Annotated in this window: 50 protein-coding genes (2 of these 50 running past the window's edge); 30 read left to right on the forward strand and 20 right to left on the reverse strand. The window is 72.4% G+C overall.

The genetic code is table 11. From position 1 onward, the window contains the following. A protein-coding gene (locus ABGB14_RS17195; RefSeq protein WP_347644654.1) for a long-chain fatty acid--CoA ligase crosses the window boundary here: on the reverse strand, positions 1–1,554 show its 5' portion. Its footprint begins 288 nt before the window's first position; the window shows 1,554 of its 1,842 coding nt (coding positions 1–1,554); its start codon is at positions 1,552–1,554; its stop codon lies off the left edge, out of view. 151 nt (positions 1,555–1,705) lie between these two features. On the opposite strand from ABGB14_RS17195, the gene ABGB14_RS17200 reads away from it, so the two are divergent. Together ABGB14_RS17200 and ABGB14_RS17205 are read left to right on the forward strand one after the other, a co-directional pair. Beyond that, complete coding sequence (locus tag ABGB14_RS17200) at positions 1,706–3,184, forward strand: oligopeptide:H+ symporter (protein ID WP_347644655.1); 1,479 nt, start codon at positions 1,706–1,708, stop codon at positions 3,182–3,184. 27 nt (positions 3,185–3,211) lie between these two features. Next, positions 3,212–3,820, forward strand: a complete 609-nt coding sequence (locus tag ABGB14_RS17205; RefSeq protein WP_347644656.1) for a trimeric intracellular cation channel family protein — start codon at positions 3,212–3,214, stop codon at positions 3,818–3,820. A 7-nt stretch (positions 3,821–3,827) separates the two neighbouring features. On the opposite strand, the gene ABGB14_RS17210 is transcribed toward ABGB14_RS17205, so the two are convergent. Then, positions 3,828–5,258, reverse strand: coding sequence for a PLP-dependent aminotransferase family protein (locus ABGB14_RS17210; protein WP_347644657.1), 1,431 nt, complete (start codon positions 5,256–5,258; stop codon positions 3,828–3,830). A 63-nt stretch (positions 5,259–5,321) separates the two neighbouring features. Here ABGB14_RS17210 and ABGB14_RS17215 point away from each other — a divergent pair, with 63 nt between their 5' ends. Both ABGB14_RS17215 and ABGB14_RS17220 read left to right on the forward strand, forming a co-directional pair. Then, positions 5,322–5,924, forward strand: a complete 603-nt coding sequence (locus ABGB14_RS17215; RefSeq protein WP_347644658.1) for a hypothetical protein — start codon at positions 5,322–5,324, stop codon at positions 5,922–5,924. A gap of 106 nt (positions 5,925–6,030) precedes the next feature. Continuing rightward, a complete protein-coding gene (locus ABGB14_RS17220) occupies positions 6,031–7,785 on the forward strand; it encodes a glycoside hydrolase family 15 protein (protein WP_347644659.1) in 1,755 nt (584 codons plus the stop codon). A 70-nt stretch (positions 7,786–7,855) separates the two neighbouring features. Here ABGB14_RS17220 and ABGB14_RS17225 read toward each other — a convergent pair whose 3' ends face one another. Together ABGB14_RS17225 and ABGB14_RS17230 are read right to left on the reverse strand one after the other, a co-directional pair. Continuing rightward, positions 7,856–8,785 carry a lytic transglycosylase domain-containing protein gene (locus tag ABGB14_RS17225; RefSeq protein ID WP_347644660.1) on the reverse strand — a complete coding sequence of 310 codons (930 nt, stop codon included), beginning with the start codon at positions 8,783–8,785 and terminating at the stop codon, positions 7,856–7,858. A 196-nt stretch (positions 8,786–8,981) separates the two neighbouring features. Further along, positions 8,982–9,209, reverse strand: coding sequence for a hypothetical protein (locus ABGB14_RS17230; RefSeq protein ID WP_347644661.1), 228 nt, complete (start codon positions 9,207–9,209; stop codon positions 8,982–8,984). A gap of 115 nt (positions 9,210–9,324) precedes the next feature. Between ABGB14_RS17230 and ABGB14_RS17235 the strand changes: the two genes are divergently transcribed. Both ABGB14_RS17235 and ABGB14_RS17240 read left to right on the forward strand, forming a co-directional pair. Further along, the gene (locus tag ABGB14_RS17235) at positions 9,325–9,564 is read left to right on the forward strand and encodes a hypothetical protein (RefSeq protein WP_347644662.1); all 240 of its coding nucleotides are present in this window, start codon (positions 9,325–9,327) and stop codon (positions 9,562–9,564) included. Positions 9,565–9,803: 239 nt separating this feature from the next. After that, positions 9,804–11,930 carry a serine/threonine-protein kinase gene (locus ABGB14_RS17240; RefSeq protein WP_347644663.1) on the forward strand — a complete coding sequence of 709 codons (2,127 nt, stop codon included), beginning with the start codon at positions 9,804–9,806 and terminating at the stop codon, positions 11,928–11,930. 38 nt (positions 11,931–11,968) lie between these two features. Here ABGB14_RS17240 and ABGB14_RS17245 read toward each other — a convergent pair whose 3' ends face one another. After that, positions 11,969–13,240 carry a cation:proton antiporter gene (locus ABGB14_RS17245; RefSeq protein ID WP_347644664.1) on the reverse strand — a complete coding sequence of 424 codons (1,272 nt, stop codon included), beginning with the start codon at positions 13,238–13,240 and terminating at the stop codon, positions 11,969–11,971. Between the two features lie 195 nt (positions 13,241–13,435). Here ABGB14_RS17245 and ABGB14_RS17250 point away from each other — a divergent pair, with 195 nt between their 5' ends. The 14 genes from ABGB14_RS17250 (at position 13,436) to ABGB14_RS17315 (ending at position 31,012) form a co-directional block, all read left to right on the forward strand. Continuing rightward, positions 13,436–15,223, forward strand: a complete 1,788-nt coding sequence (locus tag ABGB14_RS17250; protein ID WP_347644665.1) for an aldehyde ferredoxin oxidoreductase C-terminal domain-containing protein — start codon at positions 13,436–13,438, stop codon at positions 15,221–15,223. Between the two features lie 87 nt (positions 15,224–15,310). Next, positions 15,311–16,069 (forward strand): SDR family NAD(P)-dependent oxidoreductase, encoded by a 759-nt coding sequence (locus ABGB14_RS17255; RefSeq protein WP_347644666.1) that lies wholly within the window; start codon positions 15,311–15,313, stop codon positions 16,067–16,069. 2 nt (positions 16,070–16,071) lie between these two features. Next, positions 16,072–17,427: an adenylosuccinate lyase family protein gene (locus ABGB14_RS17260; protein ID WP_347644667.1), complete on the forward strand. Its 1,356-nt coding sequence runs from the start codon at positions 16,072–16,074 to the stop codon at positions 17,425–17,427. Then, a complete protein-coding gene (locus ABGB14_RS17265; protein WP_347644668.1) occupies positions 17,420–18,367 on the forward strand; it encodes a thiamine pyrophosphate-dependent dehydrogenase E1 component subunit alpha in 948 nt (315 codons plus the stop codon). Before ABGB14_RS17260 ends, ABGB14_RS17265 begins: the two co-directional genes overlap by 8 nt. Continuing rightward, the gene (locus ABGB14_RS17270) at positions 18,360–19,352 is read left to right on the forward strand and encodes a transketolase C-terminal domain-containing protein (protein ID WP_347644669.1); all 993 of its coding nucleotides are present in this window, start codon (positions 18,360–18,362) and stop codon (positions 19,350–19,352) included. Before ABGB14_RS17265 ends, ABGB14_RS17270 begins: the two co-directional genes overlap by 8 nt. Then, entirely contained in the window at positions 19,349–19,837 is a 489-nt protein-coding gene (locus ABGB14_RS17275) for a VOC family protein (protein WP_347644670.1), read from the forward strand. Before ABGB14_RS17270 ends, ABGB14_RS17275 begins: the two co-directional genes overlap by 4 nt. Next, positions 19,834–20,682 carry an amidohydrolase family protein gene (locus ABGB14_RS17280; RefSeq protein WP_347644671.1) on the forward strand — a complete coding sequence of 283 codons (849 nt, stop codon included), beginning with the start codon at positions 19,834–19,836 and terminating at the stop codon, positions 20,680–20,682. Before ABGB14_RS17275 ends, ABGB14_RS17280 begins: the two co-directional genes overlap by 4 nt. Continuing rightward, positions 20,679–21,767 carry a Gfo/Idh/MocA family oxidoreductase gene (locus tag ABGB14_RS17285; RefSeq protein WP_347644672.1) on the forward strand — a complete coding sequence of 363 codons (1,089 nt, stop codon included), beginning with the start codon at positions 20,679–20,681 and terminating at the stop codon, positions 21,765–21,767. The genes ABGB14_RS17280 and ABGB14_RS17285 overlap by 4 nt, the downstream gene beginning before the upstream one ends. After that, complete coding sequence (locus ABGB14_RS17290; RefSeq protein WP_347644673.1) at positions 21,764–22,768, forward strand: LacI family DNA-binding transcriptional regulator; 1,005 nt, start codon at positions 21,764–21,766, stop codon at positions 22,766–22,768. The genes ABGB14_RS17285 and ABGB14_RS17290 overlap by 4 nt, the downstream gene beginning before the upstream one ends. A 263-nt stretch (positions 22,769–23,031) precedes the next feature. Next, the gene (locus ABGB14_RS17295; RefSeq protein ID WP_347644674.1) at positions 23,032–23,994 is read left to right on the forward strand and encodes an arabinan endo-1,5-alpha-L-arabinosidase; all 963 of its coding nucleotides are present in this window, start codon (positions 23,032–23,034) and stop codon (positions 23,992–23,994) included. Positions 23,995–24,159: 165 nt separating this feature from the next. After that, positions 24,160–25,200: a LacI family DNA-binding transcriptional regulator gene (locus ABGB14_RS17300; protein WP_347644675.1), complete on the forward strand. Its 1,041-nt coding sequence runs from the start codon at positions 24,160–24,162 to the stop codon at positions 25,198–25,200. After that, positions 25,197–27,206 (forward strand): beta-galactosidase, encoded by a 2,010-nt coding sequence (locus tag ABGB14_RS17305; RefSeq protein WP_347644676.1) that lies wholly within the window; start codon positions 25,197–25,199, stop codon positions 27,204–27,206. Before ABGB14_RS17300 ends, ABGB14_RS17305 begins: the two co-directional genes overlap by 4 nt. Positions 27,207–27,284: 78 nt before the next feature. Next, a complete protein-coding gene (gene yicI / locus ABGB14_RS17310; protein WP_347644677.1) occupies positions 27,285–29,624 on the forward strand; it encodes an alpha-xylosidase in 2,340 nt (779 codons plus the stop codon). Then, positions 29,621–31,012 (forward strand): GH1 family beta-glucosidase, encoded by a 1,392-nt coding sequence (locus ABGB14_RS17315; protein ID WP_347644678.1) that lies wholly within the window; start codon positions 29,621–29,623, stop codon positions 31,010–31,012. The genes yicI and ABGB14_RS17315 overlap by 4 nt, the downstream gene beginning before the upstream one ends. Here ABGB14_RS17315 and ABGB14_RS17320 read toward each other — a convergent pair. The 6 genes from ABGB14_RS17320 to ABGB14_RS17345 form a co-directional block, all read right to left on the reverse strand. Then, positions 31,009–31,839: an SAM-dependent methyltransferase gene (locus ABGB14_RS17320; RefSeq protein WP_347644679.1), complete on the reverse strand. Its 831-nt coding sequence runs from the start codon at positions 31,837–31,839 to the stop codon at positions 31,009–31,011. The genes ABGB14_RS17315 and ABGB14_RS17320 overlap by 4 nt on opposite strands. A 74-nt stretch (positions 31,840–31,913) precedes the next feature. Further along, positions 31,914–32,900, reverse strand: coding sequence for an acetylxylan esterase (locus ABGB14_RS17325; protein ID WP_347644680.1), 987 nt, complete (start codon positions 32,898–32,900; stop codon positions 31,914–31,916). Between the two features lie 33 nt (positions 32,901–32,933). Continuing rightward, on the reverse strand, positions 32,934–33,974 hold the full coding sequence (locus ABGB14_RS17330) for a hypothetical protein (RefSeq protein ID WP_347644681.1): 1,041 nt from the start codon (positions 33,972–33,974) through the stop codon (positions 32,934–32,936). A gap of 54 nt (positions 33,975–34,028) precedes the next feature. Then, positions 34,029–34,676 (reverse strand): nitroreductase family protein, encoded by a 648-nt coding sequence (locus ABGB14_RS17335; protein WP_347644682.1) that lies wholly within the window; start codon positions 34,674–34,676, stop codon positions 34,029–34,031. A 61-nt stretch (positions 34,677–34,737) separates the two neighbouring features. After that, positions 34,738–35,856, reverse strand: a complete 1,119-nt coding sequence (locus ABGB14_RS17340) for an arabinogalactan endo-1,4-beta-galactosidase (RefSeq protein ID WP_347644683.1) — start codon at positions 35,854–35,856, stop codon at positions 34,738–34,740. Beyond that, the gene (locus ABGB14_RS17345; RefSeq protein ID WP_347644684.1) at positions 35,853–37,856 is read right to left on the reverse strand and encodes a beta-galactosidase; all 2,004 of its coding nucleotides are present in this window, start codon (positions 37,854–37,856) and stop codon (positions 35,853–35,855) included. The genes ABGB14_RS17340 and ABGB14_RS17345 overlap by 4 nt, the downstream gene beginning before the upstream one ends. A gap of 177 nt (positions 37,857–38,033) precedes the next feature. Here ABGB14_RS17345 and ABGB14_RS17350 point away from each other — a divergent pair, with 177 nt between their 5' ends. The 5 genes from ABGB14_RS17350 (at position 38,034) to ABGB14_RS17370 (ending at position 43,055) form a co-directional block, all read left to right on the forward strand. Further along, positions 38,034–39,347, forward strand: a complete 1,314-nt coding sequence (locus ABGB14_RS17350; RefSeq protein WP_347644685.1) for an extracellular solute-binding protein — start codon at positions 38,034–38,036, stop codon at positions 39,345–39,347. Further along, on the forward strand, positions 39,344–40,228 hold the full coding sequence (locus ABGB14_RS17355; protein ID WP_347622212.1) for a sugar ABC transporter permease: 885 nt from the start codon (positions 39,344–39,346) through the stop codon (positions 40,226–40,228). Before ABGB14_RS17350 ends, ABGB14_RS17355 begins: the two co-directional genes overlap by 4 nt. Beyond that, complete coding sequence (locus ABGB14_RS17360; protein ID WP_347644686.1) at positions 40,228–41,112, forward strand: carbohydrate ABC transporter permease; 885 nt, start codon at positions 40,228–40,230, stop codon at positions 41,110–41,112. The genes ABGB14_RS17355 and ABGB14_RS17360 overlap by 1 nt, the downstream gene beginning before the upstream one ends. Further along, complete coding sequence (locus tag ABGB14_RS17365; RefSeq protein WP_347644687.1) at positions 41,109–42,104, forward strand: LacI family DNA-binding transcriptional regulator; 996 nt, start codon at positions 41,109–41,111, stop codon at positions 42,102–42,104. Before ABGB14_RS17360 ends, ABGB14_RS17365 begins: the two co-directional genes overlap by 4 nt. A 120-nt stretch (positions 42,105–42,224) precedes the next feature. Beyond that, the gene (locus tag ABGB14_RS17370) at positions 42,225–43,055 is read left to right on the forward strand and encodes an SAM-dependent methyltransferase (protein WP_347644688.1); all 831 of its coding nucleotides are present in this window, start codon (positions 42,225–42,227) and stop codon (positions 43,053–43,055) included. A gap of 4 nt (positions 43,056–43,059) precedes the next feature. On the opposite strand, the gene ABGB14_RS17375 is transcribed toward ABGB14_RS17370, so the two are convergent. The 3 genes from ABGB14_RS17375 to ABGB14_RS17385 form a co-directional block, all read right to left on the reverse strand. Beyond that, the gene (locus ABGB14_RS17375) at positions 43,060–43,497 is read right to left on the reverse strand and encodes an NUDIX domain-containing protein (protein WP_347644689.1); all 438 of its coding nucleotides are present in this window, start codon (positions 43,495–43,497) and stop codon (positions 43,060–43,062) included. Between the two features lie 295 nt (positions 43,498–43,792). Next, the gene (locus ABGB14_RS17380) at positions 43,793–44,170 is read right to left on the reverse strand and encodes a YchJ family metal-binding protein (protein ID WP_347644690.1); all 378 of its coding nucleotides are present in this window, start codon (positions 44,168–44,170) and stop codon (positions 43,793–43,795) included. Between the two features lie 46 nt (positions 44,171–44,216). Then, on the reverse strand, positions 44,217–45,062 hold the full coding sequence (locus ABGB14_RS17385) for an NAD-dependent protein deacetylase (RefSeq protein ID WP_347644691.1): 846 nt from the start codon (positions 45,060–45,062) through the stop codon (positions 44,217–44,219). A gap of 281 nt (positions 45,063–45,343) precedes the next feature. Between ABGB14_RS17385 and ABGB14_RS17390 the strand changes: the two genes are divergently transcribed. From ABGB14_RS17390 to ABGB14_RS17405, 4 genes are all read left to right on the forward strand, one after another. Then, positions 45,344–46,468 (forward strand): PP2C family protein-serine/threonine phosphatase, encoded by a 1,125-nt coding sequence (locus ABGB14_RS17390; protein WP_347644692.1) that lies wholly within the window; start codon positions 45,344–45,346, stop codon positions 46,466–46,468. Positions 46,469–46,527: 59 nt separating this feature from the next. After that, on the forward strand, positions 46,528–47,772 hold the full coding sequence (locus ABGB14_RS17395; protein WP_347644693.1) for a histidinol-phosphate transaminase: 1,245 nt from the start codon (positions 46,528–46,530) through the stop codon (positions 47,770–47,772). A 405-nt stretch (positions 47,773–48,177) separates the two neighbouring features. Continuing rightward, entirely contained in the window at positions 48,178–50,103 is a 1,926-nt protein-coding gene (locus ABGB14_RS17400; RefSeq protein ID WP_347644790.1) for an excinuclease ABC subunit UvrA, read from the forward strand. A gap of 17 nt (positions 50,104–50,120) precedes the next feature. Then, positions 50,121–50,783, forward strand: coding sequence for a hypothetical protein (locus ABGB14_RS17405; RefSeq protein ID WP_347644694.1), 663 nt, complete (start codon positions 50,121–50,123; stop codon positions 50,781–50,783). 43 nt (positions 50,784–50,826) lie between these two features. Here ABGB14_RS17405 and ABGB14_RS17410 read toward each other — a convergent pair whose 3' ends face one another. Together ABGB14_RS17410 and ABGB14_RS17415 are read right to left on the reverse strand one after the other, a co-directional pair. After that, positions 50,827–51,708 (reverse strand): hypothetical protein, encoded by an 882-nt coding sequence (locus tag ABGB14_RS17410; RefSeq protein ID WP_347644695.1) that lies wholly within the window; start codon positions 51,706–51,708, stop codon positions 50,827–50,829. Between the two features lie 32 nt (positions 51,709–51,740). After that, a complete protein-coding gene (locus tag ABGB14_RS17415) occupies positions 51,741–52,649 on the reverse strand; it encodes an LD-carboxypeptidase (protein WP_347644696.1) in 909 nt (302 codons plus the stop codon). Between the two features lie 88 nt (positions 52,650–52,737). Between ABGB14_RS17415 and ABGB14_RS17420 the strand changes: the two genes are divergently transcribed. After that, the gene (locus tag ABGB14_RS17420) at positions 52,738–53,625 is read left to right on the forward strand and encodes a sulfotransferase (RefSeq protein ID WP_347644697.1); all 888 of its coding nucleotides are present in this window, start codon (positions 52,738–52,740) and stop codon (positions 53,623–53,625) included. Here ABGB14_RS17420 and ABGB14_RS17425 read toward each other — a convergent pair. The 4 genes from ABGB14_RS17425 to ABGB14_RS17440 form a co-directional block, all read right to left on the reverse strand. Further along, on the reverse strand, positions 53,594–55,483 hold the full coding sequence (locus tag ABGB14_RS17425; protein ID WP_347644698.1) for an ABC transporter ATP-binding protein: 1,890 nt from the start codon (positions 55,481–55,483) through the stop codon (positions 53,594–53,596). The two genes, ABGB14_RS17420 and ABGB14_RS17425, sit on opposite strands and share 32 nt — an antisense overlap. A 118-nt stretch (positions 55,484–55,601) precedes the next feature. Further along, entirely contained in the window at positions 55,602–56,423 is an 822-nt protein-coding gene (locus ABGB14_RS17430) for an enoyl-CoA hydratase/isomerase family protein (protein ID WP_347644699.1), read from the reverse strand. A 147-nt stretch (positions 56,424–56,570) separates the two neighbouring features. Beyond that, positions 56,571–56,786, reverse strand: a complete 216-nt coding sequence (locus tag ABGB14_RS17435) for a helix-turn-helix domain-containing protein (RefSeq protein ID WP_125642298.1) — start codon at positions 56,784–56,786, stop codon at positions 56,571–56,573. A 113-nt stretch (positions 56,787–56,899) separates the two neighbouring features. Next, a protein-coding gene (locus ABGB14_RS17440; protein ID WP_347644700.1) for an ABC-F family ATP-binding cassette domain-containing protein crosses the window boundary here: on the reverse strand, positions 56,900–57,162 show its 3' end. The gene runs 1,336 nt beyond the window's last position; the window shows 263 of its 1,599 coding nt (coding positions 1,337–1,599); its start codon lies off the right edge, out of view — the gene reads right to left on this strand; its stop codon occupies positions 56,900–56,902.

The following is a 57,162-nucleotide window of genomic DNA, read 5'->3' on the forward strand; positions in this document are numbered from 1 at the left end:
CAGCACGGCCACCGGGTGCGGGCGGTTGTCGCCGTAGGCGAGCGCCTGGCCGATCAGGGCGTGCTCCTTGAGATGGTTCTCGATCGCCGCCGGGGAGATGTTCTCGCCGCCCGCGGTGATGATCAGCTCCTTCTTGCGGTCGACGACCCGGTAGAAGCCGTCGTCGTCGACCGTGCCGATGTCGCCGGTGTGCAGCCAGCCGCCGTCGTCGACGAGTTCGGAGGTGGCCTCCGCGCGGTTGAGGTAGCCGCGGGTGTTGAGCGGGCTGCGAGTGAGGATCTCGCCGTCCTCGGCGATGCGGATCTCGACGCCGGGCTCGGCCCTGCCGACGCTGCCCAGGCGGTAGCAGGTGGGGCTGTTGCCGGTGAACGCGCCGGTCGTCTCCGTCATGCCGTACACGTCGATGACCTTGAGGCCGAGCCCGGCGTAGAAGCGCTGCACCTCGGCGGGCAGGGGCGCGGCACCGGTGGCGGTCCACACGGCGCGGTCGAACCCGATCATGCCGCGGATGACCGACAGGAGGGAGGCGTCGGCCTGGTCGTAGGCGGACTGGATCTCGGGGGTGACGGTGTGGCCGTGCTGGCCGGCCTCGATGTAGGCGACGCCGGCCTTCATGGCCGCGCGCACGGCCGCCTGCTGCTCCTCCGGCTGGGTGGCGAGCACGGCTGACAGGCGGGCCATCATCTTCTCCCACACCCGGGGCACCCCGAAGAACATCATCGGCCTGACCTGCCCCAGCGTGCCGCCCAGGTTGGCCAGGTCGGTGCAGAAGTAGACGTGGGAGGCCTTGACCAGCGGCAGGTAGAGGCTGAGCACCCGCTCGGCGATGTGCGCGTAGGTCAGGTAGGAGATCTGGGTGCCCTCGGTGGGCAGCGAGGCCATCCGGTCGGTGGAGGCGACCTCGTAGAAGATGTTCGTGTGCGTCAGGGGCACGCCCTTGGGCATGCCGGTGGTGCCGGAGGTGTATAACACGGTGGCCACGTCGTCGGGGGTGACCGCGCGCCAGCGCGTCTCGATGTGGCCGGGGTCGGCGGCCAGGCGTTCGCGGCCGAGCCGGAGGAAGTCCGTCCACGCCAGGAAACGCTCGCCGTCGGGCGCTCCCTCCAGCATGATGATCGTGCGCAGGCCGTCGAGCCGGTCGAGCACGGGCCGCCAGCGGTCCAGGTCGGCCGGCCCGCCGAGCACCGCGTATTTCGCCCCGACGTCGCCGGCCACGAACGCGATCTGGTCGGGCGCGAACGTCGAGTAGATCGTGCAGCCGGAGCCGCCCGCGTGCACGGCGCCCAAGTCGGCGAGCACGTGCTCGCTGCGGTTGACCATCATGAGCGCCACGGTGTCGCCGGTCCGGAGCCCGAGCGCGGCGAATGCGGCGGCGATCTCCAGGACCCGCTCCCTGGCCTGTGCGTAGGTCAGCGTGCGCCAGCCGTCGCCGTCGGGATCGGAGTAGGCGGGTGCGTCGGGGTGCTGCTCGGCGGCCTGAGCGAGCTGCCGGCAGACGGTCATGCCGGCGATCTGCCGCTGGATCTCCGCCCGCACGTCGAGGACTTCGGCCATGGCGCGCGCCTCCCGTCAGTATTCACTTGCATGAATGGCATGCATCGCACCACACCACGGGGGTAGCGGCAAGAGCTCGCGGGGAAACACCCGCGTCCCTCACCTGGAGCGATATTTCGGTTACGTTCGGTGCCGTGGGAGAGGGCTGGGCATGACCGGCGGCGGCAGGACGTTCTTCGGGCACCCGTGGGGCCTGGCCACGCTGTTCGGCACCGAGATGTGGGAGCGCTTCAGCTGGTACGGCCTGCGCGCGATCCTGGCCACGTTCCTGGCCGCATCGCCCGCTCACCAGGGCCTCGGCATGTCGCCCGTGACCGCCCAGGCGGTCGTGGGCGTCTACGCGGCGCTCATCTACCTGGTGGCACTGCCCGGCGGGTGGATCGCCGACCGCATCCTCGGGGCGCGCAGGTCGGTGTTCTGGGGCGGGTTCGTCATCATGCTGGGGCACATCAGCATGGCGATCCCGGCGACGTCGGCGTTCTTCGTCTGGCTCGGCCTGCTGCTCATCATCTCCGGCACCGGCCTGCTCAAGCCGAACATCTCCGTCATGGTCGGCCGCCTCTACGCCGACAGCGACGACGCGCGCCGCGACGCGGCGTTCTCCTTGTTCTACTTCGGCATCAACCTGGGCGCCTTCTTCGCGCCCCTCGTCGTCGGCTGGCTGGCCGCGGGCGACCGCTGGCACCTCGGCTTCAGCGCCGCCGCGGTCGGCATGGCGCTCGGCCTGATCCAGTACGTCTGGGGCGGCAAGGCCCTCAGAGGCGTGGGCGAGCAGCCGGGCCTTCGCCTGTCGCCGCGGGAACGCCGGAGGTTCGGCCGCCTGTTCGTCCTGGCGGTGGGTGCGACGGCGGCCCTGCTGGCCGGGTGGGCGGCGACCGGCACGTTCACGGTCGACCGGTTCACCGTGGTGGTCACGGTGATCATCCTGCTCGTGCCCGTCGCGTACTTCGGCTACATCCTCCTGGGCAGCCACAACCTCACGCAGGACGAGCGGATCCGGATGAAGGCGTACATCTGGCTGTTCGTGGCCGCGGCCATCTTCTGGATGATCTTCGATCTGGCGCCCAGCAAGCTGCTCTTCTTCGCCCAGGACCACACCGAGCTGTCGCTGTTCGGGATCCCGATCCAGCCGGCCACGACGCAGTCGTTCAACCCCCTCTTCATCATGATCTTCGCGCCGGTGTTCGCGGCGTTGTGGCTGCGGCTGGGCACGCGGGTGAGCACCCCGCAGAAGTTCGGCTTCGCGCTGGTCATGGTGGGGGCGAGCTTCGTCGTCATGGCGGTCGCGGCGGCGCTGGCCGGGCCGGGCAGGGTGTCGGTGTGGTGGCTGGTGCTGGTCTACCTGATCCAGGTGTTCGGCGAGCTGTCGCTGAGCCCGGTCGGGCTGTCGGTGACGGCCAAGCTGGCGCCGGAGGCGTTCAAGGGGCAGATGCTCGGCGTCTGGTTCATCGCGGTGTCGGTGGGCGACGCGGTCGGCGGGCAGACGGGCCGGCTCACCGCCGTGCTGTCCGACCCGATGTACTACCTGGTGCTGGCGCTGGTGGCGATCGTGGCGGGACTCGCGCTGTTCATGTTCACCCGGCGGCTGCGGGTGATGATGGCCGAGCACCATGAGCCCGCCGTGCGGTAGACCCGCCATGCGGTGGACACTGTCAACGTGTCCGAGATTCTCGACCTGGCAGGCATCTTCGTCTTCGCGTTGACGGGGGCGTTGATGGGGGTGCGCAAGCGGCTCGACGTGGTCGGGATGACGATGCTCGCCGAGATCACCGCCCTGGGTGGGGGCGTCGTACGCGACCTGATCCTCAACGTCCGGCCCGCCGCCTTCCAGAGCGTCGGCTACGTGCTGGTGCCGCTGGCGGCGACGGTGATCGTCTTCTACTGGCATCCGCACGTCACGAAGGTGATGCCGGTCATCCTCGTGCTGGACGCGGCGGGGCTCGGCCTGTTCTGCTCGGTCGGCACGGCCAAGGCCATGGAGTACGGCCTCAGCCCTCTGCACGCCACCGTGCTGGGGATCACCACGGCCGTGGGCGGCGGCATGCTGCGCGACGTGCTGGCCGGGCAGATCCCGACGCTGCTCTACGACCGGCAGCTCTACGCCGTGCCCGCCCTGGTGGGGGCGGCGACGATGGCCGCGCTGTCCTCCTACGGCCTGCACGGCTGGCCCGTGACGCTGGCGGCGGCCGTGCTGGCGTTCGGACTGCGCATCGTGGCGATGCGCCGCAAGTGGCAGGCGCCGCTGGCCCGCGGGGCCGGCGAGTGAGCGCCCCTCACACCATCGCGATGAGGGACTCGGGCGGGCGGGAGCCGCCGGCGGCGCCGTGGTCGCGGGCGGCGCGGATCCGGACGAGCGCGTCCTGCAGGATCGAGGGCGGCTGGGTGTACGGCAGCCGCAGGTGACTCTCGAGCGTCCCTTCCAGGCCGAACCAGGGGCCGGGCGCGAGGCGTACGCCGTGGCAGGCCGCCGCCTCGGCGAGCGGGGTGGAGCCGCCCCGGTCGAGGCGCACCCAGAGCGTGCCCCCGCCGCGCGGCACGGTGAACGTCCACTCCGGCAGGTGCTCGCGCAGCCCGGACACCAGCGCGTCGCGGGAGGCGCGCAACGCGCGGCGGCGCTCGGCCCGCGTCTCCCCCAGCCGGTCGAACAGCCGCGCCACCGCGAGCTGCTCCATCACCGGGCTGGCGATGTCCGCAGCCGAGCGGTACGTGGCCAGCCGCCGGGCCATCGCGGCCGTGGCGCGGATCCAGCCGATGCGCAGCCCGCCCCACCACAACTTCGACGCGGAGCCGATGCTGATCACGCGGCTGTCGGTGTCGAACGAGCCCATCGGCGACGTGCGCGGCACCTCGTCGAGCGCCAGCTCTGACCAGGTCTCGTCCACCAGCAGCAGCGTGTCCACGCGCCGGGCGGCGCCCACGACGGCGGCGCGGGTGGCGTCGTCCATGAGGGCGCCCGTCGGGTTCTGGAAGTCGGGCATGAGGTAGGCGAGACGGCTCGCCGACTGGCGCATGGCGCAGGTCAGCAGATCGTCCTGCCAGCCTTCGTGCGAGATCCCGACCGGGACGATCCTGGCGCCGCCGCGGCGGGCCGCGTCGATGGCGTGCGGGTACGTCGGCGACTCCACGAGCACCGGGTCGCCCGGGCCGACGAGGAGCCCCATCACGAGCTGGATGGCGTGCTGGGAGCCGGTGGTGACGACGATCTGCTCGGGCCTGGTCGCCAGGCCTCTGGCGGTGTAGGCGGCGGCGATGCGCTCCCTGAGCACCAGCAGGCCCATGGGGTCGTAGCCGATGCCCATGCCGTACCTCGGGAGGTCTTCCAGCGCCTCCGCCATGGCCTCGCGCAGCGCCGTGGGCGCGGCCGGGGCGGCGGTCTGGAGCTGGATCAGGCCGTCGCCGTCGGTCTCGAGCCACGGGTTGTCCGCGGTGGTGGCCGGATCGGGCAGGGCCGTCCAGCTGCCCGAGCCCTGGCGGCTCTCCAGGTAGCCTTGTTCGCGCAGCAGGTCGTAGGCGGCGGTCACGGTGGTGCGGCTGACCTTGAGGGTCTCGGCGAGGTGGCGCTCGGCGGGCATGCGGACCCGCACGGCAAGCCGGCCGTCCATGATCAGAGCCCGCACGCCGGCGGCCAGGGCCCGGTAGTACGGCCGCGTGGCGGGGTCGATCATGAGGAGCCTGGCCGCCTGGGTGGCCGATACATAACGCATAAGGCCACTTTTCGTGATTGGTTCTGTTTTGGCAAGCCAGTGGCCTGCCACTCTGGGTCCACTATGAGTGACACGACCGCCCCTCGCGTGGCTTCCCTTCCCGCACGAGTGCTCCGCCTCTACGGCGGGCTGGCCCTGTACGGGCTGGGCATCGGGCTCCAGGTGGAGTCCAGCCTGGGCAACGACCCGTGGGACGTCTTCCACCAGGGCCTGGCGATCAGGACGGGGACGACCATCGGCACCATGATCATCATCGTCGGCGCCCTGGTCATGCTGCTGTGGATCCCGCTGAAGCAGAAGCCGGGCTTCGGGACCATCAGCAACGTGGTGTTCCTGGGTCTGTTCGCCGATGCCGCGATCTTCCTGCTGCCCTCGCCGGAGCACGTCGCGGCCCAGGCGTCGTACCTCGCGCTCGGGGTCGTCTCCATCGCCCTGGCCACGGTCCTGTACATCGGGGCGGGAATGGGCCCCGGCCCGCGTGACGGCATCATGACCGGGCTGATGCGGCTCGGCCTGTCCGTACGGCTCGGCCGTTTCCTCATCGAGGTCACCGTGCTGACCGCCGGGTGGCTGCTCGGCGGCACCGTGGGCGTGGGAACGCTGGTGTTCGCGCTGGCCATCGGGCCGATGACGCAGCTGTTCACCCGCTGGTTCCCGCTGACGTGATCCCGTGACCGGTCCGGGCATGACGCGACATGACCCGGCCCGGTCACGGAATCACCCGCACGGCAGGAAGCCGGACCACCACGGACGGTTCCGGTAGCGTCTAGGCATGCGGATCGAGGATTATGCCCTGATCGGAGACATGCAGTCGGCCGCGCTGGTGGCCAGGGACGGCTCCATCGACTGGTTGTGCCTGCCCAGGTTCGACTCGCCGGCGTGTTTCGCTGCGCTGCTGGGCAGCGAGCGCCACGGCCACTGGTGGCTCGGGCCCACCGGCAGGAAACCGGCGACCAGGCGCCGTTACCGTCCCGACACGCTCATCCTGGAGAGCGAGTGGGACACTCCGACGGGCACCGTCCGGGTGATCGACTTCATGCCTCCCCGCGACAGGAACCCCGACGTCGTGCGCATCGTCGAGGGCGTCTCCGGCACCGTGGAGATGTCCACGGTGGTCAGGGTGCGTTTCGACTACGGCAGGATCGTGCCGTGGGTGCGCAGGACCGACGGTCACCTGCAGGCCGTCGGCGGTCCCGACTCCGTGTGGCTGCACGCCCCCGTGCCGCTGAAGGGCGGCGACTACGCCCACCGGGCGACGTTCACCGTCGAGGAGGGCCAGCGGCTGCCGTTCGTGTTCACCTGGCACCCCTCGCACGAGCCGATGCCGCCGCAGATCGCCTGCGAGGAACAACTCGCCGAAAGTGAGACGTTCTGGGCGGAGTGGGTGGCGCGCTGCACCTACGACGGCCCCTACCGCGAGGCCGTGACGCGGTCGCTGATCACGTTGAAGGCGCTCACCTACGCGCCGACGGGCGGCATCGTCGCCGCGCCCACCACGTCGCTGCCCGAGGACCTGGGCGGGGTGCGCAACTGGGACTACCGGTTCTGCTGGCTGCGCGACGCGACGCTGACGCTCGACGCGCTCATCTCGTCCGGCTTCCTGGAAGAGGCCGCCGACTGGCGTGCCTGGCTGCTGCGCGCCATCGCCGGGCGACCGCAGGACCTGCAGATCATGTACGGCGTCGCGGGCGAGCGGCGGCTGCCCGAGCTGCGCCTCGACTGGCTCGACGGCTACGAGGACTCCCGCCCCGTGCGCATCGGCAACGAGGCGGTCAAGCAGCTGCAGCTCGACGTGTACGGCGAGGTGATGAACTCCCTGTTCGTCGCCCGCGAGCGCGGCCTGTCCCCCGACGAGCGGGCGTGGGCCATCCAGCGGCAGCTGCTCGACTACGTGACCGAGCACTGGGACGAGCCCGACGAGGGGTTGTGGGAGGTGCGCGGGCCGCGCCGGCACTTCGTGCACTCCAAGGTGATGTGCTGGGTGGCGCTCGACCGGGCCGTCAAATACGTCGAGCGGTTCGGCCGTACGGGTCCCGTGGAGAAGTGGCGGGCCCTGCGCGACAACATTCACGCCGAGATCTGCGAGAAGGGCTTCGACGAGACGCGCAACACCTTCACCCAGTCGTACGGGTCGGTGGAGCTGGACGCGGCCCTGCTGATGCTGCCGATGGTCGGGTTCCTGCCGATCGACGACCCGCGCATGGCGGGCACGGTGGCGGCGATCGAGAAGGAGCTCATGTCCGAGGGCTTCGTGCTGCGTTATCCGCTGGCCGACGACAACGACGTCGACGGCCTGCCCGGCGGCGAGGGCGCGTTCCTGGCCTGCAGTTTCTGGCTGGTGGAGGTGATGGCGATGCAGGGCAGGAAGGACGAGGCGAAGAACCTGTTCGAGCGCCTGCTGTCGCTCCGCAACGACGTGGGCCTGCTCGCGGAGGAGTACGACCCCCGCTACCACCGCCTGGTGGGCAACTTCCCGCAGGCGTTCAGCCACGTGCCTCTGGTCCACGCCGCCCGCGCCCTGGCATAGGCGCCCGGGGGGCCGCCCCGTGCTGCGCCGGCCGCACGGAGGCGCGCCGCCCGACCGGCCTTCGCGACGCTCAAGGGCCGGTCAGGCGGCGCTCGCCGGCGGTGGTGATGACGTACACCTGCCAGTTGTAGTACACGTAGTAGTTCCGCGGATCGCGCTTGATCTGGCGGGCGTGCAGGAGGATGGCGTTCACGTACGCCTGCGACGGGTTGTAGGCGTGCAGCGCCCGCTGATAGTCGCGCGGCGCGCCGCTGGCCTTGAGGTAGTTGGCCGCGGCCATCACGGCGTCGCGCGGGTCGTGCACGTCGCCGCCCATCCCGTACGCCTTCCAGGTCGCCGGCATGAACTGCATCGGCCCCTGGGCGCCCACGTGGCTGGCCGACTTCACCCGGCCGAACTTCGTCTCCGAGAGCATCACCGCCGCCAGCACCTCCCACTCCACCCCGAACCGGCGCTCGGCCTTCTTGAAGAACCCGAGCAGTTCGGCGGCCGGGCGGGCCGGCTGGACCTTGAACGGCGTCGACGGCTTGATCGGGTGGGCCAGGGCCAGGAGCTCGCGGATGGCGCGCGTGTTGTCCTTGGCCTGGGCGGCAAGGCCCTTCGGCAGGCGGGCGAAGGCCCGGGAGGCGAGCTTGGGATGGCGGGCCGCGTAACGGTGGATGCGCTGGTGGTGGAGGGCCAGGAGCTCGACGTCCTCCGGCGGCTTGCCCTTCTTGCCCTTCCAGGCGTCGATGGCGTCGTTGAGCGCGGAGGTGGTTTCCTTCAGGGCTGAGGCGAGCTTCGCGGCGTTCGCGGGGATCTTCTCGTCGGGGTCGGGGAGCGTCCGGCTCGGCGCGGGTGTCGCGGTGCCGGTGAGGGCCGCCAGCGGCTGGCGCGCGGGGGCGTTCTGCACGGGCGCCGGGGTTCCGCAGGCCGCCGTCCCCGTGAGGGCCGCGGCCGCCAGCGCGGCGAGCGCGCGACCCCGGCCGGTGAGTCGTGGGTGCTTCTGGCGTTCCTCCATGGGCCGCCAACCTACCCGGTTCCGGCCCGCGCGCACCGGCCCCACGGGCGATCCGGCATACGTCCCGCGTCACGCGCCCCCGGCCCGCCGTCCGGACCCGCACCACGCGCGATCCGACCTTCTCGCTCCGGGCCAGTGCGGCGCGCGGGGCGACACGCCGCCCAGACCTGTGCGGCCCCGCGGGCGGAGGTGGCGTTCAGAGCGGTACGGCGCGCAGGCGGGCGGAGGCGTCGCCGGTCAGCGGGTCGCCGTGGCCGACGCAGACGAGCGACACGTCGAGCTCCGCCAGGCGGCGGAACGAGCCGGCGGCCGCCTGCCGGTCGGCGTTGAAGACGCCCAGCATCGTGTTGCCTCCGGGGTTGGCGATCACGTGGGCGCCGCCGCCGAAGCCGAGCACCTCGCCGCCGGCCAGCTCGCGATGCACCCGCGGGCTTCGGCGGGCTCATCGACGGGAGGGACTCGAACAGTTCCCGCTCCCAGGCGGGCATGGCGGTGAGGTCGGGCAGCTGCTGGCCGCGCTCGCCGCGCAGGACGGGGGCGTGCGCCATGACGGTGGCGTCCGTGCCGAGCTCGGAGAGGGCTCCCCAGTGGTCGTCGTGGCCGTGGGTGACGACGACGGCGCGCAGGTCGCCGGGCGCGTGCCCGAGGCTTTCGACGGCGGCGAGCAGGTCGGGGCCCGAGCCGGGCTCGCCGGTGTCGATGAGGGTGAGCCCGTCAGCATCGCGCCGCAGGTATGCCTGGCCGACGCGGAACCGGAGATGGTGCAGGGTCGGCGATAGTTCGATCGACTCCATGTGCCGGAACCTACGCCATCGCCGTACTTCCAAGGGCGCCGGTATCGAGGGGCGCCCCGCGCCGTCCCGATCGCCCTGCTCCCCACGCCTGCGGCGGGACGGGCATCCGGGGCGGTCGCGACCGGCGGCGCGGGACACGTCGTAGTCGAGCACCGGGTCTTCGTCCAGACGCGGTTATGGCCATATTGTGTGGATCGTTCAAATAGATCGAGCAAAGGGGCGGGATGCCGGAGATACGCCCGCTCCGGCCGGACGATCCGCAGCACATCGGCGGCCACCGGCTGCTCGGCGTGCTCGGCACCGGCGGGCAGGGAGTGGTCTACCAGGGCGCCGGTGACCCGGGGCCTGACGTGGCCATCAAGGTGCTGCACAGCCACCTGAGCCACGACGGCGGCGCCACCGCCGACTTCATGCGGGAGGTGGAGGCGGCGCGGCGGGTGGCCGCGTTCTGCACGGCGGCGGTGCTGGACGTCGGCATGCTGGGCGATCGGCCGTACATCGTGAGCGAGTACGTCCCCGGCGACACGCTGCAGGCGGTCGTCCGCTCCCAGGGGCCGCGCGCCGGCGGGGCGCTCGACCGGCTCGCGATCTCCACGCTGACCGCGCTGACAGCCATCCACCAGGCCGGGATCGTGCACCGGGACTTCAAGCCGGGCAACGTCCTGATGGGCCCCGACGGGCCGATCGTCATCGACTTCGGGATCGCCAAGGCACTCGACGCCTCGACGCACACGTCCGGGCTGGTCGGGACTCCTGCGTACATGTCGCCCGAGCAGTTCGGGTCCGGGCGGGTGGGGCCTGCGTCGGACGTGTTCAGCTGGGCGGGCACGATCGTCTTCGCGGCCACGGGACGCGCTCCCTTCGCGGGCACGACGGTGGCCGCCGTCGTGAACAGCGTGATCAACGGCGTACCGGATCTTTCTGGAGTGCCGGGACACCTGCTGCCGCTGATCGAGACGTGCCTGTCCAAAGACCCCGCCTCCCGGCCCACCCCCACCGACCTGCTGCAGGACATCATCCGGCGGACGAACCCCGCGGGCGGGCCGCGTCCCACGACGCCGGGCCCACGGGAAGGACGGTCGCCGCACCCGGCCAGGTCGCTCAGCCGCCGGGTGGTGATGGGCGGAGTGGCCGCGGCGGCCGCGGCAGGGGTGTCCGCCCTCGCCGTGTTACGGCCCGACCGCGCCTTCCTCGATCCCGGCCGCACACCGCTCCCGCCAGGCGTCGAGCACACAAGCGGTGCCGGCCAGGAGGTCTCCTCGTCCGCCTCCCCCCGAACAACCGGCACCGGCACCCCGGCGACCGCACGGGCACCCACACCGGCCGCCTCGGCCGAGCCGTTCGGCACGCCGGTCAGGGGGCCCGTGCCGCTGCCCTCGAAGTCCGGCGATCCGGTGTCCATGGCCGCCTCGGAGACGGCGGTCGTGTGCGCCACCACAACGGGACTCGTGCTGGCCTGGGACGTGAACGCGGCGGGCGACGGCGCGGCGGCTGTCACCGCGCTCGGCGACGGCGGAGGCACGGCCACCTCGGTGGCCGCCGGCCGGGTGGACGGCCGCCCGGTGGTGGCTTCCGGGCACGCCGACGGCAGGATGCGGCTGTGGACCCTGACGGGCGAGAGCCTGGCCGACCACCGGGCCGGCGACCCGGTCATCGCGGTCACGATCACACGCGGGGGCACGGACGAGGACACTGACGGGGGCAGGGCGATCGCCGTGTCGCAGAAGTACGACCTCGTCCAAGACCTGCGCAGCGTCGTACGGCTGTGGGACATCGCCACCGGCAAGCAGATCGGCCCGGCGATCCGCGACCACTACCAGGGCGTCCACGGCCTGGCGTTCGGCCGGCTCGGCACCGACGACGTGCTCGTCACGGGGGACGGCCGCGGGCGCGTCCGGGTGTGGCGCCTGTCGACGGGAAAGCCGCGGCACTCGTTCGGCATGGGGCGGTACAGCGGGATCGAGTTGCTGGCCTGCGGCGAGATCGAGGGCCGGCCCGTGGTCGTCTCGACGCACCAGAACGCCACCCTCCGCGTGCACGACCTGGTGACGGGCAAGCGCAGGAAGATGTGGAACTTCAGCGGCAGAAGCCCCGATGACCGGGGCACCACCGCGCTCGTGGCCGGGCGGCTCGGCGGCCTCCCCATCGCGGCCGTGACCCACGCTCCCGTGGGCGGTGAGGTCATCGTCCGGATCTGGGACCTCGACGAGGCCCGGGTCATCGGCGCGCTGCGTCCCGCGGACGGCGGCGCCGTCCACGCCCTCACCCTGGCCGAGCTCGACGGCAGGCCGGTGATCGCGGGCGCGGGCGAGTACGGGAAGGCGCAGGTCTGGAGTCTCGGCCCGGCCTGACCCGCCCCGGTCACGACCGGCATGAGGACGGTGGGTGGTCAGGGGGCGGGCTGGGCGGCCGGTGAGCTGGTCTCGGCGCGGTCGCGGAGCGCGTCGACGCGCCTCATGACCGGGGTGGCCGTGAGGCCGTGCAGGACGACCGAGGCCACCACGGTGAATCCCGTCACCGCCCACAGCTCCTCGGCGGGTACGCCGAAGCCGGCCTGGCCCAGCGCGTACGTCAGGTAGAACAGCGATCCGATCCCCCGGATGCCGAAGAACGAGATCACCAGGCGTTCCCTGAGCCCGGCCGGGCCGCGCAGCTGCGCGAGCCAGCCTGTCAGCGGCCGGATGACGAGCAGGAGGAGAAGCGCGACGGCCGCGCCGCGCCACGTGAGCCCTGACAGGCCGCCGACGGCGACGAAACCGCCGAGCAGGAGCAGCAGCCAGGCCGTGAACAGCCGCTCGATCTGCTCCACGAAGCCGTGCAGGACGTTGTTGTAGCCGTGCCCGTGCTCGGCCCGCCTGATGGCGCACGCGGTGACGAACACCGCGATGAAGCCGTACCCGTGCGCGAGCTCCGTCACCCCGTACGACAGGAACGTGGCGGCCAGGGCGACGAAGCCGTCGCGGCGCTCCGACAAGCGCAGCCCGCTGGACGGTGCGCGGAAGAACAGGCGGCCGAGCAGCCAGCCGATCAGCAGCCCCGAGACGATGCCGGCGGCGGTGCGGTAGAGCACGTCCATCAGCGCCCACTCCCCCAGCCAGCCGGTCCCGCCGGCGACCGCGACGGCGACGGCGGCGTACACGATGGGGAAGGCCAGCCCGTCGTTGAGCCCGGCCTCCGAGGTGAGGGCGAAGCGCACCTCGTCGTCGGCGTTCTCGGCGTCGACGGGCTCGCCGACGTGCACGTCGGAGGCGAGCACCGGGTCCGTGGGCGCCAGCACCGCCCCGAGCAGCAGCGCCGCCCCGGCGGGCCAGCCGAGCAGGAGGGCGGCGGCGACGGCCACGCCGGCCACGGTGAGCGGCATCGCCAGGCCGAGCAGCCGCCACGTCGTCGACCAGGCGCGCATTCCGGCCCGCCGGTTGATCGCGAGACCCGCCCCCATGAGGGAGACGACGACGCACAGTTCGGTGATGTGCTCGAGCGCCACGCGGTGGGCGACCGGGTCGGGCTCCGGCAGGCCGATCGGCAGGGCGAAGAGCGCCATGCCGCCCAGCAGGTAGACGAGGGGTAAGGACAGAGGTCTGCGGGAGATCACCTGGGGCAGGAAGGCGGCCAGCAGCGCGGCGCCACCGCCCAGGGCGAGGACGAGATCGGGAGTGGTCATCGCCTGATCTCCTGCCCGGGCGGCGGAGGAAAATCCGTGTCGGCCGCCGTCCGCGCTCTTTTCGCCCATCAAGGATGGAAGCAGGCCGGGTTGCGCCGTACGCGTGATATGTGATGGTGTGCCGCTCCTGAGGTCTGGCGGACGGCGACGGGCCTGCCCGGGGCCGGCCGCCTCCTTCGACTCAAGGAGGCTTTGTTGCCGTTCATTGTCGATCTGACCAGCGGGAGCGTCGAACGCGAAGACCGCTCGGCCGAGAGGGGACACTACGGCGGCTCCATCCTCGGGCTGCGGCTGATGGCCGAGCGCACGCCCGCCGGGCTGGATCCGTACGACCCCCGCGCCCTGCTGTACATGGCCGCGGGCATGCTGGGCGGGACGGCGGCGCCCGGCCTGGCCAAGGCCGTCTTCCTGGCCAAGTCGCCGCTGACGGGGGTGGCCGGGGAGGCGCACGCGTTGGGGCCGTTCGCGGCCGGGATGCGCGGGGCGGGGGCGAAGGCGCTGGCCGTGCTGGGGCGGGCGGAGCGGCCGTCGTACCTGCTGGTCGAGGGCGGCGAGGTCGTGTGCCGCGACGCCGGCGACCTGTGGGGGCTCGGCGTCGCCGCGACCACGGACGCCCTGCGGGCCAGGCACGGCGCGGCGGCCCAGGTGGCGGCCATCGGGCCCGCCGGGGAGAACCTCGTCAGGTACGCGAGCGTGGTCACCGGCCACGCCCACCCCGCCGGGCGGTACGGCCTGGGCGCGGTCTTCGGCGCCAAGAACCTCAAGGCGGTCGTGTGCGCGGGCGACGCTGCCGCGCCGGTCGCCGACCCGGGCACGATCGCCGCGCTGACGGCCTTCTACCGGGAGTCGCTGGCCACGAACCCGCTGGCGGCGCTGCAGGCGGGCGAGCCGGGGTTCGCCGGGTGGGCGGGCGACCCTCTCGACCCCGGCTACGCGTCCGTGCGGAACTTCTCGGTGCCGGGGGCGGGCGGGCTGCGCGTTCCGGCCGTCCGCGACTACGACGGGCGGGCGGTGGCGACCACGGGCGCGTGCCCGGGGTGCCCGAACGACTGCCTCAAGGTGTACGCCCCGCCCGGACTGAGCGAGCGGCGCACCGGCGGGCTCGGGCAGGAGGCGTTCCTGTCGCTCGGGTGGAACCTGGGGATCGACGACCTCGACGCCGTGCTCGCCGCGAACGCCCTCTGCAACGACCTCGGCCTCGATCCCGTCTCGCTCGGCGGGACGCTCGCCTTCGCGATGGAGTGCGCGGCGCGCGGCCTGCTGCCCGGCGGGCCGGCGTTCGGCGACGCGGCGGCGCTGCCGGGGCTGATCAGGGACGTGGCCGCTCGTGCCGGCGCGCTGGGCGACCTGCTGGCGGAGGGGTCGGCCAGGGCGGCGGCGCGGGTGGGGCCGGGGGCGGCGGCGTACGCGATGACCGCCCGGGGTGCGGAGCTGCCGTGTTTCGATCCCCGGATCCAGCCCGGTGTCGGGCTCGGGTACGCGCTCGCGCCGGGCGGCCCGCGCTACGACGCCCTGGAGCACGACCTCGACTTCGATCCCGTCGCGGGGCTGGGCTACAGCTTCCCCGAGGCGCGGCGGATCGGCGCGGAGCCCGCCCCCGCCGGAGTGCTGGACGAGGAGCGCGGGCGGCGCACCGCCCGGCTGCTGCGGCTCTGGAGCGGTCTCGACGCGCTCAACCTGTGCGTCTTCGCCTCCTCCCCCACGCGCCCGCTGACCGTCGACCGCCTGACGGCGCTGGTCACCGCCGTGCTCGGCGACGCGTTCACGCTGGAGGACCTGCTGGCGGCCGGGCAGCTCCGGCTCGACGAGATGCGCGCGTACGCGGCCAGGGAGGGCGGCGCTCCCGGCGGGCTGCCCGCCCGGATGCACGACGAGCCGATCACGGAGGGCCGCCACAAGGGCGCGGTGCTCGACCGCGCCGCGTTCGCGCGGGCGAGCGCGGCGTTCTGCGCGGAACTCGGCTGGCAGGACATTTCCCGATAGAACAATTGATCTCCCTCTTGTTCGGTTCGCGAGGCCGCTGTTAGGGTCAGGTCAATCGTTTGACTGACGAGAGGGAGACCATCGGGGATGGCTGTCACGATCGACCTGAGCGGGCGCACGGCGCTCGTCACGGGCGGTGCGGGCGGCCTCGGGCCGGCGTGCGCCCGCGCGCTGGCCGAGGCAGGAGCGGACGTCGTGCTCTCCGACCTGGAGAGCCCGAGGCTCGCCGAGACGGCGGCCGCGCTGGGCGTCACCGCGCGGCCGGCCGACCTCACCGACCGGTCCCAGGCCCAGGCCCTGGCCGCCCATCCCGGCCGGCTCGACGTGCTGGTGAACTGCGCCGGCGTCATGCGCACCACGCCGCTGCTGGACATCGAGCCGGACGAATGGCTGCGGATCGTGGACACCAACCTCAACGCCGCCTTCTGGCTCACCCAGGCCGTCGGCCGGCGGATGGCCGAGCAGGGCGGCGGCTCGATCATCACCCTCGCCTCCGTCGCCGCCCGCTCGGGCCGCCCGAACGCGGCCCACTACTCGGCCACCAAGACGGCGCTGCTCTCCCTGACGAAGTCGGCGGCCGAGGCGCTCGCCCCCGTACGGGTCAACGCGGTCTGCCCCGGCGTCTTCCTCACCCCCATGTGGGACGAGATCATCGCCGACCGCGACCGCCGCTTCGGCCCCGGCGCGGGCGCCGCCCACCTCAAGGAGGTCGGCGAGCGTACGCCGCTGGGCCGCCCCGGCCGGCCCGAGGAGGTCGCCTCCGCGGTGTTGTTCCTGGCCAGCGATCTGGCCTCGTTCGTCACGGGCCAGGCGCTGAACGTCGACGGCGGACTGGAGATGAACTGACCGTGGCCGCCTCCTCCGCGCAGACGTTCAAGCTGCTGCCCGAGCTGTTCGCCGACCGCGCGATGGCCGGGATCTTCTCCGCCGAGCGCACCGTGCTCGCCTGGCTGCGCACCGAGGCCGCGCTCTCCCGGGCCCAGGCCGAGGCGGGGATCATCACCGAGGCCGACGCGGAGGCCATCGCCGCGGCCTGCGTCCCGGGCACCATCGACCTCGACCGCCTCTGGGACGAGGCGGCGAACGTGGGCTACCCGATCCTCCCCCTCGTCCGGATGATCGCGGCGGCCCTCCCGGACGGGCCCGACGGCCGGGTCCACTACGGCGCCACCACGCAGGACATCATGGACACCGGCCTCGCCCTGCAGATGGGCGAGGCGCTCGACCACCTGGCCACGCTGCTCGGCTCCTTCGGCGACGCGCTCGCCCGTCTCGTGGCCGGGCACGCGGGCACCGTCATCGCCGCGCGCACGCACGCCCAGCAGGCGGTGCCCACGACGTTCGGCGCGAAGATGGCGGTGCTGCTGGCGGAGGCGGCGCGGCAGCGCGAGCGGGTCGCCGCCGCCGCACGCCAGGTGCGGGTCGTGTCGCTGTTCGGCGCCGGCGGCACGTCCGCGGCGATGGGCGAGCGCGCCCGCCAGGTGCGCGAGGGCGTGGCCGGGCGGCTCGGCCTGCGCACCACGGACGTGCCGTGGCACGTGGCCAGGGACGGCGTCGCCGAGTTCGGCGTGACCTGCGCGAGCCTGGCGGCCACGGCCGCCCGCTTCGCCCGCGAGGTCGTGGACCTGTCCAGGACCGAGGTCGGCGAGGTGCGCGAGGCCGGCGGCCACCACCGGGGGGCGTCCTCCACGATGCCGCAGAAGGCCAACCCCATCGGCTGCGAAGCCGTCATCGGCATGTCCGGCACGGCGGGGGCGCTCAGCTCCGGCCTGTTCCGCGCGATGGAGGCCGGCCACGAGCGGGCGGCCGGCGAGTGGCAGGTCGAGTGGTACGTCGTGCCGCTGCTGGCCGAGCTGGCCGCGGGCGCGCTGGCCACGGCCGCCGACGTCGCCGCCGGGCTGCGCGTCTATCCCGCCGCCATGCGGGCCAACCTGGGTGCGGAGGGCGGCCTGATCATGGCGGAGGCGTACATGATGCGCCTGGCGCCCGTGCTGGGCCGGGAGAAGGCGCACGACCTGGTCTACCAGGCTGCCCACGAGGCGCGCGAGCGCGGGCGCGCGCTGGCCGACGCCCTGCGCGACGTCGCCGGCCCCGACGACCTGGCGAGCCTGGGCACGCTGCCCATCCCACCCGAGTCCTACATCGGCGACGCCGGGGCGATCTGCGCCGCGGCCCTGGACGCCTGGAGAAAGAGCGATGAGTGAGAGACGGCTCGCGGACCTGCTGGCCATGTGGCGGATCCGCGCGTTCGAGGAGAAGGTGCGCGACCTGCGCGCCGAGGGCCCGATCGTGGGGTCTGTGCACCTGTGCGTCGGCCAGGAGGCCATCCCGGCCGGCGCGTGCGACGTGCTGGAGCCGCGGGACGCGCTGTTCGCCACCTACCGCGGTCACGGCTGGGCGCTGGCCAGGGGCGTGCCGGCGGAGCCGCTGTTCGCCGAGCTGATGGGCCGGGCGACGGGGGTGAACGGCGGCCGGGGCGGCTCGGCCTACTTCACGGCCGCCGAGCACGGCTTCCACGGCGAGAACTCGATCGTGGGCGCCGGCGCGCCGATCGCGTGCGGGGCCGCGCTGGCGGGCAGGTTCGACGGCTCGGGCCGGGCCGCCGTGAGCGTCTTCGGGGACGGCGCGATGAACCAGGGGGCGGTGCACGAGGCGATGAACTTCGCCGCCGCCTTCTCCCTGCCGGTCGTCTTCGTCTGCGAGAACAACCGTTACTCGGAGCTGACGCCGATCGCCGACATGGTGCGCGCGCCGCGCCTGGCCGACCGGGCGGCCGCGTACGGGATGCCCGGGCACCGGATCGACGGCAACGACGCCGAGGCCGTGCGCTTCCACATGCGCGACGCCCTGGAGGTCGCCCGCGAGGGTGGCGGGCCGACGCTGCTGGAGTGCATGACCGAACGGCTGGTGGGCCACTACATCGGCGACGCCGAGGCGTACCGTCAGCCCGGCGAGCTGGAGCGGATCAGGCGCAGGGAGCCGATCGCGAGGCTGCGCGAGGGCCTGCTCGCCGACGGGGTCCCCGCCGACGACGTCGACGCGGTGGAGCGCCGGGCGCGGGCGGAGATGGAGTCCGCCGCCGCGGCGGCGCTCGACGCGCCGCTCGCCGACCCCGCGACCGCGAGGGAGCACCTGTATGCATGAGCGCGATCTCACCTACGGCGAGGCCGTGAACGCGGCCCTGCACCGGCTCATGGAGGAGCTGCCGGAGACACTCGTCTACGGCGAGGACGTCGCCGTGCCGGGCGGCGTGTTCGGCGTCACCAGGGGCCTGCGCAAGCAGCACGGCGACCGGGCGTTCGACACGCCGATCAGCGAGTCGGCCATCCTCGGCAGCGCGGTGGGCGCGGCGATGATGGGCTCCCGCCCGATCGTCGAGATCATGTGGGCCGACTTCTCCCTGGTGGCGCTCGACCAGATCGTCAACCAGGCGGCCAACGTGCGCTACGTCTCGGGCGGGCGGCTGAGCGCCCCGCTGACGATCCGCACCCAGCAGGGCAACGCGCCGGGCGCGTGCGCCCAGCACTCCCAGTGCCTGGAGGCGCTGTTCCTGCACGTGCCGGGGCTGCGGGTGTGCATGCCGAGCACGCCGCAGGACGCCTACGACCTGCTGGTGACGGCCGTGCACTGCGACGACCCGGTGCTGGTGATCGAGAACCGCACGCTGTACTTCGGCGCGAAGGAGCAGGTCCGGGTCGGCGGCCCGGTCGAGCCGATGGGCGGGGCGCGCACCCGCCGTCCCGGCTCCGACGTCACGGTCGTCACCTGGGGCGCCATGACGCACCGGGTGCTGGAGGCGGCCGAGGCGCTGGCCGGCGAGGGGATCGACGCCGAGGTGCTGGAGACGCCGTGGCTCAACCCGTTCGACACCGGGGCGGTGCTGGCGAGCACCCGCCGCACCCGCAGGCTGGCGGTCGTGCACGAGGCGAACGTCACCGGCGGCTTCGGCGCTGAGGTCGTCGCCCGCGTGGCCGGCGCCGGGGTGCCGCTGCTCGCGCCGCCCGTCAGGATCGGGACGCCGGACGTGCGGATGCCGGCCGCGCCGGCGCTGGCGCGGGCCCTGGTGCCCGGCGCCGATCGCGTCGCGGACGAGCTCCGCGCCCTGGCCCGGCGGGAGGCTCCGCGATGAGAGGCGTCTGGCACTTCTCGTTCACGGTCGCCGACCTCGACAGGTCCGTGGCCTTCTACCGCGACCTGCTCGGATTCGCCCTCGTGCACCGGCAGGAGCAGGACAACGCCTACACCCGCAGGCTCGTCGGCTACCCCGACGCGGTGCTGCGCGTCGCCCAGCTCGCCGTGCCCGGCCAGCCCCGCGGCGTCTCCACCCACGACCTGGAACTGGTCGAGTACGTACGGCCCAGGGGCCGGCCGCGCGACCCCGCCCGCCACCTGCCCGGCGCCGCCCACCTGGCGCTCACGGTCGAGGACGCCCGCGCGGAGCACGCCCGGCTGTCGGCGGCCGGCGTGAGCTTCGTCAACCCGCCCGCAGAGATCACCGCGGGCGTCAACAAGGGCGGCTACGCCTGCTACTTCCTCGACCCCGACGCGATCACACTGGAGCTGGTCCAACCCCCCGCGAACCCGCTCGGACGATCTGGCGAGGAGGCCGGATGACCGTCGTAGACGCCCACCAGCACTTCTGGAACCTCGAGACCGGCTCCTACCCGTGGCTGACTCCGGAGTCGGGGCCGATCTTCCGCACGTTCGAGCCGGACGAGCTTCTCCCCCAGCTCGCCGCCGCCGGAGTCGAGCGCACGGTCCTGGTGCAGGCGATGGACTCCTACGCCGACACCGACGCCATGCTCGCGCAGGCCGACGCCCACGACGTGATCGGCGCGGTGGTGGGCTGGGTGCCGCTGCGGCGGCCGGACGAGGCGGCCGGGGCGCTGGAGCGCTACCGGCGCCATCCGAAGTTCGCCGGGGTGCGCCACCTCATCCACGACGAGCCCGACCCCGACTGGGTGCTGCAGGACTCCGTGATCGAGGGGCTGCGGCTGCTGGCGGCGGCCGGGCTGCCGTTCGACGTGGTGGCCGTGCTGCCCCGGCACCTGGAGCACGTGCCGGTGCTGGCCGAGCGGGTGCCGGGCCTGCGGATGGTCATCGACCACCTCGCCAAGCCGCCGATCAGGGAGAAGGGCTGGGAGCCGTGGGCGTCGCTGCTCGCCCGCGCGGCCGAGTGCCCGCAGGTGTACGCCAAGGTGTCCGGGCTGAACACCGCGGCCGACGCCGCGGCCTGGACGGCCGCCGACCTGCGGCCGTACGTGGAGCACGCGCTGGAGTCGTTCGGGCCCGAGCGGCTCATGTTCGGCAGCGACTGGCCGGTGGCGCTGCTGGCCGGCGACTACGCGAAGGTGTGGCGGGAGACGGGCGCGGCGCTGTCCGGGCTGTCGCCGGCCGATCGCGCGGCCGTGCTGGGCGGCACCGCGACCCGCTTCTACGGCATGGAGGAGCCGGCATGATCGACGTTTTCGCGCCCATCGCCGCCGCGGCCGGCCTGGCCGTCCCCGCCGGACACCGGCTGCCGATCGCGGTGGTCGGCGCGGGGGCGATCGTCGACGTCGCGCACCTGCCCGCCTACCGGCGGGCCGGGCTGGAGGTGGCCGGGTTGTTCGACCTCGACGCCGGGCGGGCCGCCGAGGTGGCCGACCGGCACGGGGTGCCCAGGACGTACGGGTCGCTGGAGGAGCTGCTGGCCGACGAGCGGGCCGCCGTGGTCGACATCGCGGTCGCGCCGGGGGCGCAGCCCGCCATCGCGCGGGCGGCGCTGGCGGCCGGCAAGCACCTGCTGTGCCAGAAGCCGTTCGCGCCCGACGTCGCGACCGGGCAGGAGATCGTCGAGCTGGCGGCGGCCCGCGGGCTGAAGGTCGCGGTCAACCAGCAGCTCCGCTTCGACGAGGGCGTCGCCGCCGCCCGCGCCATGGTCCGCGCGGGCTGGATCGGCGAGCCGACGGCCATGACGTTCACGGTGAACATCCACACCGACTGGAGCGCCTGGGACTGGCTCGTCAGCTCCGAGCGGCTGGAGATCGTCTACCACTCCATCCACTATCTCGACGCGATCCGCTCGGTCCTCGGGGACCCCGAGCTCGTCTTCTGCACCGGCAGCCGCACGCCGGGCCAGGTCGCCAAGGGCGAGACCAGGACGATGAGCACGCTGGTCTACCCGGGCGACGTGCGGGCGCTGGTCCACGCCACGCACGAGAACCGCACCGGCGACCAGGAGGCGTCGTTCCGCATCGACGGGACGGAAGGCGCGATCAAGGGCACGCTCGGCCTGCTCTACGACTATCCGCACGGCCGCCCCGACACCCTGGCCGTCAACAGCCGCTCGTTGCCGACCGACGGCTGGCTGCCGTACCCGGTGACCACGCGGTGGCTGCCGGACGCGGTGGCCGGGCCGATGGGCTCGCTGCTGCGGGCGATCGCCGAGGGCGGCGAGCCGGAGACGTCCGGGGCCGACAACCTCGGCACGCTGCGCCTGATCCACGCCCTCTACCGCTCGATGGACAAGGGCGAGAGCGTGCGTCCAGGATCGTCGGCATGAAGCGTTCACGGGTCACGCTCGCCGACGTCGCCGCGATGGCGAGGGTCGACAGGGCCGTCGTCTCCCGCGTGATCAACAAGGACCCCACGCTCAACATCCGCCAGGAGACGCGGGAGCGGGTGCTGACCGCGATCGACAGGCTCGGCTACCGGCCCAACGTGGCCGCGCGGAGCCTGCGCACCGCGCGTGCGCACATGTTCGGGCTGTTCATCCCCGACTTCGCCAACCCCGTCTACGCGGAGATCATCAAGGGCGCGGAGTCCGAGGCGGCCTCCCAGGGGTACGTCCTGGTCACCGGCAGCGCCATCGGCGCCGGGCTCGGCGAGTACATGGACCGGATCGGGCAGGGCCGCATCGACGGCCTGCTGCTGGCCGGGGCGGGCGACGAGGCCGGGCTCGTGGAGCACCTCGACCGGGCCGCCATCCCGTGGATCATGCTCAACAACCGCAGCAGGAGCGTCGAGCGGTACGTCATCCTCGACGACGAGCGGGCCGCCGCGCTCGCGGTGGAGCATCTCGTACGCCTCGGTCACCGCCGCATCGCCCACCTGGCGGGACCGGCCGCCGCCGACACGGCCGGCCGCAGGTCGGCGGGCTACTCGGCGGCGATGCGCGAGGCGCGGCTGCCGGAGGGCCCGATCGTGGCGGCGGGGTACACGCCGGCCGGCGGCGCGGCGGCGATGGCCCGGCTGCTCGGCGGCCCCGAGCGGCCGACGGCGGTGTTCGTGGCGAACGTGGCCTCGGCGATCGGCGCGATGGAGGGGGCGCGCTCGGCCGGTTTGGAGATCCCGCGGGACGTGTCGATCGTGGCCGTGCACGACCTGGAGCTGGCCAGTTACCTGTTCCCCGCCCTGACCACGGTGCGGATGCCGCTGGCGGAGCTGGGCCGCCGCGGCGTCACCCTGCTCGCCGGGCTCAGGCCCGACGACAAGGTGGCCGAGGTGCTGGCCGGGCCCGTGGAGCTCATCCAGCGCCGGTCCACCGCGCCGCCGCCCGGGTGACGCGCGGGTGCCGGGTTGTCGCTGTGGCGCAGCGCGGCAGGCACTGTTAGCGCTAACAGAGAGGGCGAAGCAGCTCGAACGTAGGCTTGGCCGGCGTCCCTGTCAAGGCCCGGGGCCGGTCCCCGCGGAGCGCGCCCGGACGGCCGTGAAAGTTTCACGCGGCGGTTGACGTCCGTCAGAGGCGGGGTTTACATGTCGTGCGGCGCAGCGTCAGGCAGGCGGACCACGAACGGCGGCACGGCCGCCCCCGAAGGAGGACCCCTGTGCGTCGCCTCGCACGTCTGATCGGCACCTCGTCGGCCGCGCTCGCGCTCCTCGCGAGCACGGCCTTCGCCTACCCCGACCCCGGCCACGTCACCGGGGACGTCGTCGTCCACGACCCCACGATGATCCGCACCTCGACCGGATATGTGCTCTATTCCACCCACGGCTACCTGGAGGCGCGCACCTCCACCGACCGCATCGCCTTCTCCCGCGCCGGATCCGCCTTCCGCACGCCGCCGTCGTGGTGGCGCGCCTACTCCTCGGGCAACGATCCGTGGGCGCCGGACATCTCCCAGCACGGCGGGCGCTATCTGCTCTATTACGCGGTCTCCAGCTTCGGCTCCAACCACTCCGCGATCGGCCTGGCCACCAGCTCGACCGGGCAGCCGGGCTCGTGGACCGACCAGGGCGTCGTCTATGCGACCACGACCAGCTCCGACCACAACGCCATCGACCCGAACCTGCTCGTGGACGCCTCCGGCCGGTGGTGGCTGAGCTTCGGCTCCCACTGGAGCGGCATCCGGATGATCCGGCTGGACCCCTCGACGGGCAAGCGGCTTCCCGGCGACGGCACGCTCCACCACCTCGCCACCCGCCCCGACGCGCCCCGCGCCGTCGAGGCGCCCCACATCGTCAGGCACGGCGACCACTACTACCTGTTCGCCTCCTACGACCGGTGCTGCGCCGGCACGAGCAGCACGTACAAGGTCAAGGTCGGCCGCTCCACCAGCCCGACCGGCCCGTACGTCGACCGCTCGGGGCGGCCCATGCTGGGCGGCGGCGGCACGCCGGTCCTGGAGACGCACGGCCGGTTCGTCGGCCCCGGCGGGCAGAGCATCATGCGGGACGTCGACGGCGACCTGCTCGTCTACCACTATTACGACGGCGCGGACAACGGTACGCCCAAGCTCGGGATCAACCTCCTCGGCTGGGATTCCGGCGGCTGGCCGTACGTGCACTAGAGCCCCGCGGGCGCGCCCCGGTCACGCCTGCGCGGCCGGGGCCGCCTTTCTGGACATCCGAATCAAGACCATTGACATCCACACAAAACGGACCCTACGTTGTGCGAAACGTTTCGACAACCGTATCGGCCCCTCCGGCCGAGCGTGCCCAGGGTCGGGAGCAGGATGTCCTCATTACGAGACGTGGCCGAGCGCGCGCAGGTCGCGATCAGCACCGTGTCGGCCGCGCTCAACGGGACCCGGCCGGTCGCGGCCGGCACCAGGCGGCGCATCGAGCAGGCCGCGGCCGAGCTCGGCTACCGCCCCAACCTGCTGGCCAGGGGCCTGCAGAGCAAGCGCACCCGCATCCTCGCGCTGCTGTACCCCGCCCCGCGCAGCGGCTTCGGCCTGACGGAGATGGAGTTCGCCACCGGCGCCGCCGAGGCGGCCCGCGAGCTGGGCCACCACCTGCTGCTCTCCCCCGAGCACGCCGACCCGATCGAGGAGCTGCGCCACCTCACCGGCGTCGGGCTGGTCGAGGGGGTGCTGCTCATGGAGGTCGGCCTCGACGACGAGCGGGCGTCCTTCCTGTCGGCGGCGGGCGTGCCGTTCAGCATGATCGGGCGCACCAGGGACCCCGGCTCGATCGACTACGCCGACATCGACTTCGCGGCCACGGCCAGGTCCGCCGTGGCGCACGTGGCCGCGCTCGGCCATCGCGCGCTCGCCTTCTTCAACCTCTCCGCCGACGCGTACGCCGCCGGCTACGGCCCCGCGGTCCGCGCCGGCGAGGAGTTCGCGGCCGCCGCGCGGGCGGCCGGGATCGGCTATGTGGACGGCTACCGCCCGGGGTCGGCGGAGGAGGGCCGCGAGGCGTTCGAGCGGCTCGTGGACGCGCACCCCGGCGTGACCGCGCTGGCCGTGATGGACGACCACGCGGCGGTCGGGGTGATCGCGGCCGTGGCGGCGCGCGGATGGCGGATCCCCGACGACCTGACCCTGATGCTGGTGTTGTCGTCGGCCCGGGTCGCGGAGATGTTCCACCCCAGGCTGACGACGCTGGAGCCGCCCGGCACGGAGCTCGGCAGGCTCGGCGCGCGCATGCTCGTCGACCGGCTGCGCGGCGACGGGCCGCCCCAGCAGCGGCTGGTGCCCTGCCGGCTGGTGGCCGGCGACAGCTCCGCGCCCCCACGGACGACCGGGCGGGACGGGAGGAGGCGGGCATGACCGCACGGCTGGGGATGCACACGCTCACCGCGGGCCGCGGGCTGCTGTTCGGCGGCGACTACAACCCCGAGCAGTGGCCGGAGGAGGTGTGGGCGCAGGACGCCGAGCTGATGCGCGCGGCCGGGGTCAACCTGGTCACCGTCGGCGTGTTCAGCTGGGCCAGGCTCGAACCCGAGCCGGACGTGCGTGACTTCGGCTGGCTGGACCGGGTGCTCGACCTCATGGGCGAGAACGGCGTCGCGGTGGACCTGGCCACCCCCACCGCCTCGCCGCCGCCGTGGCTGGGGCACCGCTGGCCGCAGACGCTGCCGGTCGACGAGTCGGGGCACCGGCTCTGGTACGGCGCGCGCAACCAGTTCTGCCCCTCCTCGCCCGTCTACCGCGAGCGCGCCCTGTCGATCGTCTCCGCCCTGGCCTCCCGGTACGCCGGCCACCCGGCGCTGGCCCTGTGGCACGTCGGCAACGAGTACGGCCAGGTCTGCCACTGCGACGAGTCGGCGGCCGCGTTCCGCGCCTGGCTGCGCGAGCGCTACGGCGACCTGGAGACGCTCAACGAGGCGTGGGGCACCACGTTCTGGAGCCAGCGCTACGGCGACTGGGCCGAGATCGTCCCCCCGCGGCTGGCCCCGTACATCATCAACCCGTCGCAGCGCCTCGACTGGCGGCGCTTCTGCTCCGACGCGCTGCTGGAGCACTACCGGGCCGAACGTGACCTCCTGCGGGAGCACACCCCCGGCACGCCGGTGACCACGAACTTCATGGGGCTGTTCAAGCCGGTCGACTACTGGTCGTGGGCGGGCGAGGAGGACGTCGTCTCCAACGACTGGTATCCGGAGCCGGGCGACCCGCTGGCCCCGGCGCGCACGGCGCTCACCCACGACCTGATGCGCGGGCTCGCGGGGGGCCGGCCGTGGCTGCTGATGGAGCAGGCCACGAGCGCCGTCAACTGGCGCCCGCACAACCTGCCCAAACCGCCCGGCCAGTTCCGGCTGGAGTCGCTGCAGGCGCTGGCCCGCGGCGCGGACGGGCTCTGCTACTTCCAGTGGCGGGCCTCCAGGTTCGGCGCCGAGCGTTTCCACGCCGCGATGGTGCCGCACGCCGGGCCGGACACGCGGCTGCACGCGGCGGTCCGCGCCCACGGCCGGGAGCTGCGCGGGCTCGCCTCGGTGGCGGGCACGCCGGTTCCCGCGCGGGTGGCGATGGTGTTCGACTGGGCGAGCTGGTGGGCGCTGGAGGAGCGCGGCCGCCCCAGCGACCGCCTCGACGCGACCGGCCAGCTGCTCAGCTACTACCTGCCGCTGTGGGAGCGCGGCGTGAGCGTGGACGTGGTGCCGCCCTCCGCCGACCTGTCCGGCTACGCGCTGGTGGTGGTCCCGAACCTGTTCCTCGTCGGCGACCGGGACGCGGCGGCGCTGACCGCCTACGCGCGCGGCGGCGGCGTGCTGGTGGTCGGGCCGTTCTCCGGGGTGGTGGACGAACGCTCGCACGTGCGTACGGGCAGGTTCCCCGCGCCGCTGCGCGAGGTGCTGGGCGCGTCCGGCGAGGAGTGGCGGCCGGCGCCCGACGACGTGCCGGTGCACTGCCGGTGGGCCGGAGGCGCCGCCTTCACCGCGCACACCTGGACGGAGCTGGTGGCGGCCGAGGGCGCGCAGGCGGTGGCGGAGTTCGCCGGCGGCGACCTCGCGGGCGGCCCCGCCGTGCTGCGGCATCGCGCCGGCGACGGCGTCGCCTGGTACGTGGCGACCATGCCCGAGGCCGCCGCGCTCGGCGAGATCATCGAGCGGGCGCTGGCCGACGCCGGCGTGGCCGGCGCGCTGCCACGGCTGCCGCCCGGTGTCGAGGCGGTACGCCGCGGCGACGTGCTGTTCCTGCTCAACCACGGCGCCGGGACGGCCGTCGTGCCCATCCCCTGGCAGGCGGAGGACCTGCTGACCGGAGCCGTCGCGGGCGGCGAGGTCACGCTGGCTCCCCGCGACGTCGTCGCGCTGCGCCCCCACGCGGAATAACTCCCCCTCACTGTTGCGAAAGGAGGGGCGGCGCCTCCCGCCGGTCCTGACGGCGGCGGACGCCGCGCCACGATCCCGATGAAGTTCAAAGACGGCTACTGGCGGATGCGCCCCGGGGTGCGCGGCGACTACGCCGCCTCGGCCCACGACGTGACCGAGGACGCCGGTTCGCTGCGGGTGCTCGCCCCGACGAGGGAGATCACCCGCCGCGGCCACACCCTCGACGGCCCGGTGCTGCGGCTGGACCTGTCGTCCCCCATGCCGGACGTGATCAGGGTCCGTACGGTGCACTTCGCCGGATCGGTGCCGGACGCGCCGGCCTTCGAGGTGCGCGACGAGCGCCCGGACGTGCGGGTCGCCGTGGACGGCGAGAGCGCGAGCCTGACCAGCGGCGCCCTCACCGTGCGGGTGCGCAGGGACGCGCCGTGGGAGATGACGTTCAGCGCCGGCGGCCGCGAGCTGACCCGCAGCGCCGGCAAGAGCCTGGGCGTGATGCACGACGCCGATGACCGGCACTTCATGGTCGAGCAGCTGCGCCTGAGCGCGGGGGAACTCGTGTACGGGCTCGGCGAGCGCTTCGGCCCCCTGGTGCGCAACGGGCAGTCCGTGGACGTCTGGAACGACGACGGCGGCACCAGCAGCGAGATGGCCTACAAGAACGTGCCCTTCTACCTCACCAACCGCGGCTACGGCGTGTTCGTCAACCATCCCGGCCGGGTGTCGTTCGAGGTGGGCTCGGAGTCGGTGTCGCGGGTGCAGTTCAGCGCCGAGGGCCACGACCTGGAATACCTGGTCATCCACGGGCCGGGGCCGGCCGACATCCTGCGCCGCTACACGGCGCTGACCGGCCGCCCCGCGCTGCCGCCCGCGTGGTCGTTCGGGCTCTGGTTGTCGACGTCCTTCACCACCGACTACGACGAGGCCACGGTGACGTCGTTCGTGGACGGGATGGCGGAGCGGGACCTGCCGCTGAGCGTCTTCCACTTCGACTGTTTCTGGATGCGGCGCTACCGGTGGTGCGACTTCGAGTGGGACCCGGAGGTGTTCCCCGACCCGGAGGGCATGCTGCGCCGGCTCAAGGAGCGCGGGCTGCGCGTGTGCGTGTGGATCAACCCGTACATCGGGCAGGCGTCGGCGCTGTTCGACGAGGGCGCGGCCGCCGGGCACCTGCTGCGCCGCCCTGACGGGACCGTCTGGCAGGATGACCACTGGCAGGCCGGCCGGGCGCTGGTGGACTTCACCTCGCCCGCCGCCAGGGAATGGTATGCGGGCAGGCTGCGCGGGCTGCTCGACATGGGGGTGGACGCGTTCAAGACCGACTTCGGCGAGCGCGTCCCGACCGACGTCGTCTACGCCGACGGCTCCGACCCCGAGCGGATGCACAACTACTACAGCCTCGTCTACAACGAGACCGTGCACCGGGTGCTGGCCGAGCGGGGCGCGCCCGTGGTGTTCGCCAGGTCGGCCACCGTGGGCGGGCAGCGGATGCCGGTGCACTGGGGCGGCGACTGCGAGTCGACGTTCGAGGCGATGGCCGAGTCGCTGCGGGGCGGCCTGTCGCTCGGCCTGGCCGGGTTCGGGTTCTGGAGCCACGACATCGGCGGGTTCGAGGGGCGGCCCGATCCGGCGGTGTTCAAGCGGTGGGTGGCCTTCGGGCTGCTGTCGTCGCACAGCCGGCTGCACGGCAGCGGGTCCTACCGGGTGCCGTGGTTGTTCGACGAGGAGTCGGTCGACGTGCTGCGCGCGTTCACCCGGCTCAAGGCCCGGCTGATGCCCTACCTGTACGGCGCCGCCGTCCAGGCCGCTCGCGAGGGCGTGCCGGTGATGCGGGCGATGCAGCTGGAGTTCCCCGGTGACCGGGCCTGCGACCACCTGGACGCCCAGTACATGCTGGGGCCGGATCTGCTGGTGGCGCCGGTGATGTCCGTTGACGGCGACATTTCGTATTACGTCCCTGACGGGGTGTGGACCCGCCTGCTCGACGGCGAGACCGTCACCGAGTCCGTCATCGGGTCCGTCATCGGGCCCGGCTGGCGTACCGAGCGGCACGGGTTCGACAGCCTGCCGCTGCTCGTGCGGCCCGGCGCGGTGCTGCCGATCGGAGCCCGCGACGACCGGCCCGACTACGACTACGCCGACGGAGTCACCCTGCGGGTCCACCAGCTCGCCGACGGCCGGAGCCGTACGGTCACCGTGCCCGCGGCGGACGGCGGCGACGCGGCGGTGTTCGAGGTCGCGCGCGCGGGCGAGCGGATCCGCGCCCGCCGCGTCCAGGGCGCGCCCATGCCCTGGAACCTGCTGCTCGCCGGGGTGCGCGAGGCCCGGCACCCCGACCTCGAGACCACGCCCGGCGGCGTGCGGGTGGCCGCCGGGCCAGACACCGACGACATCGAGATCATCCTCCGAGGAGCAGAATGACCACCTTCCCCGAGAACTTCCTGTGGGGCACCGCCACCGCCGCCTACCAGGTGGAGGGCGCCTGGAACGAGGACGGCAGAGGCCCGTCGATCTGGGACACCTTCTCCCACACGCCCGGGCTCGTCGCGGGCGGCGACACCGGCGACGTGGCCTGCGACCACTACCACCGGCTCGAGGAGGACCTCGACCTCCTGGGCGCGCTCGGCGTCGGCGCGTACCGGTTCTCCATCTCCTGGCCGCGCGTACAGCCCGGCGGCAGCGGCCCGGTCAACGCGCCCGGCATGGACTTCTACTCCCGGCTGGTCGACGGCCTGCTCGCCAGGAACATCGCGCCCGTGGCCACGCTCTACCACTGGGACCTGCCGCAGGAACTGGAGGACGCCGGCGGCTGGCCGCACCGCGACACGGCCATGCGCTTCGCCGAGTACGCCCGGCTCATGGGCGACGCGCTCGGCGACCGCGTGCGCACCTGGATCACGCTGAACGAGCCGTGGTGCTCGGCCTACCTCGGCTACGCCTCCGGCGTGCACGCCCCGGCCAGGACCGAGCCCGCCGCCGCGCTGGCCGCCCTGCACCACCTGAACCTCGGCCACGGCCTGGCCGTCCAGGCGCTGCGCACGACCGCCGCCGCGTCGGCGCAGATGTCGGTCACGCTCAACCTGCACCACGTGCGCGGCGTGTCCGAGCGCGACGCCGACGCCGTACGGCGCGCGGACGCGCTGGCCAACCGGGCGTTCCTCGGCCCCATGCTGGAGGGCGCCTACCCGCGCGACCTCATCGCCGACACCGCCTCGGTGACCGACTGGTCGTTCGTGCGCGACGGCGACGAGGCGGCCGCGTGCCAGCCGCTGGACGTGCTCGGGGTCAACTACTACAACCCCACCCTGGTACGCCAGTGGGACGGCTCCGCGCAGCGGGAGACCGCCGACGGGCACCAGGACGGAGCGGCCTCGCCGTGGATCGCGTGCGAGGACGTCGAGTTCGTCCGCCAGCCGGGGCCGTACACCGAGATGGGCTGGAACATCGACGAGACCGGCCTGACCGAGCTGCTGCTGCGGCTGCACCGCGACAACCCCGGCCTGCCGCTGATGATCACCGAGAACGGGGCCGCGTTCGCCGACGTCGTGGACGCCGACGGGCGCGTCCGTGACGAGCGCCGCGTCGACTACCTGCACCGCCACCTGACGGCCGTGACCGAGGCGATCGCGGCCGGCGCGGACGTGCGCGGCTACTTCGTGTGGTCGCTGATGGACAACTTCGAGTGGGCGCACGGGTACGCCAAGCGGTTCGGCATCGTGCGGGTGGACCGCGACACCATGGAGCGCACCTGGAAGGACAGCGCCCACTGGTACCGCGAGGTGGTCGCCACCGGCAAGCTGCCCTCCTAGGGTTTGCGGGCCACGCCTCCGACGAAGGTGTGGTACGTGATGCCCGGCGTCGCGTGGTCGTCGGCGCCGGGCCGCCACTCGGGCAGCGGCACCAGGCCGGGCTCCAGCAGCTCCAGCCCGTCGAAGAAGGCGAGGATCTCCTCGCGGGCGCGCCAGCGCCCGGTGCCCAGGTGCTCGTTGAAGATCTTCTCCGCCGCGTACGCCTGCCGCGACACCTCGGGCATGGCCTCCCCCGGGTTGCAGAAGTGCGAGATCACCAGGTGGCTGCCCGGGGCGAGCGGCCGGACCAGCCGGGCCACGATGCCGGCCGGATCCTCGTCGTCACCGAGGTGGTGCAGGATCCCGAACATGAGCAGCCCGACCGGCTCGGAGAAGTCGATGAGGCCGCGCGCCTTCCGGTCGGCGAGGATGGCCTCCGGGTCGCGGGCGTCGGCCTCGATGATCGTGGTGGTCTGGTCGACGGCCAGCAGCGCGCGGCCGTGCACGAGCACGATCGGGTCGTGGTCGACGTAGACGACGCGGGTTCGCGGGGCGACGGCCTGGGCGATCTCGTGCACGTTGCCCTGCGTCGGCAGGCCCGAGCCGAGGTCGATGAACTGGCGGATGCCGGCCTGCGCGGTCAGGTGGCGTACGGTGCGGCGGAGGAACTCCCTGTTGGCCCTGGCCGCCTCGGGCGCGTCGGGCGCGACCTTGAGCACCAGGGCGGTCATCTGGCGGTCTACCTCGTAGTTGTCCTTGCCGCCGAGCATGTGGTCGTAGACGCGGGAGACGCTGGGCTTGCTGGTGTCGATACCGGGCGGGGGGCTTTCCTGCTCGCTCTCGGACACTGCCGGCTCCTCGGATGGTCATAGGGGGGTCAGGCCCATGATCCTAAGTCGGCACCCCGCTATATGCAGACTTTTCATGAGCAAAGGAAAGCCCGCTGGGACGCCGCCAGGCTCCTCTCCGCCGCCGGCACACCGGGGTGGTCGTGGTGGCCGGTCTCCAGCACGTGCAGCTCCCTGGGGCCGGCCAGCGCGTTGTGGACGGCGAACTGGCCGGGCGGCGGCACCGCCGGGTCGAAGAGCGCGGCGGCCACGTGCACCGGGATCGTGATCCGGGCGGCGGCCGTGGCCGCGTCGAAGTACCTCAGCACCTCGGCCGTCTCCGGGTGGCTCGCGTGCCTGGCGCGGACGGCCTCCCCGCTGCCGGTGCAGGGCAGGGTGAGGCGCACGGGATGGGCGCCGAAGCTGGGGACGACGAGGGCGGCGGCGGTGAAACGGTCGTCCCAGGGCAGCGCCAGTGCGCCGATGCCGCCCCCGAAACTGGCGCCGAGGTAGTCGAGCCTGCCCGCGGCCTCGGGCACGAGATCCAGCAGGGCGGTCGCCGCGCACCACAGGTCGGCCGCGCAGCCGCCGTGCACGTAGGACTCCCTGGCCTCGATGCCGTGCAGGACGTGCCGCGCGGCGTCGGAGGGGATGCCGGGCTGCGTGCCGCGGGCGCCGAGGCCACGCGCGCACGGCCAGATCGCCGCCGTGCCCCGGGTGAGCGGCAGCGGGCCGACACGGTCGCGCCCGCCGTAGCCGTGGCCGACCACGCAGCCGCGCGTGACCCGGCCGTCCGCGGGAACGGTGAGCCAGCCGCCCAGGCGGACCCCGCCGAGCGAGGCGTAGCGCACGGGACGCACGACCACGCCGTCCGCCTCCGCCTCCGGAGGGCCCGCCCAGGCGTCCACGTCCACCGCCGCCGCACGGGCGCGCAGTCCCTGCCAGAACGCGGCGAAATCGTCCGGCTCCTCGGGGACGGGGACGGCGAGCAGGGCGTCCAGGTCGTAGCCGTGGGTCGGGTCGAAGGGGTAGGCGTGGTCCACCTGGACGCCCTGGTTGCCCGGGTGAGCGGTGCGGTTCATACGATCATGATGCAGGAGCCGCGCCGGCGGCGGTCATGAGAGCCCGAGCTCGCCGCGCAGCAGGCGCGCCGCGCCGGCCATGGCGCGCATCTTGCCCGCCGCCGATTCCCTGGGCAGATATTTCATCCCGCAGTCCGTGGCGATGACGACGCGCTCGGGCGGCACCCGGTCGAACGCCCTGCGCACCCGATCCGCCACCACCTCGACCGGCTCGACGTCCGGCGTGGACAGGTCGATCACCCCGAGGATGACCGTCTTGTCCTTCAGGTCCGACAGCACCCCCAGGTCGAGACCCGACTGGGCGGTCTCGATCGACACCTGCTCGACGGGGCAGCCGGCCAGCTCGGGCAGGAACGAGTACGCCTCGGGCCGCTCGTGGATGATCGCCGCGTAGCCGAAGCAGATGTGCACCGCCGTCGTGCCGGTGACGCCGTCGAGGGCGGCGTTCAGCGCGGCCAGCCCGTAGGAGCGCGCCTGCTCGGGCCGGGCCTGCATGTACGGCTCGTCGATCTGGACGATGTCCGCGCCCGCCGCGAACAGGTCGCGGATCTCGGCGTTGACCGCCGCCGCGTAGTCCATCGCGGCCGCCTCGGCGTCGGGATAGTGGTCGTTCTGGGCCTGCTGGCTCATCGTGAACGGCCCCGGCACCGTCATCTTGATCGTGCGGCCGGTGTGGGCGCGCAGGAAACGCAGGTCGTCCACCTCGATCGGGCGGGCGCGGCGGATCGGGCCGACGATGCGCGGCACCGGGTTGGGGTGGCCGCTGCGGTCGAGCGCCGTGCCGGGGTTGTCGAGGTCGATGCCGTCGAGAGCGGTAGCGAAGTGGTTGGAGTAGCTCTCGCGCCGGATCTCGCCGTCGGTGAGGATGTCCAGCCCGGCGCGCTCCTGGGCCCTGATCGCCAGCTCGGTCGCGTCGTCCTGGGCCTGGGCGAGCAGGTCGGGCGGGACGCGCCACAACTCCTTGGCCCGCACCCGCGGCGGGAACCGCTCGGCCAGCCTGGCGCGGTCGATCAGCCATTCGGGCTGGGCGTAGCTTCCGACCAGCGACGTCGGCAGCGTGGGCAGGGGGGTCACGGGCTCTCCTTCACGTAGGTGATGCCTTCCACTGTGCTCCTCCCGGCTGTGCTCCTACCAGCGATCGAGGTGAAGCACCTCGTCCAGCGGCTGCCGCTGCGCGGGCCTGAACGTCTCGCCCGTGTAGTAGGCGGTGGGGATGAGCACGCCCTGGCGTACGTCGGCGGGGATGCCGAGCAGCTCGGCGATCTCGCTCTCGTACGCCAGGTGCAGCGAGGTCCAGGCGGTGCCGAGGCCGCGGGCGCGGGCGGCCAGCATGTAGCTCCACGCGGCTGGCAGCAGCGAACCCCACAACCCCGCCTGGTTGCCCTCGGGCAGCCCGCCGGGCGTGTGGATGCACCCGAGCACCAGCACCGGCACGTCGCCCATGCGCTCGCTCAGGTAGTCGGCGCTCTCGGAGACCCGCCGCTGGGTGGCGGCCCGCGCCGGGTCGTCCTTGAACAACGACCCGGCCGAGCCGCCCGAGGTCCGGTACGCGCCGAACGAGCGCCGGTAGTAGCCGCCGATCGCCGCGCGGAGCTCCGGATCCGTCACCACCAGCCAGTGCCAGCCCTGCCGGTTGCTGCCGCTGGGCGCCTGGAGCGCGATCTCCAGGCACTCGCGCACCAGGTCCGGCGGCACGGGACGGGTCAGGTCGAGGCGCTTGCGCACGCTGCGGGTGGTGGTGAGCAGCGCGTCCGGGCTCAGCGGTGTGATCGTCATACGGCCATCATGTCAACCTGGCCGCGTGATCCGGAGGACCCCTTCGACCCGGATCTGCCCTTCACAGGCGGCCGAGCGTCTCCATCGCGGGCAGCGCCCGGTCGTCATAGCCGAACAGGGCCTGGTTCTCCCAGGCGTTGCCCGACGACGGGTCGGCCGGGTCCCAGCCGTTGCCGCGCACGCCGGTCCACGTGGCCTCCCAGGTGAACAGCCCGAGACCCAGGCCGCCCGGCACCCGGCGGACGATGTCGGCCACGGCGGCCAGCATCGCCGCCTGCCCCTCCGGGGTCGCCCGGTAACCCGGGTAGGGCTCGCCGGCGGTGATGATGTTGGCCCAGCCGTCGTCGTCGGCCGTCGTGAACGGGTACGCGGTCTCGACCACGACGACCGGCTTGCCGTACCTGACGGCCACGTCGTTGATGTTGGCCCTGAACGTCTCCAGCGTGCCGTGCCAGTAGGCGTAGTACGACATGCCGATCACGTCGTAGCGCACGCCGTTCGCGTTCGCGTTGTCGAACCACCACCGGTAGAGGCCGTTGTCGCCGCCGTCGGCCAGGTGCAGCACGACCTTGGTCGAGCCCGACACCCGCTTGACCGCGTCGTACCCGGCGTTCAGCAGCGCCGCAGTGTTCGGCCAGGTGGAGGTGGAGCCGTCGGGCCAGAGCAGGCCCCCGTTGATCTCGTTGCCGATCTGCACCATGTCCGCCGTGGTGCCCTGGCGGCGCAGCGCGTCGAGCACGTCGTACGTGTGGTCGTGGACGGCCTGCCTGAGCCGGTCGAACGGCAGCGACTCCCAGGCGGCGGGCTTGAACTGCTTGCCCGGGTCGGCCCACGTGTCGGAGTAGTGGAAGTCGACCAGGAGTTTCATGCCCTGGGCCTTGACCCGCCTGGCGAGGTCGAGCACCTGGGTCTTGGTGTTGTAGCCGTCGGCCGGGTTCACCCAGACCTTGAGCCTGACGTGGTTGAGCCCGGCCCGCGACAGGATGCCCAGCGCGTCGCCCCTGCGGCCGCGGGCGTCGCGGTAGACGCCGCCGAGCGCCTCCGACTTGGCCAGGCTGGAGACGTCGGCGCCCCTGATCTGCAGCGCCGCCCTGGAGGTGCCGGCATGCGCGGGCTGGACGACGGCGAGCTGGACGATGGGGGCGGCGAGTAACAGCAGTGCGGCGAGTATCCGTTTCATCGGGTCTCCTCAGGGGTGGGGGTTTCCACGACGACGGTGACCGCGCCGGGCGCGACGGTGACCGCGCCGTCGTGCCGTACGCCGTCGAACACGCTGACGCCGCTCACCCCCTCGACCGTCACGGGCTCGTCGCCGTGGTTGATCAGGAAGACGTGGCCGCCCCTGCGCACCAGCTCCAGGGTGTCGGGGAGGCCGCGCGGCCGGGACACGTCCGCGTGGTCGAGCACGTGCGCGAGCAGCCGGCGCAGGCCGGTGACGGGAGCGGTGGCGAGGTACCAGGCCGTTCCGCCGCCGAGGTCGTGGCGGGTGAGGGCGGGGTGTCCCGCGTCGGGCCCGCCGGCGAAGGCGCGTACGGTGACCGCGCCGGCCGGGCGGACCCGCTCCGACCAGACGCGGGCGGTGATGCCTTCCCGGCCGGCCAGCTCGACGGTCTCGTCCTCGCGCAGCGGGTGGAACTCCTCGATCGACAGGCCGAGCAGCTCGCGCAGCGCGCCGGGGTAGGCGCCCGGGTGGAGGGTGTCGTGCTCGTCGACGATGCCGGAGAAGTACGACACGAGCAGGTTGCCGCCCGCTTCGACGTACCGGTGCAGGTTCTTGGCGGAGGCCTCGGTGAGGAGGTACGAGCTGGGCGCGACCACCACCCGATATCCCGAAATATCGGCAGAAGGGTGGACGAAGTCCACCGTGACATGCTCCCGCCACAACGCCTCGTAGAAGGCGTCCATGCGCTCCCGGAACGCCAGGTCCACCGACGGCCGCCAGTCCAGCTCCAGCGCCCAGTACGACTCCCAGTCCCAGACGATCGCCACCTCGGCCCGCACCCGGCCGCCCCTGACCCCGGCGAGCGCGCGCAGGTCGGCGCCCAGCCGCACCACGTCGCGCCACTGCGCGGAATCGGTCCCGGCGTGCGGGACCAGGCCGGAGTGGAACTTCTCCGCCCCGAACCGCGAGGCCCTCCATTGGAAGAACAGCACGCTGTCCGAGCCCCGGGCGACGTGCGCGAGGCTGTTGCGGCGCAGCTCCCCCGGCCGCTTGGCGAGGTTGCGCGGCTGCCAGTTGACCGCGCCCGCCGAGTGCTCCATGAGCATCCACGGCTCGCCGCCGGCCACCGAGCGGGCCAGGTCGGCGGACATCGCCAGGTCGATGTGGTTGTCGGGCAGCTCGGCCTTCAGGTAGTGGTCGTTGGCGATCACGTCGACCTCGCGGGCCCACCGCCACAGGTCGGTGGACTTGCAGTTGACGGTGCCGGCGAAGTTCGTCGTCACCGGGACGCCCGGGGTGAGCTCGCGCAGGATGTCGCGCTGGAGCACGTAGTGCTCGCGGTGCTGGCCGTCGCTGAAGCGGGCGTAGTCGAGCCGCTGGGCCGGGTTGAGCACCGTGTGGTTGGCGCGCGGGGCGTCGATCTCGGACCAGTCGGTGTAGGTCTGCCCCCAGAACGTGGCGCCCCAGGCATCGTTCAGTGCGGATATGTCGCGGTACGTCTGGCGGAGCCAGCCGCGCCAGGCCGCCACGCTGTGCTCGCAGTAACACTCGCCCAGCGGAGCGCCGTACTCGTTGTGCACGTGCCACATCACCACGGCGGGATGGCCGCGGTAGTGCTCCCCCAGCGCGCGCACCAGGCGCGCGGTCGCCGCGCGGAAGGCCGGAGCGCTGGAGCAGGCGCTCTGCCTGCCGCCGAACCCGATCCGCGTCCCCTCCCTGGTCACCGGCAGCACGTCGGGATGGCGGGCGACGAACCAGGCGGGCGGCGCGGCGGTCGGCGTGGCCAGGTCGACCGCGACGCCGGCCTCGTGCAGCCGGTCGATGACCTCGTCCAGCCAGCCGAACGTGTAGCGCCCCTCCTCGGGCTCCGTCAACGCCCACGAGAACATGCCCAGGCTGACCAGGTTGACCCCGGCCTCGCGCATCAGGGCCACGTCCTCGTCGAGAGTCTCGCGCGGCCACTGCTCTGGGTTGTAGTCCCCGCCAAAGGCGATACCGGCAGGACGCTCCGGATACATCCATCCCCCTCGAAAACTCTCTGTGAACGTGCACAGTAAGGCAGATCCCGAAAGAGGGAAACGGCCCCCTGCAAATTCCTGCAAACGCGGAAGATTAACGAGAGCGTAACAACCTCTTGACGGCGATTTCCGCGCTCCTCCACTCTGTGCACGTTCACAGACATTCTGGAGGTACGCATGCGCGCCAACCGCCTTGGAGCAGCCCTGGCCGTCGCCCTCACGGCTGCCCTCGCGAGCTGCGGGTCCGGCGAGCCCGCCGAGAGCCCCGAGGCGGCGCCTGCCACGGCCGCTCCCCAGGGGCCCGTCAAGCTCACGTACTGGACCTGGGCCCCGAACATGGACAAGATCGTCAAGGTCTGGAACGACGCCAACCCCGACATCCAGGTGACGGTCAGCAAGCAGGCCGGCGGCGACGACGCGGCCGCCAAATACCTCACGGCCGCCAAGGCCGGCAACCCGCCCGACCTGGTGCAGGCCGAATACCAGCACCTGCCGTCGTTCATCGCCGCCGACGCCGTGGCCGATCTCAAGGCCGCGGCCGCCCCCATCAAGGGCGAGTTCTCCGCGGGCCTGTGGAACCTCGTCACCCTCGGCACCGACGCGGTCTACGGCATCCCGCAGGACAGCGGCCCGATGATGCTCTTCTACCGCGAGGACCTCTTCGACGAGTACGGCATCGAGGTCCCGAAGACCTGGCAGGAGTACGCCGAGGCGGCCCGCACGGTGCGCAAGAAGGACCCCGACGCGTACCTCGCCACGTTCTCCAGCAAGGACCCGGGAGCGTTCACAGGGCTCGCCCAGCAGGCCGGCGCCCAGTGGTGGTCGATCAGCGGCGAGTCGTGGAAGGTCGACGTCGCCGACGAGCCCACCAGGAAGGTCGCCGACTACTGGGGCGGTCTGGTCGATGAGGGCGCCATCGACGACATGCCGTACTTCACCCCCGAATGGAACAAGGCGCTCAACGACGGCAAGCTGCTGACCTGGCCGTCGGCCGTGTGGGCGCCGGGCGTGTTGTCGAGCAACGCGCCCAAGGCCAAGGGCAAGTGGGCCGTCGCGCCGCTCCCCCAGTGGAACGCCGGCGAGAGCTTCAGCGGCTTCTGGGGTGGCTCGTCCACCGCCGTGTCGGCCAGGACGCCGCACCAGGCCGCCGCCGCGAAGTTCGCCACGTGGCTCAACACCGACCAGAAGGCCATCGACCTGCTCGTCAAGGAGGCCGCGATCTACCCGGCGGCGACCAAGGCGCAGTCGGCCCTCGGTGAGGCGCCCGGCTACTTCTCCAACCAGCCCGACTTCTGGCAGCAGGCCGCCGCCGTGTCCGCGGGGGCGCGCGGCTTCACCTTCGGGCCGAACGTCGGCGTGACGTACAACGCCTTCAAGGACGGCTTCGACAAGGCGCTGCAGGACGGCACGCCGTTCTCCGCGGCCGTGCAGGCCATGCAGGACGCCACGGTCGCCGACATGCGCAAGTCCGGCTTCCAGATCGCGTCATGAGGCGGCCGGGCAGGGGAGCGTGGCCGTACCTGTTCCTGACCCCCGCGATCGTGCTGTTCACGCTCTTCCTCGCGGTGCCCATCGCCTACACCGTCCACCTCGCGATGCGCCGGACCAAGGTGTCGGGGCTGGGGCTCGGCAAGGGCGCGCGGCGCGAGGTCTTCGTCGGGTTCGACAACTTCGCCGCCGCCCTGGCCGACGCCGAGTTGTGGCAGGGCTGGCTGCGGGTGCTCGGCTACGGCGCGCTGGTGCTGGTCGTGATGCTCGGCCTGGCGCTGCTGTTCGCCCTGCTGCTGGACTCGGCGCGGGTGCGGCTTGCCCGCTTCTCCCGGATCGCGATCTTCCTGCCGTACGCGGTGCCGGGGGTGGCGGCCACCCTGCTGTGGGGCTTCCTCTACCTGCCCTCGCTCAGCCCGCTCAGGACCGTCCTCGACGTCGACTACCTGGGCGCGACCACGGTCACGTACTCCATGGCGAACGTGGCGGTGTGGGGCGGGACCGGCTTCAACATGCTCGTGCTCTACACCGCGCTCCGGGCGATCCCCCGCGACCTGTACGAGGCCGCGCGCCTCGACGGCGCCTCCGAGGTGCAGATCGCCCTCCGGGTCAAGATCCCGATGCTGGCGCCCGCGATCGTCCTCACCACGGTGTTCTCGATCATCGCGACCATCCAGGTGTTCACCGAGCCCACCGCGCTCCGGCCGCTGACGAACACGATCAGCTCCACGTGGAGCCCGCTCATGAAGGTCTACCGCGACGCGTTCGTCACCGGCGACCTGTACTCGGCCGCCGCCACCTCGATCGTCATCGCGGCGATCTCTCTCGTCCTGTCGTTCGGGTTCCTGCGCGTGGTCCGCGACCGCGCCTTCAGGGAGGGTTGATGGCCGGGGTCACCGCCGCCACCGCACACCGCCGCCGCGCGCGCGGCGCGTCCGCGCGCGGGCCGTGGGGGGTGGCGCCCACGGCGCTGCTCCTCCTCGGCGCGATCTACTGCCTGTTCCCGGTGTTCTGGGTGCTGATCGCGGCCACCAAGTCGCCCGGCGAGCTGTTCAGCACCTCGACGCTCTCCTTCGGCACCGGCTTCTTCGACAACGTCGCGGAGCTGTTCGCCTACCGCGAGGGGGTGTTCTGGCTCTGGGCGGCCAACACGCTGATCTACGCGGGCGGCGGCGCGCTGCTGTCGACCGCCGTCTCGGCCGTCTCGGGGTACGCGCTGGCGAAATACCGCTTCCCCGGCAGGAACGCGATCTTCAACCTGCTCATCGGCGGCATCCTCGTGCCCGCGGTGGTGCTGGCCATCCCGCAGTACCTGCTGTTCTCCGAGATCGGCCTGGCCGACAGCCACTGGGCCGTGCTGCTGCCGCAGATCCTGCACCCGTACGGCATCTACCTGGCCCGCGTCTACGCGGCCGCGGCGATCCCCGACTCGCTGCTGGAGGCCGGGCGGATCGACGGGGCCGGCGAGGGACACCTGATGACGCGGGTGGCGCTGCCGCTGATGGTGCCGGGCATGGTGACGATCTTCCTGTTCCAGTTCGTGGCCATCTGGAACAACTTCCTGCTGCCGTTCATCATGCTCGGTGACGACGGCAAGTTCCCGCTCACCGTCGGCCTCTACACGCTGCTGGCGGCCGGGGCCAACCAGCCGGCCCTCTACAACCTGATCCTCACCGGCGCGCTGCTGTCGATCGTGCCCTTGATCGCGCTGTTCCTCACGATGCAGCGATACTGGAAGACCGACCTGTCCTCCGGAGCCGTCAAGTGAAACGCCCCACGATCCACGATGTCGCCGCCGCCGCGGGCGTGTCCCGCGGCACGGTGTCCCGCCTGCTCAACGGCGACAAGTACGTGAGCCCGGCGGCACGCGTGGCCATCGAGAGGGCCATCTCCGAGACGGGCTACGTCGTCAACCGGGCCGCCCGCAGCCTGGTCACCCAGCGCACCGGATCCGTCGTGATGGTGCTCTCGGAGCCGTACGAGAAGTTGTTCGAGGACCCCAACTACAGCACGCTCATCCGGGTCGCCATCAAGATGCTGGCCGAGCGGGACCTGTCGCTGGTCATGATGCTGGCCGGCGACGCGGCCGAGCGCGAGCGGGTGGTGCGCTTCGTGCGCGGCGGCCACGCGGACGGCGTGTTGCTGGTCTCGACGCACGCGGGCGACCCCCTCGTGGAGGCGCTCGGCTCCGGGCCGCCCGCCGTCTCCTGCGGCGCGGTCATCGGCCACGAGAACGTCATCCCGTACGCCGCCGCGGACGAGCGGCTCGGCGCCCGGCAGATGACCGAATACTTCGTCGCCCAGGGCCGCAGGCGCATCGCCATGATCACCGGGCCGATGGACACGCCGGGCGGCATCCAGCGGCTCGAGGGGTTCGCCGAGGTGCTGGGCCGCAAGGCCACCTCGAAGCTGATCGCCCACGGCGACTGGACCCAGGCCAGCGGCGAGCGGGCGATGGCCGGGCTGCTGGAGCGCGCCCCTGACATCGACGCCGTGTTCGTCGCCTCCGACCTGATGGCGGCGGGCGCGCTGGCGGCGCTGCGGGCGGCCGGGCGCGGCGTGCCGGACGACGTGGCGGTGGGCGGGTTCGACGACTCCTCGGTGGCCGTGTCCACGCATCCGCCGCTGACCACGATCCGCCAGCCGCTGACCGAAATGGCGCAGGAGACCATCCGCCTGCTGCTGGCGCTCATCGACGGGGCCGGGCAGCTCGAGCCGGTGATCCTGCCCACCGAACTCGTCATCCGCGAGTCGGCCTGACCCCTCCTGACACCATTGCTGACAAACCTTTACCCGAATCCTCGAAAATCCGTAAATACCGCCAATTCAGCAGTATGATCGCGCCAGTCGTCTTCGCGACGTTCCCAAAGGAGCCGACGATTGGCCGAAAGCGAGCCGGAGCGCCCGCCGCGAAAGGTGGACACCACGAGACCCAGCGTCTCCCGCGTCTACGACGTCATGCTCGGCGGCAAGGACAACTACGCGTCCGACCGCGAGCTCGCCCGGCTGGCCCTCGAGGTCGCCCCCGACGCGCCCGAGGCGGCACGGGCCAACAGGGAGTTCCTCAAGCGCGTGGTCCGCTGTCTGGCCGCCGAAGCCGGCATCCGCCAGTTCCTGGACCTCGGGTCCGGCCTGCCGGCCCAGGGCAACGTGCACGAGATCGCCCAGGCCTGCGCCCCCGGCACGCGCGTGGTGTACGTCGACCACGACCCGATCGTCCTCGCGCACGGCCGCGCGCTGCTCGCCGTGGACGACACCACCACGGTCGTCGAGGCCGACCTCCGCGAGCCCGAGGAGATCCTCGGCCACCCCGAGATCGGCAAGCTCATCGACTTCGGCGAGCCCGTGGGGCTGCTGATGTTCGCGATCCTCCACCACCTGCCGGACGCGGCGAACCCGGCGGGGATCGTCTCGAGGATCGTCTCCCGCCTGGCGCCCGGCAGCCACCTGGCCGTCTCCCACTTCTGCAACCCCGGCCAGGCGCGCCCTGAGGTGTCCAGGCAGGCGTACACCGCGGAGCGGCTCTTCCACGAGCGCCTGGGCTCCGGGCGGTGGCGCACCCGGGAGGAGATCCTCGCCTTCTTCGACGGGCTGGACCTCCTGGAACCCGGCCTCGTGCCCGTGCCGGAATGGCGGCCGGAACCCGGCGACCAGGCGGAGCCCGGCATCACGTACCACACCTTCGTCGGAGCGGTGGCCCGCAAACCCTGACGGCTCACCCGATCACGGGAAGGCGCAGGCCGGCGGCCAGCGCGTCCCGGAGCACCGGCACGTCAGGGGCGAACAGCGGCTCGGGCAGGGCGCCGGGGGCGCACCAGCGCAGCTCGGCGGCTTCCCCGTCACCGTTTCCCGTCCGGGCCAGGGCCGTGCCCAGGAAGACGGCTCCGACGAAGTGCCGCAGCGAACCGCCGGGATAGCGGTGGACCTGCGTGGCCGGGTCGCTGTAGATGCCGAGCAGGCCGTCGATGCGCGCCTCCCACCCGGTCTCCTCCCTGCACTCGCGGAGCGCGGCCTCGCTCCACGACTCCCCCGGCTCCAGACCGCCGCCCGGGATGCCCCACGTGGCGTCCTCCGCGCGCCGCATGAGCAGGATGCGACCATCGGCATCGCGCAGCACGACGCCGGCGGTGACTCTGACGGCGAGTCCGGTCATACGGGGAGCATCCTTCGCGTCGACGGGCGTGAGGCGTGCCCGGGCACCCGAGCCCAGGACAAGATCGCCTCTCGCGACTCTACCGGCGCGAGCGCAGCCCACCCCCACACTCAAAGGCCGCTTTTCCCGCAGAAAAGGACACCCAGCGGCAACCACCCCGGCCTCTGACCGCCTTCCGTCAAGGCTTGGCGCGCCCCGCCCGGCTCTCGCCCATGGACCACACGACTCGACGTTCTCCGGTGACGTTCGCATTTCTTCGATCACTTCAGGAATCCATTGAATCGTTCGTGACGGTTCACGAAGCGCCCGCGTAGACCCAGTGTCCGTCCAGGCGGACGAATCTGCTGTGCTCCTCCTGCTCCCCCGCCCGCCCGCGCTCGACGTAGTGGGCGCGGAAGCGTACGGTGCCCTCGGTGTGCACGACGCTGCCTCCGGTGCTCTCCAGCACCTCCAGCCGCACCCAGCGCATCTTCCTGTCGAGCCCGAGGCGGGCCGGGCGGGTGGAGGGATGCCAGGTGCGCAGCAGGTAGGCCTCGTCGCCCGTCGCGAACGCGCTGAACCTCGACCGCATGAGCTGCTCGGCGGTGGCGGCGGCCGCCTCGCCCCGGTGGAACCTGCCGCAGCAGTCCTGGTAGGGGGTGGGCAGGCCGCAGGGGCAGGAACGAGGTGCCATGCGCTCCATTGTGCCGCCCGCGTGCCCTCGCCGAGCCGCCCCGCCGCTACCCCGCCCGAGTGATCTCACCGAGTCGTGCGGTGAGGCCGGACAGCGTGGGGCCCAGCGGGGCGTCCACGGTGAGGGTCGCGTCGGCGTCGCCGCCGGTCGGGCCCTGGTTGACGATGGCGATCGGGATGCCGAGCTCGGCGGCCCTGGTGACGAACCGCAGCCCCGACCTGACCTTGAGCGAGGAGCCGAGCACGAGCAGCGCCCGCGCCCCCGCCACCGTGGCGAAGCATTCGTCGACGCGGGGCCTGGGCACGTTCTCGCCGAAGAACACGACGTCGGGCTTGAGCAGCCCGCCGCACCCCGCGCAGTCGACGACCTGGAACCCGGCCACCTGCGCGTCGGTGAGCACGGCGTCGCCGTCGGGGTTGATCGCGCCCGAGGCGGCCCACCCGGTGTTGGCCTCGCGCAGCCGGCGTTCCAGCTCGGCCCGGGAGGTGCGCTCCCGGCACGACAGGCAGGCGACCCGGTCGAGCCCGCCGTGCAACTCGATCACCCGCAGCGCGCCCGCCGCCTGGTGCAGCCCGTCGACGTTCTGGGTGACGATGCCGGCGAGCAGTCCGCGCCGCTCCAGCTCGGCCACGGCCCGGTGCCCGGCGTTGGGCCGCGCGTCGCCGATCTGCCGCCAGCCGACGTGGCTGCGCGCCCAGTAGCGCCGCCGCGCCTCCGCGCTGCCGACGAACTTCTGGTACGTCATCGGCTCGGCGCGGCGCGAGCGGCCCGTCGGCCCCCGGTAGTCGGGGATGCCCGACTCCGTGGACAGGCCGGCGCCGCTGAGCACCGCCACCCCGCCCCGGGCGACCAGCCCGGCCAGCTCCGCGAGCTCCGCGGTCGTCGTCGTCACACCATCCATGGTGCCCGACCCCGCACCGTGCCTCACCCGCCCGCCCTGGCTTCCGGCGGGACCGCTGTTCCACCTGCCGGGTCCGGTCCGCTCACGCTCGCACCCCGACCGGCGGCGATATCAGACGGTAACGTTAGATGCACGGTATGCTACCGATCGCCATCGACGACCTCGGGAGACGACAGTGCCTGGCCGTTCCTTGTTCCCTCCCCGCGATGCACGACGCCGTTCCGCGTTCCCGCCCCGCGACGCACGACGTCGCAGGCCCATGAGGGACGGTCGTGGCGCGTGAACGGCGGCGGCCGGGCCGGCCCAGGATCCCGACGCCGGCGTTCGCGGCGGGCGTGCTGCTCGTCACGGCCGTGGTCATCGGGCTGGACCTCGTCACCGGCACGGCGGTCCGGCTGTTCCCGTTGCTGATCTTCCTGCCGGCGATCGTCTCGGGTCTCGGCACGGTGCGCCAGACGGCCGCCGCCTCGGCGTGGGTGCTGCTGGTGGTGGCGGGCACCACCTACTTCCTGGGCGCGGAGCTGGACGACAACCTGATCGCGGCCGGGTTCACGGCGCTGTTCGGGGTGCTGAGCGTGGTCGGGTGCCGTTATCGGGTGCGGCGCGAGGAGGAGGTCGACCGGCTGCGTTCGTCCGCCTCCGCCCTGCAACGCCTGATCGTGCGCCCGCTGCCGCTGCGCACCGCCGACGTGGAGGTCGACGGCCTCTACCAGCCGGCGACGGAGGACACGCTGGTCGGCGGCGACATGTACGAAGTGGCCGCGACCCGTGACGGCATGCGGGTGCTGATCGCCGACGTGCAGGGCAAGGGCCTGCCGGCGATCGGGACGGCGCTGGTCGTGCTCGGCTCGTTCAGGGAGGCCGCCTACCGCGAGGCCACGCTCGCCGGCGTCGTGGACGCGCTGGAGAAGTCCGTGGTCAGGCAGAACACGTTCGCCACCCAGACCGGGGAACGCGAGCGGTTCGTCACCGCGCTGGTGCTCGACATCGGCCGCGACACGGAGGTCGAGGCCATCAACTGCGGGCACCTGGCCCCGTACGTCATCCGCGACGGCGACGCCGGCCAGGTGCCTCTCGGCGACCCCGCCGTGCCCCTGGGCCTGGCCGCGCTGGCGGCCGAGCCGCGGGCGGTGGCGCGCTTCGCGTTCCCGCCGGGTGCGACGCTGCTGCTGTGCACGGACGGCGTCACCGAGGCGCGCGACTCCGGCGGCACGTTCTACCCGCTCGGGCGGCGCCTGCGCGCGTGGGCCGCCGACCCGCCCGCCAGGCTCGCGCAGGCGGTGGGCGCGGACCTGCGGGAGTTCACCGGCGGGACGCCGCGCGACGACGTCGCCATCCTCACCCTGCGCAGGACGGCCCGGGTAGCGGCGCGGGGAACGGCGCCCGCCGGCGAGTGAACCGGCCCGGCGATCGGCGCGTACCTCCACACATCGGACACGTGTTCCATGGAGGTGTCGTGGAGCTCAGCCTCTTGCGGGCACAGGCGCACAGCCCGTCGTACTTCTCCCTCATGCGCGGCTCGGCCGGGGAGCGCGCGCCGGTGGACTTCTGCATCCCGTGCAACCCGTATTTCCCGACGCCCGAGATCTTCGAGCATCTCGGGAGGAACCTGGAGACGATTCTCACGTTCTATCCGAGTGACGCGAACACCATCGCCGAGGAGCTCTGCTCCACCCTCGGCCTCCACCCCAAGACGGTCGCCATGGGCAACGGGTCGACGGAGCTGATCACCTGGATCGACCATCTCCTGGTGCGCGAGAGCCTGGCCGTGCCGATCCCCACGTTCGGCCGCTGGACGGACCAGCCGCTGGAGACGGGCAAGCGGGTGGACATGTATCCGCTGCTGGAGAGCCGCAACTTCGCGCTCGACGTGAGCGACTACGTCTCGTTCATCCGTACGCGCGGCTCCCGGGTGGCGGTGATCTGCAACCCCAACAATCCCGACGGCGGCTACCTGCCCAAACACGAGGTGCTGCGGCTCCTCGACGAGCTGATCGACCTGGACCTGGTGATCGTGGACGAGTCGTTCGGCGAGTTCGTGGACGCCGAGCCGTACCCGGGGGTGGCCGCCGAGGCCGCGGTCCGGCCGAACGTGATCGTGCTGCGCAGCCTGGGCAAGAACTTCGGCCTGCACGGCATCCGCTTCGGTTACATGGTCGCCAATCCGGCGCTGGCCGGGCGGGTGCGCGACGCGCTGCCCAAGTGGAACCTCAACTCGTTCGCCGAGGTCGTGGTGTTCATGATGCGGCAGTTCTGGCCGGAGTACCAGGACAGCCTCAGGCGGCTCGGCAACGACAGGCGGGCGATGTTCCAGCAGCTCAGCACGATGCCGGGGCTGTCGGTGTTCGCGTCGCAGGGCAACTTCCTGCTGGTGAAGCTGCCGCCGGGCCACGACGGGGTGCCGCTGCGCGACCACCTGCTCACCGAGCACGGCGTGTACGTCAGGGAGTGCGGCAACAAGCTCGGCACCACCAGCCAGTTCCTGCGCCTGGTCGTGCGGCCGCAGGAGGACGTGCGGCGGCTGCTGATCGGCATGACGCAGTTCCTGTACTCGGGAAGCCTGCACGAGATCCCGGTCATCGGGCTCCACCACCGGCACGTCAACCCGCGTCCGCCTGACCCGCGAGCGCCCGCCTCCTACGGCGGGCGCGAGCGGCCGGCCGCCGTTGTAAGCTGTCCCAGCTATCGCCTTACGGCATAAACAGTCGGCCGACGACGGAAGGGTTCCGTGCTCTCCAGCCAGCAGGCAAGCGCCGTCCAGCCTCACGATCACACCGCCGCTGACAGCCACGACCGCATCCAGGTCCGTGGCGCCAGGGAGAACAACCTCAAGGGCGTCTCCCTCGACATCCCCAAGCGACGTCTCACCGTCTTCACCGGAGTGTCCGGCTCCGGCAAGTCCTCGCTCGTCTTCGACACGATCGCCGCCGAGTCCCGCCGGATGATCGACGAGACGTACACCGCGTTCATCCAGGCCTTCATGCCGAGCCTGGCCCGCCCCGACGTCGACGCGCTGCACAACCTGAGCGCGGCGATCATCGTCGACCAGGAGCGCATGGGCGCCAACGCCCGCTCGACCGTGGGCACGGCGACCGACGCGCACACCATGCTGCGCATCCTCTTCAGCCGGCTCGGTGAGCCGCACGCCGGCTCGGCCGGCGCGTTCAGCTTCAACATGGCCGAGGGCATGTGCCCCGAGTGCGAAGGGCTGGGCAAGGCGTCCGACATCGACGTGGACGAGCTGGTCGACAGGGAGCTGTCGCTGAACGACGGCGCCATCAAGATCCCCGGCTACCCGGTCGACAGCTGGCCGTGGCAGGTCGTGGCCGGGTCAGGCCTGTTCGACCCCGCCGTCAAGCTCAAGGACTTCACCCCCGAGCAGTGGGACGACCTCCTCCACAAGCCGCCCACCAAGCTCAAGTACGGCTCCAACAACTTCACCTACGAAGGGCTCGTCACCCGGGTCAGGCGCGCCTACCTCGCCAAGGACCGCGAGTCGATGCAGCCGTCGGCGCGGGCGTTCGCCGACCGGGCGGTCAAGCTGACCCGCTGCCCGTCCTGCGCGGGCTCCCGGCTCAACGAGGCCGCGCTCGCCTGCCGGATCGACGGCAGGAACATCGCCGACTGCTCGGCCATGCAGGTCAACGACCTGGCCGCCTTCGTCCGCGGCATCGGCAGCCAGGCCGTCGGCCCGGTGCTGGACGGCCTGCTCTCCACCCTCGACTCGCTGGTCGAGATCGGTCTCGGCTATCTCAGCCTCGACCGCGAGTCGTCCACGCTGTCCGGCGGCGAGGCGCAGCGGGTCAAGATGGTGCGCCACCTCAACTCCAGCCTGACCGACGTCACCTACGTCTTCGACGAGCCGACGGCCGGCCTGCACCCGCACGACATCCAGCGGATGAACACCCTGCTGCTCCAGCTGCGCGACAAGGGCAACACGGTGCTCGTCGTCGAGCACAAGCCGGAGACCATCGCCATCGCCGACCACGTCGTCGACCTCGGCCCCGGCGCCGGCGCGGCCGGCGGTCAGCTCTGTTACGACGGCGACCTCGACGGGCTGCGCGCCTCCGGCACGCTGACCGGCCGCTACCTCGACCACCGGGTACGCCTGCGCGAGGAGGTCCGCAGCCCGTCGGGGCAGCTGCCGGTCAGGAACGCCACCCTGCACAACCTGCGCGGCGTGAGCGTCGACATCCCGCTGGGCGTGCTGACCGTGGTCACCGGCGTGGCGGGGTCGGGCAAGAGCTCGCTGATCCACGGCTACGTCGCGGGCCGCGACGGCGTCGTGGTGGCCGACCAGTCGCCGATCCGCGGCTCGCGCAGGAGCAACCCGGCCACCTACACCGGGGTGCTCGACCCGATCCGCGCGGCCTTCGCCAAGGCCAACGGCGTCAAGCCGGGCCTGTTCAGCGCCAATTCGGCGGGGGCCTGCCCGAAGTGCAAGGGCATCGGGCTCATCTACACCGACCTCGCGATGATGGCCGAGGTGGCGTCGGTGTGCGAGGAGTGCGAGGGCAAGCGGTTCACGCCGGAGGTGCTGACGTACACGCTGCGGGGCAAGAACATCAGCGAGGTGCTCGCCATGCCGGTGGCCGAGGCCCGCGACTTCTTCACCACCGGCCAGGCCCGCACGATCCTCGACCGGCTGGCCTCGGTCGGCCTCGGCTACATCGGGCTCGGGCAGCCGCTGACCACGCTGTCGGGCGGCGAGCGGCAGCGGCTCAAGCTGGCCATCAACATGGCGAAGAACGGCACCACGTACGTGCTGGACGAGCCCACCACGGGGCTGCACCTGGCGGACGTCGACCAGCTTCTCGCCCTGCTCGACCGTCTGGTGGACGACGGCAACACGGTCATCGTGATCGAGCACCACCAGGCCGTCATGGCCCACGCCGACTGGATCGTCGACCTGGGCCCGGGAGCCGGTCACGACGGCGGCCAGGTCGTGTTCTCCGGCACCCCTGACGAGCTGGTCGCCACCGGATCCTCGCTCACCGCGCTGCATCTGCGCGACTACGTGAGCCGTCCATAGCGCCCGTAGGGGGAAGCATGCGGCCTGACCGGCCGGGCGAAGCCCGCGCGGCGGACCTGCGTGCCCGGCTCCGGCACGTCTACTGGATCGGCGGCGGAAGCGGCGCGGGCAAGTCGACCGTCGCCCGCCGCCTCGCGGACCGGCACGGCCTGCGCCTGTATGCCACCGACGACGTGATGCCGGATCACGCCGCCAGGAGCACGCCCGGCGCGTGCCCGCACCTGCACGCGTTCATGGCCATGGACATGGACGAGCGGTGGGTGAACCGGTCTCCCGAGACCATGCTGGAGACGTTCCACTGGTTCCGGGGCGAGGGCTTCGGCCTGATCGTCGAGGACCTCCTGCGGCTTCTCGCCGGACCTCCCGTGGTCGCCGAGGGCTTCCGGCTGCTGCCGCACCTGGTGAAGCCCCTGCTGGCCAGGCCGGACCGGGCCGTCTGGCTGATTCCGTCGCCCGGGTTCCGCCGGGAGGCCTTCCGCAGCCGGGGCTCGCTCTGGCAGATCGCCGGGAGGACGGGCGATCCGGACAGGGCGCTGCGCAACCTGCTCGAACGCGACCGGATGTTCACCGAGCGCCTCGCCGGGGAGGCGCTCGGGCTCGGGCTGCCCGTCATCGAGGTCGACGGCACGATGACCGAGGACGACCTGACCGACCGGGTGTCGGCGGCGTTCGGGCTCTGAACGGCGGGCGGCTCCGATCGCGACGGAGGGCCAGGAGGGGGTGTCAGACGGCCAGGCGGGCCAGGACCTCGGCGAACTCCGGCGGCGGCGCCACGACGAGGCGGGCGTGGCCGCTCTGCAGCACGATGTCGGCCTTGATGAGCGTCAGCACTCCCCGGTGCCACCAGTAGACCTGCGCGCTGAGCCCGTCGGTGCGGGCCGCGTGCACCCGCAGCCGCTCGATGGCCCGCACCACCCCGATCCCGTCGACCGGATGGACGAGCAGGGTGTACGGGTCGGGCAGCACCACGAGCGCCCCGTCGGCGGGCACGGGCAGGTAGGAGCCCAGCCACCGCAGATGCGTGGCCGCGGCGGGGGTGGCCGCGGTCAGGCGGGTCACCGGCGTGCCCGACAGTTCGATCCTCTCGGCCAGCAGCCGCTCCTCGCGCCGCACGTTGGCCACGGCCAGGTCGAGGGCCCGCGCCGGCGGGACGGGCCAGCAGCCCGCCTCCTCGGGGCGCACGGCCCGCGTGCCGATGGTGAGCAGCTCCACGAGGTCGGCGTTGAGGTGGCGGCCCACCACGCGGGTCAGGTCGCTCACCTCGTCGACGGACTCCACCCGGGTGCGCATCAGCGGCTTGGCCTGCTCCAGGTCGCAGACGTCGAGCCGGTCACCCGCGGTGGCGACGGCGTGCGCGAGGTGCTCGGAGACCAGCATCGGCCAGTCTTCCCTGGCTCTGCGCGCGGCCTCGCGCCGCAGCCCGGTGAGCCGGACGACCAGCGGCTCGCCCGCTTCCGTGGCGCTCGTCAACCTCACGGAGCCTCCGTCGCGGGCGAACGCGAAGGTGTATCCGAGGGACTCCGCGACGAGCGCGAGCAGGGAATCGAGGTCGACGTCCTCGACCGGCCGGCGTGAGGGTTCGCGGTCGCGCCCGAACAAATTCACGCGCCGTGTCCCTTCTGTCGGTTTCGTCCCTCCTACCTTGCCTGCTCCTCATCGCCGATCCGACCAGCCAGGGAGCACGATTCGGTATCGATAACACCAAGCGCTCCCAGCCACACGCTCATCTGAGGCGACCCGTGACCCACCGGCAACCCCGCCACCACCGGCACCCCCAGCGGCGCCAGGCGGTCGCGCAGCACCGGATAGGGATCGCCGCAGTCGACCCACGAGCCGAGCGCGACGCCCCGCACGCCCTCGAACACCCCCGCCTGCAACAGCTGCGTCAGCATGCGGTCGATCCGGTAGGGCTCCTCGGTCACGTCCTCCAGAAAAGCGATCTTGCCCTGGAACGACGGCTGCCACCGGGTGCCGCACATGGAGGCCAGCAGCGACAGGTTACCGCCGGACAGCACCCCCTCGGCCCGCCCCGGCGCCAGCACCCGGTCGCCGTGCACCCGGTAGTCGTGGGCGGGGCCGTCCGCGCCGAACAGCGCCGCCCGCAGGCTCTCCCAGCTCTGCGGCTCCGGCTGCTTCTCGTCGGCCATGATCCGGGAGGCGGGCATCGGCCCGTGCAAGGTCGGCACGCCCAGCTCGACGGCGAACGCGTTGTGCAGCGCCGTGATGTCACTGGACCCGACGAGGACCTTGCGGCCCGCCGCCCGCATGGCGTTCCAGTCGAGCCGGTCGAGCAGCCGCGCGGCGCCGTAGCCGCCCCTGCAGCAGAACACCGCGGAGACGGCCGGGTCGCACCAGGCCGCCTGCAGGTCGGCGGCCCTGGCCGCGTCGCTGCCCGCGAGGTAGTCGAGCTTCTGGCGGTCGAGCGCGTGCGCGCCGAGCACCACCTTCAGCCCCAGGCTCTCCAGACGCTCGACGCCGCGCCTGAGCATCACGGCGTTGGGCGGGCCTGACGGCGAGACGATCGCGACGGTGTCACCCGGCTGCATCGACCAACTCCTTCCATGCCTGCTCCGGTGAGCACCGATGCGGCACTGGCTTTTCCACGTGCCAAACGGTGCCACACTTACCTGTCGTATGCGACTTCCGCCCCACATCCTCGTGGTCAACGGCGTCAAGGTCCGCCGGCCGGTCTTCCTGCTCGGAGCCCCGCATTCCGGTACGGATCTGCTCGCCCGCGCCCTGAAACGATCCCCTGGCTTCCACGTGACGATGGGCCGCGCGAGCGTGGCGCACGTGGTGTACGCCTTCGCCCGCAAACCGTCGCTCGCCGCCACGTCCGGCGCCGTGCGCGTCATGCGTGACGCCCTCGCCGAGTCGTGGCAGGTGCTGCCCCGGTCGTGCGGCCAGTGCGCCGAACCGTGCAGGGAGGCCGGCGGTGTCACCGGCACCGGCCCCTGCGTGAGCACCGGCGACGTCACCCGGTTCGGAGACGGCAGCCCCGACCTGCTCTACAGCGTTCCCGTGCTGCTCCAGGCCTTCCCCGACGCCCGGTTCGTGCAGCTCATCCGCGACGGCAGGGACGCCGTGGCCGGCATGCTGGCCGATCCGGCGTGCCTGGCCTGGTTCAAGCCGGCGATGCTGACAGGCCAGACCGAGTTCCCCAACGCGTTCTTCGGCGTCAGCAAGGACGAGCACCTCGACCGGTGGCGCGACATGCCGGACGCGGGCAAGAGCGCGCTGCGCTGGCGCAGCGCCGTACGGGTCAGCGCCGAGCTGCGCAGGACACTGCCCGAGGAGCAGCTGCTGACGCTGCGCTACGAGGACCTCGTGCTCAGGCCGCAGCAGACGGTGGCCACGCTCGCGGAGTTCCTGGAGACGCGGGTGTCCAAGGTCGTCCTGTACGACCCCGGCGTCCCCAAGCCGGGCGCCCACACCTCCCGGCTCGGGCGCGACGACGTCAAGCTGGTGGAGAAGGTCGCCCGCGAGGAGCTCAAGCGGCTGGGCTACCTGAAGAAGAGGTGAACTGGGTGCGGTAGAGCTCGGCGTAGAGCCCGTCGCGCGCCAGCAGCTCGTCGTGCCGGCCGCGTTCGGCGATGCGGCCGTCGTGGACGACGAGGATCTCGTCGGCCTCCCTGATCGTCGACAGCCGGTGCGCGATGACCAGCGACGTGCGGCCTGCCAGCGCGGTCTTCAGCGCCACCTGCACCGCCGCCTCCGACTCGGAGTCGAGGTGGGCGGTGGCCTCGTCGAGCACCACCACCCGCGGCGCCTTGAGCAGCAGCCTGGCCAGCGCGAGGCGCTGCTTCTCGCCGCCGGACAGCCGGTAGCCGCGATCGCCCACGACCGTCTCCAGCCCGTCGGGCAGGCCCTCCACGAGGTCACCTATCTGCGCGGCCCTGAGAGCGTCCCAGATCTCCTCGTCGCCCGCGCCTGGCCTGGCATAGCGGAGGTTGGCCGCGATCGTGTCATGGAAGAGATGAGCGTCCTGCATGACCACCCCCACGGTGTCGCGCAGGGAGTCGAGCGTGGCGTCGCGCACGTCGAGCCCGTTGATCCTGACCGCGCCCTCGTTGACGTCGTAGAGGCGGGAGACCAGCGACGTCATCGTCGTCTTGCCGGCGCCCGAGTGGCCGACGAGGGCGATCAGCTGCCCCGGCTCGGCCCGGAACGAGACGCCCTTCAGCACCGGATGGGACGGGCCGGTGTCCTGCCGGGCCACCGACTCCAGCGAGGCCAGCGAGACCTCCTCGGCGGCGGGATAGCGGAAGCGAACGTCGTCGAACTCGATCGTCACCGGCCCCTCGGGCACCGGAACGGCGCCGGGGCGCTGCGCCACCATGGGCTCGAGGTCGAGGATCTCGAAGACCCGGTCGAAGCTCACGAGGGCCGTCATCACGTCCACGTGCACGTTGGACAGCGACGTGAGCGGGCCGTACAGGCGCATCAGCAGGGCGGCCAGGGCCACCAGCGTGCCCAGCTCGAAGACGTCGGAGACGGACAGCACGCCGCCGATGCCGTACACGAGGGCGGTGGCCAGCGCGGCCACGAGCCCGAGGGCGACCCTGAACACGGTGCCGTACATGCCGACGGTCACGCCCACGTCGCGGACCCTGGCGGCCCGGCTGCCGAACATCTCGGCGTCGTCCTCCGGCCGGCCGTAGAGCTTGGCGACCGTCGCGCCCGCCACGTTGAACCGCTCGGTGGTGACCGAGCTCATCTCGGCGTCGAGCTGCATCTGCTCCCGGGTCAGCGCGGACATGCGGCGGCCCACGAACTTGGCGGGGACGATGAAGATCGGCAGCAGCACCAGCGCGACCAGGGTGACCTGCCACGACAGGGCCAGCATCGCGCCCAGCACCAGGACCAGGCTGACCACGTTGGAGACCACGGACGACAGCGTGCTCGTCAGCGCCCGCTGGGCGCCGATCACGTCGGTGTTGAGCCTGCTGACCAGCGCGCCGGTCTGGGCCCGCATGAAGAACGCCACCGGCATGCGCTGCACGTGGTCGAACACCTCGGTGCGCAGGTCGAAGATCAGGCCCTCGCCGATGCGCGCCGAGAACCACCGCTGCACCAGCGTCAGACCGGCGTCGACCACCGCCAGCACGGCGATCGCCACGGCCAGCCCGACCACGACGCCGGTCCGCTTGGGCAGGATGCCGTCGTCGATGATCGCCTTCATCAGCAGCGGGTTGGCGACCACGATCACCGCGCCCAGCACGACGAGCACGAGGAACGCCACGATCTGCCTGGTGTAGGGCCTGGCGTAGCGCGCGATGCGCCGCACGATGCCGGGACGCAGCCGCTGCCTGGTCACCGAGTCGTCGCGCCGCAGGGACGCCATCACACCGGGGCCGAAGCCCCCGCCCATCATCGCCATTCGGGATCCTCCTCCCGGCACAGCGCCGCCATGGCGTACGAGGATTCCCGAGTCAGCTCACCGCGAAATCCCGGGGCCTTCCAGTATCCGCCCCGCCCCCTGCCCCTGTGCACCCGCCTCAGCCGAAGAGGGCTTTGAGCCGGGCGGCCTGCTCGGCCCCCTCGGCTGCGCACTGCTCCTCCAGGGAACGGCCCTGCGCCCCCTGGAGAAGTCGCTTGGTCGCGGCGGCCGCGTCCCGGTTGACGGCGAGCAGCTCCGCGATCTTGTCATGTACGGCCTGGTCGAGGTCGCTCCCTGCGACCACGTTCTCCGCGAGGCCGATCCGCACGGCCTCGTCCGCGTGCACCACCCTGGCCGTCAGGCACAGGTCCTTCGCCTTGGCCAGGCCCACCAGCTCGACCAGGGGCTTGGTGCCGGTCAGGTCGGGCACGAGGCCCAGCGCGGCCTCCTTCATGCAGAACGCGACGTCGTCGGCGACGATCCGCAGGTCGCAGGCGAGCGCCAGTTGGAATCCAGCGCCGATCGCGTGCCCCCGCACGGCGGCGATGGAAACGATCTCCGGGCGGCGCAGCCACAGGTATCCCGCCTGAGCCTGCTGCAAGCGCTGCTCGAAGGTGGCGGCGTCAGCAGCGGCCGCCGAGCTGAACGAGCCCTGTCCGGGCACCCCCTCTGGTGTGAACATTCGCAGGTCGATTCCTGCCGAGAAGGACGGTCCCTCACCTTTCACGACGACGACGCGCACCTGCTCGGGCAGGTTCTCGCCGATGCGAGCCAGTGCCGACCATGTCGCGAACGTCATGGCGTTGCGCTTTTCCGGCCGGGCCAGCGTGATCGTCGCTATCTCACCGTCCACCTCGAATCGGAGCCCGCCGTCCGCCGGATTCCCGGCCGAGGCGTCCTCCGCATACCCCCCGCGCTGTTGCGCCCGCGCTTCCGCCATCGCCCGCTCCTCGTGTCCCGGCCGCGCACAGGGTGCGCCGCGGAGTGCTGACCGTCGCGCCCGAGCCTACAGAATGTCGTTCTGGCCCGGGCGCGACGTCGGCTGTCAAGGGACGAGCGGCTGCGGTCGCACGTTCCGAGGCGGCCGTCAGCGCTTGGACTTGCCCCGGGTCGCCCCGCCGCGCCCGCGCAGAGTCACGCCGGACTCGCTAAGGATGCGGTGGATGAACCCGTAGGACCGGCCGGTAGAAGCGGCCAGGGCGCGGATGCTCTCGCCCTGCGCGTAGCGCTTCTTGAGATCGCCGGCCAGTTTTTCCCGGTCGGCCCCGGTGACCCGGGTGCCCTTCTTCAGTGTCTCGGCCACGAGTACCTCCTGTAGTGCCGGACTTCCGCAGCGTTACTCCGCCATGATCAGTCATTTCAGCGGGATCGGCTACCTACTCCACGGGAAAAGATCCGTACCCACTCAAATTAAGATCAGGCAAGTGCCACAAGATCGGAAAATTCGTCGCTCCATGCGTCTTCAGTTCCGTCAGGTAGCAAGATCACCCTATCCGGTGACAGGGCGTCAACGGCACCCTCGTCATGTGTCACTAGGACGATTGCCCCTGAATAGGACCGTAGAGCATTGAGAACCTGCTCGCGGCTGACAGGGTCGAGGTTGTTCGTCGGCTCGTCGAGAAGGAGCACATTGGCGCTCGAAAGCACCAGGATGGCCAGGGCGAGCCGGGTCTTCTCGC

This window comes from Nonomuraea sp. B10E15 (assembly GCF_039871615.1).
In the GTDB taxonomy this organism is placed as follows: domain Bacteria; phylum Actinomycetota; class Actinomycetes; order Streptosporangiales; family Streptosporangiaceae; genus Nonomuraea.

Coding starts and splice junctions, on each gene's coding strand:
- ABGB14_RS17200 (WP_347644655.1), top strand. CDS start 1,706: ATGACCGGCGGCGGCAGGACGTTCTTCGGGCACCCGTGGGGCCTGGCC.
- ABGB14_RS17210 (WP_347644657.1), bottom strand. CDS start 5,258: ATGCGTTATGTATCGGCCACCCAGGCGGCCAGGCTCCTCATGATCGAC.
- ABGB14_RS17215 (WP_347644658.1), top strand. CDS start 5,322: ATGAGTGACACGACCGCCCCTCGCGTGGCTTCCCTTCCCGCACGAGTG.
- ABGB14_RS17220 (WP_347644659.1), top strand. CDS start 6,031: ATGCGGATCGAGGATTATGCCCTGATCGGAGACATGCAGTCGGCCGCG.
- ABGB14_RS17225 (WP_347644660.1), bottom strand. CDS start 8,785: ATGGAGGAACGCCAGAAGCACCCACGACTCACCGGCCGGGGTCGCGCG.
- ABGB14_RS17240 (WP_347644663.1), top strand. CDS start 9,804: ATGCCGGAGATACGCCCGCTCCGGCCGGACGATCCGCAGCACATCGGC.
- ABGB14_RS17245 (WP_347644664.1), bottom strand. CDS start 13,240: ATGACCACTCCCGATCTCGTCCTCGCCCTGGGCGGTGGCGCCGCGCTG.
- ABGB14_RS17255 (WP_347644666.1), top strand. CDS start 15,311: ATGGCTGTCACGATCGACCTGAGCGGGCGCACGGCGCTCGTCACGGGC.
- ABGB14_RS17265 (WP_347644668.1), top strand. CDS start 17,420: ATGAGTGAGAGACGGCTCGCGGACCTGCTGGCCATGTGGCGGATCCGC.
- ABGB14_RS17270 (WP_347644669.1), top strand. CDS start 18,360: ATGCATGAGCGCGATCTCACCTACGGCGAGGCCGTGAACGCGGCCCTG.
- ABGB14_RS17275 (WP_347644670.1), top strand. CDS start 19,349: ATGAGAGGCGTCTGGCACTTCTCGTTCACGGTCGCCGACCTCGACAGG.
- ABGB14_RS17280 (WP_347644671.1), top strand. CDS start 19,834: ATGACCGTCGTAGACGCCCACCAGCACTTCTGGAACCTCGAGACCGGC.
- ABGB14_RS17285 (WP_347644672.1), top strand. CDS start 20,679: ATGATCGACGTTTTCGCGCCCATCGCCGCCGCGGCCGGCCTGGCCGTC.
- ABGB14_RS17290 (WP_347644673.1), top strand. CDS start 21,764: ATGAAGCGTTCACGGGTCACGCTCGCCGACGTCGCCGCGATGGCGAGG.
- ABGB14_RS17300 (WP_347644675.1), top strand. CDS start 24,160: ATGTCCTCATTACGAGACGTGGCCGAGCGCGCGCAGGTCGCGATCAGC.
- ABGB14_RS17305 (WP_347644676.1), top strand. CDS start 25,197: ATGACCGCACGGCTGGGGATGCACACGCTCACCGCGGGCCGCGGGCTG.
- yicI (WP_347644677.1), top strand. CDS start 27,285: ATGAAGTTCAAAGACGGCTACTGGCGGATGCGCCCCGGGGTGCGCGGC.
- ABGB14_RS17315 (WP_347644678.1), top strand. CDS start 29,621: ATGACCACCTTCCCCGAGAACTTCCTGTGGGGCACCGCCACCGCCGCC.
- ABGB14_RS17325 (WP_347644680.1), bottom strand. CDS start 32,900: ATGAACCGCACCGCTCACCCGGGCAACCAGGGCGTCCAGGTGGACCAC.
- ABGB14_RS17335 (WP_347644682.1), bottom strand. CDS start 34,676: ATGACGATCACACCGCTGAGCCCGGACGCGCTGCTCACCACCACCCGC.
- ABGB14_RS17340 (WP_347644683.1), bottom strand. CDS start 35,856: ATGAAACGGATACTCGCCGCACTGCTGTTACTCGCCGCCCCCATCGTC.
- ABGB14_RS17345 (WP_347644684.1), bottom strand. CDS start 37,856: ATGTATCCGGAGCGTCCTGCCGGTATCGCCTTTGGCGGGGACTACAAC.
- ABGB14_RS17350 (WP_347644685.1), top strand. CDS start 38,034: ATGCGCGCCAACCGCCTTGGAGCAGCCCTGGCCGTCGCCCTCACGGCT.
- ABGB14_RS17355 (WP_347622212.1), top strand. CDS start 39,344: ATGAGGCGGCCGGGCAGGGGAGCGTGGCCGTACCTGTTCCTGACCCCC.
- ABGB14_RS17360 (WP_347644686.1), top strand. CDS start 40,228: ATGGCCGGGGTCACCGCCGCCACCGCACACCGCCGCCGCGCGCGCGGC.
- ABGB14_RS17375 (WP_347644689.1), bottom strand. CDS start 43,497: ATGACCGGACTCGCCGTCAGAGTCACCGCCGGCGTCGTGCTGCGCGAT.
- ABGB14_RS17380 (WP_347644690.1), bottom strand. CDS start 44,170: ATGGCACCTCGTTCCTGCCCCTGCGGCCTGCCCACCCCCTACCAGGAC.
- ABGB14_RS17400 (WP_347644790.1), top strand. CDS start 48,178: ATGCTGCGCATCCTCTTCAGCCGGCTCGGTGAGCCGCACGCCGGCTCG.
- ABGB14_RS17405 (WP_347644694.1), top strand. CDS start 50,121: ATGCGGCCTGACCGGCCGGGCGAAGCCCGCGCGGCGGACCTGCGTGCC.
- ABGB14_RS17415 (WP_347644696.1), bottom strand. CDS start 52,649: ATGCAGCCGGGTGACACCGTCGCGATCGTCTCGCCGTCAGGCCCGCCC.
- ABGB14_RS17420 (WP_347644697.1), top strand. CDS start 52,738: ATGCGACTTCCGCCCCACATCCTCGTGGTCAACGGCGTCAAGGTCCGC.
- ABGB14_RS17425 (WP_347644698.1), bottom strand. CDS start 55,483: ATGGCGATGATGGGCGGGGGCTTCGGCCCCGGTGTGATGGCGTCCCTG.
- ABGB14_RS17430 (WP_347644699.1), bottom strand. CDS start 56,423: ATGGCGGAAGCGCGGGCGCAACAGCGCGGGGGGTATGCGGAGGACGCC.